Source organism: Bradyrhizobium sp. 1200_D9_N1_1 (genome assembly GCF_052075915.1).
In the GTDB taxonomy this organism is placed as follows: Bacteria; Pseudomonadota; Alphaproteobacteria; order Rhizobiales; family Xanthobacteraceae; genus Bradyrhizobium; species Bradyrhizobium diazoefficiens.
In genome coordinates this window covers 5,632,828-5,690,072 of the sequence record NZ_CP197226.1, presented here as the reverse complement: position 1 = coordinate 5,690,072, position 57,245 = coordinate 5,632,828, and the positions used below count along the sequence as shown (strand labels likewise).

At 64.5% G+C, this 57,245-nt stretch carries 50 protein-coding genes and 1 pseudogene (2 of these 51 only partly in view); 32 read left to right on the top strand and 19 right to left on the bottom strand.

The window, feature by feature from the left end; translation table 11 throughout:
• The 3 genes from AB5K84_RS27635 to AB5K84_RS27625 form a co-directional block, all read right to left on the bottom strand.
• Positions 1-544, bottom strand: the 5' portion of a protein-coding gene (locus AB5K84_RS27635) for an invasion associated locus B family protein (protein ID WP_038966870.1). It extends 20 nt beyond the left edge of the window; 544 of the gene's 564 nt are visible here — the first part of the coding sequence; its start codon is at positions 542-544; its stop codon lies beyond the left edge, outside the window.
• 64 nt (positions 545-608) lie between these two features.
• Positions 609-3,755, bottom strand: coding sequence for a multidrug efflux RND transporter permease subunit (locus tag AB5K84_RS27630; RefSeq protein ID WP_011086679.1), 3,147 nt, complete (start codon positions 3,753-3,755; stop codon positions 609-611).
• The gene (locus AB5K84_RS27625) at positions 3,752-4,924 is read right to left on the bottom strand and encodes an efflux RND transporter periplasmic adaptor subunit (protein WP_038966871.1); all 1,173 of its coding nucleotides are present in this window, start codon (positions 4,922-4,924) and stop codon (positions 3,752-3,754) included. Before AB5K84_RS27625 ends, AB5K84_RS27630 begins: the two co-directional genes overlap by 4 nt.
• A 399-nt stretch (positions 4,925-5,323) precedes the next feature.
• On the opposite strand from AB5K84_RS27625, the gene AB5K84_RS27620 reads away from it, so the two are divergent.
• The 6 genes from AB5K84_RS27620 to AB5K84_RS27595 all read left to right on the top strand — a co-directional run bounded on the left by AB5K84_RS27620 (position 5,324) and on the right by AB5K84_RS27595 (position 11,312).
• Complete coding sequence (locus AB5K84_RS27620) at positions 5,324-5,563, top strand: hypothetical protein (RefSeq protein WP_028170951.1); 240 nt, start codon at positions 5,324-5,326, stop codon at positions 5,561-5,563.
• 227 nt (positions 5,564-5,790) lie between these two features.
• Positions 5,791-8,322 (top strand): TonB-dependent receptor, encoded by a 2,532-nt coding sequence (locus AB5K84_RS27615; protein ID WP_011086681.1) that lies wholly within the window; start codon positions 5,791-5,793, stop codon positions 8,320-8,322.
• 19 nt (positions 8,323-8,341) lie between these two features.
• Entirely contained in the window at positions 8,342-9,031 is a 690-nt protein-coding gene (locus AB5K84_RS27610) for a Fe2+-dependent dioxygenase (RefSeq protein WP_011086682.1), read from the top strand.
• Positions 9,028-10,008 carry a tonB-system energizer ExbB gene (gene exbB / locus AB5K84_RS27605; protein ID WP_011086683.1) on the top strand — a complete coding sequence of 327 codons (981 nt, stop codon included), beginning with the start codon at positions 9,028-9,030 and terminating at the stop codon, positions 10,006-10,008. The genes AB5K84_RS27610 and exbB overlap by 4 nt, the downstream gene beginning before the upstream one ends.
• 3 nt (positions 10,009-10,011) lie before the next feature.
• Positions 10,012-10,476, top strand: coding sequence for a TonB system transport protein ExbD (gene exbD / locus AB5K84_RS27600; RefSeq protein WP_011086684.1), 465 nt, complete (start codon positions 10,012-10,014; stop codon positions 10,474-10,476).
• 8 nt (positions 10,477-10,484) lie between these two features.
• Positions 10,485-11,312 (top strand): energy transducer TonB family protein, encoded by an 828-nt coding sequence (locus AB5K84_RS27595; RefSeq protein WP_011086685.1) that lies wholly within the window; start codon positions 10,485-10,487, stop codon positions 11,310-11,312.
• On the opposite strand, the gene AB5K84_RS27590 is transcribed toward AB5K84_RS27595, so the two are convergent.
• The 8 genes from AB5K84_RS27590 to AB5K84_RS27555 form a co-directional block, all read right to left on the bottom strand.
• Positions 11,300-11,722 (bottom strand): hypothetical protein, encoded by a 423-nt coding sequence (locus AB5K84_RS27590; protein ID WP_011086686.1) that lies wholly within the window; start codon positions 11,720-11,722, stop codon positions 11,300-11,302. The two genes, AB5K84_RS27595 and AB5K84_RS27590, sit on opposite strands and share 13 nt — an antisense overlap.
• 63 nt (positions 11,723-11,785) lie before the next feature.
• On the bottom strand, positions 11,786-12,466 hold the full coding sequence (locus AB5K84_RS27585) for a site-2 protease family protein (RefSeq protein WP_011086687.1): 681 nt from the start codon (positions 12,464-12,466) through the stop codon (positions 11,786-11,788).
• 150 nt (positions 12,467-12,616) lie between these two features.
• On the bottom strand, positions 12,617-13,009 hold the full coding sequence (locus AB5K84_RS27580) for a GFA family protein (RefSeq protein WP_011086688.1): 393 nt from the start codon (positions 13,007-13,009) through the stop codon (positions 12,617-12,619).
• Between the two features lies 1 nt (position 13,010).
• The gene (locus AB5K84_RS27575; protein ID WP_236842239.1) at positions 13,011-14,144 is read right to left on the bottom strand and encodes a serine hydrolase domain-containing protein; all 1,134 of its coding nucleotides are present in this window, start codon (positions 14,142-14,144) and stop codon (positions 13,011-13,013) included.
• 69 nt (positions 14,145-14,213) lie between these two features.
• Positions 14,214-14,960 carry an SDR family NAD(P)-dependent oxidoreductase gene (locus tag AB5K84_RS27570; RefSeq protein ID WP_011086690.1) on the bottom strand — a complete coding sequence of 249 codons (747 nt, stop codon included), beginning with the start codon at positions 14,958-14,960 and terminating at the stop codon, positions 14,214-14,216.
• A gap of 124 nt (positions 14,961-15,084) precedes the next feature.
• Positions 15,085-15,816, bottom strand: coding sequence for an SDR family oxidoreductase (locus AB5K84_RS27565; RefSeq protein ID WP_038966876.1), 732 nt, complete (start codon positions 15,814-15,816; stop codon positions 15,085-15,087).
• Between the two features lie 138 nt (positions 15,817-15,954).
• Positions 15,955-17,784: an IlvD/Edd family dehydratase gene (locus AB5K84_RS27560; RefSeq protein ID WP_011086692.1), complete on the bottom strand. Its 1,830-nt coding sequence runs from the start codon at positions 17,782-17,784 to the stop codon at positions 15,955-15,957.
• A 121-nt stretch (positions 17,785-17,905) separates the two neighbouring features.
• Positions 17,906-19,006: a LacI family DNA-binding transcriptional regulator gene (locus AB5K84_RS27555; protein WP_028170959.1), complete on the bottom strand. Its 1,101-nt coding sequence runs from the start codon at positions 19,004-19,006 to the stop codon at positions 17,906-17,908.
• Between the two features lie 200 nt (positions 19,007-19,206).
• On the opposite strand from AB5K84_RS27555, the gene AB5K84_RS27550 reads away from it, so the two are divergent.
• From AB5K84_RS27550 to AB5K84_RS27495, 12 genes are all read left to right on the top strand, one after another.
• Positions 19,207-20,274, top strand: a complete 1,068-nt coding sequence (locus tag AB5K84_RS27550; protein ID WP_011086694.1) for an ABC transporter ATP-binding protein — start codon at positions 19,207-19,209, stop codon at positions 20,272-20,274.
• Between the two features lie 59 nt (positions 20,275-20,333).
• Positions 20,334-21,653 carry an ABC transporter substrate-binding protein gene (locus tag AB5K84_RS27545; protein WP_011086695.1) on the top strand — a complete coding sequence of 440 codons (1,320 nt, stop codon included), beginning with the start codon at positions 20,334-20,336 and terminating at the stop codon, positions 21,651-21,653.
• 64 nt (positions 21,654-21,717) lie between these two features.
• The gene (locus AB5K84_RS27540; protein WP_028170961.1) at positions 21,718-22,674 is read left to right on the top strand and encodes a carbohydrate ABC transporter permease; all 957 of its coding nucleotides are present in this window, start codon (positions 21,718-21,720) and stop codon (positions 22,672-22,674) included.
• Positions 22,667-23,590 carry a carbohydrate ABC transporter permease gene (locus AB5K84_RS27535; protein ID WP_011086697.1) on the top strand — a complete coding sequence of 308 codons (924 nt, stop codon included), beginning with the start codon at positions 22,667-22,669 and terminating at the stop codon, positions 23,588-23,590. Before AB5K84_RS27540 ends, AB5K84_RS27535 begins: the two co-directional genes overlap by 8 nt.
• 72 nt (positions 23,591-23,662) lie before the next feature.
• Positions 23,663-24,649: a D-erythronate dehydrogenase gene (gene denD, locus AB5K84_RS27530; protein WP_028170962.1), complete on the top strand. Its 987-nt coding sequence runs from the start codon at positions 23,663-23,665 to the stop codon at positions 24,647-24,649.
• 29 nt (positions 24,650-24,678) lie between these two features.
• The gene (locus AB5K84_RS27525; RefSeq protein ID WP_038966881.1) at positions 24,679-25,671 is read left to right on the top strand and encodes a sugar kinase; all 993 of its coding nucleotides are present in this window, start codon (positions 24,679-24,681) and stop codon (positions 25,669-25,671) included.
• Between the two features lie 13 nt (positions 25,672-25,684).
• Positions 25,685-26,335 (top strand): bifunctional 4-hydroxy-2-oxoglutarate aldolase/2-dehydro-3-deoxy-phosphogluconate aldolase, encoded by a 651-nt coding sequence (gene eda, locus AB5K84_RS27520; protein WP_038966878.1) that lies wholly within the window; start codon positions 25,685-25,687, stop codon positions 26,333-26,335.
• A gap of 62 nt (positions 26,336-26,397) precedes the next feature.
• Complete coding sequence (locus tag AB5K84_RS27515) at positions 26,398-27,567, top strand: acetyl-CoA acetyltransferase (RefSeq protein ID WP_011086701.1); 1,170 nt, start codon at positions 26,398-26,400, stop codon at positions 27,565-27,567.
• A gap of 120 nt (positions 27,568-27,687) precedes the next feature.
• Positions 27,688-27,894, top strand: coding sequence for a hypothetical protein (locus AB5K84_RS27510; RefSeq protein WP_011086702.1), 207 nt, complete (start codon positions 27,688-27,690; stop codon positions 27,892-27,894).
• A gap of 118 nt (positions 27,895-28,012) precedes the next feature.
• Positions 28,013-29,212: a CaiB/BaiF CoA transferase family protein gene (locus AB5K84_RS27505; protein WP_011086703.1), complete on the top strand. Its 1,200-nt coding sequence runs from the start codon at positions 28,013-28,015 to the stop codon at positions 29,210-29,212.
• Between the two features lie 153 nt (positions 29,213-29,365).
• The gene (locus AB5K84_RS27500) at positions 29,366-30,502 is read left to right on the top strand and encodes a thiolase family protein (RefSeq protein WP_038966879.1); all 1,137 of its coding nucleotides are present in this window, start codon (positions 29,366-29,368) and stop codon (positions 30,500-30,502) included.
• Entirely contained in the window at positions 30,499-30,858 is a 360-nt protein-coding gene (locus AB5K84_RS27495; RefSeq protein WP_011086705.1) for a Zn-ribbon domain-containing OB-fold protein, read from the top strand. Before AB5K84_RS27500 ends, AB5K84_RS27495 begins: the two co-directional genes overlap by 4 nt.
• Before the next feature lie 474 nt (positions 30,859-31,332).
• Here the strand turns inward: AB5K84_RS27495 and AB5K84_RS27490 are convergent, their stop codons facing one another.
• Positions 31,333-32,091 carry a FadR/GntR family transcriptional regulator gene (locus tag AB5K84_RS27490; RefSeq protein ID WP_011086706.1) on the bottom strand — a complete coding sequence of 253 codons (759 nt, stop codon included), beginning with the start codon at positions 32,089-32,091 and terminating at the stop codon, positions 31,333-31,335.
• Between the two features lie 129 nt (positions 32,092-32,220).
• Between AB5K84_RS27490 and AB5K84_RS27485 the strand changes: the two genes are divergently transcribed.
• The 5 genes from AB5K84_RS27485 to AB5K84_RS27465 all read left to right on the top strand — a co-directional run bounded on the left by AB5K84_RS27485 (position 32,221) and on the right by AB5K84_RS27465 (position 38,438).
• The gene (locus tag AB5K84_RS27485) at positions 32,221-33,612 is read left to right on the top strand and encodes an aspartate aminotransferase family protein (RefSeq protein ID WP_162494084.1); all 1,392 of its coding nucleotides are present in this window, start codon (positions 32,221-32,223) and stop codon (positions 33,610-33,612) included.
• Positions 33,613-33,632: 20 nt separating this feature from the next.
• The gene (locus AB5K84_RS27480) at positions 33,633-35,237 is read left to right on the top strand and encodes an ABC transporter substrate-binding protein (protein ID WP_011086708.1); all 1,605 of its coding nucleotides are present in this window, start codon (positions 33,633-33,635) and stop codon (positions 35,235-35,237) included.
• Between the two features lie 13 nt (positions 35,238-35,250).
• Positions 35,251-37,482 carry a N,N-dimethylformamidase beta subunit family domain-containing protein gene (locus tag AB5K84_RS27475; RefSeq protein WP_011086709.1) on the top strand — a complete coding sequence of 744 codons (2,232 nt, stop codon included), beginning with the start codon at positions 35,251-35,253 and terminating at the stop codon, positions 37,480-37,482.
• Between the two features lie 99 nt (positions 37,483-37,581).
• Complete coding sequence (locus AB5K84_RS27470) at positions 37,582-38,109, top strand: carboxymuconolactone decarboxylase family protein (protein ID WP_011086710.1); 528 nt, start codon at positions 37,582-37,584, stop codon at positions 38,107-38,109.
• Between the two features lie 26 nt (positions 38,110-38,135).
• Positions 38,136-38,438: a nucleoside triphosphate pyrophosphohydrolase family protein gene (locus AB5K84_RS27465; protein WP_027543134.1), complete on the top strand. Its 303-nt coding sequence runs from the start codon at positions 38,136-38,138 to the stop codon at positions 38,436-38,438.
• 16 nt (positions 38,439-38,454) lie between these two features.
• On the opposite strand, the gene glsA is transcribed toward AB5K84_RS27465, so the two are convergent.
• The 4 genes from glsA to AB5K84_RS27445 all read right to left on the bottom strand — a co-directional run bounded on the left by glsA (position 38,455) and on the right by AB5K84_RS27445 (position 44,131).
• Positions 38,455-40,296, bottom strand: a complete 1,842-nt coding sequence (gene glsA, locus AB5K84_RS27460; protein WP_011086712.1) for a glutaminase A — start codon at positions 40,294-40,296, stop codon at positions 38,455-38,457.
• Between the two features lie 20 nt (positions 40,297-40,316).
• Positions 40,317-42,392 (bottom strand): TRAP transporter permease, encoded by a 2,076-nt coding sequence (locus AB5K84_RS27455; protein ID WP_011086713.1) that lies wholly within the window; start codon positions 42,390-42,392, stop codon positions 40,317-40,319.
• Positions 42,393-42,428: 36 nt separating this feature from the next.
• Positions 42,429-43,595 carry a TAXI family TRAP transporter solute-binding subunit gene (locus AB5K84_RS27450; RefSeq protein ID WP_011086714.1) on the bottom strand — a complete coding sequence of 389 codons (1,167 nt, stop codon included), beginning with the start codon at positions 43,593-43,595 and terminating at the stop codon, positions 42,429-42,431.
• Between the two features lie 314 nt (positions 43,596-43,909).
• Positions 43,910-44,131 (bottom strand): biotin/lipoyl-containing protein, encoded by a 222-nt coding sequence (locus AB5K84_RS27445; protein WP_011086715.1) that lies wholly within the window; start codon positions 44,129-44,131, stop codon positions 43,910-43,912.
• Between the two features lie 94 nt (positions 44,132-44,225).
• Between AB5K84_RS27445 and AB5K84_RS27440 the strand changes: the two genes are divergently transcribed.
• The 9 genes and pseudogenes from AB5K84_RS27440 to AB5K84_RS27400 all read left to right on the top strand — a co-directional run bounded on the left by AB5K84_RS27440 (position 44,226) and on the right by AB5K84_RS27400 (position 53,880).
• Positions 44,226-45,200 carry an IclR family transcriptional regulator gene (locus AB5K84_RS27440; protein WP_038966884.1) on the top strand — a complete coding sequence of 325 codons (975 nt, stop codon included), beginning with the start codon at positions 44,226-44,228 and terminating at the stop codon, positions 45,198-45,200.
• Entirely contained in the window at positions 45,130-46,689 is a 1,560-nt protein-coding gene (locus AB5K84_RS27435; RefSeq protein ID WP_011086717.1) for a propionyl-CoA carboxylase subunit beta, read from the top strand. The genes AB5K84_RS27440 and AB5K84_RS27435 overlap by 71 nt, the downstream gene beginning before the upstream one ends.
• Before the next feature lie 405 nt (positions 46,690-47,094).
• Entirely contained in the window at positions 47,095-48,504 is a 1,410-nt protein-coding gene (locus AB5K84_RS27430) for a TadE/TadG family type IV pilus assembly protein (RefSeq protein WP_028170976.1), read from the top strand.
• Positions 48,505-48,514: 10 nt separating this feature from the next.
• On the top strand, positions 48,515-49,072 hold the full coding sequence (locus tag AB5K84_RS27425) for a TadE/TadG family type IV pilus assembly protein (RefSeq protein WP_011086719.1): 558 nt from the start codon (positions 48,515-48,517) through the stop codon (positions 49,070-49,072).
• Between the two features lie 3 nt (positions 49,073-49,075).
• Positions 49,076-49,735, top strand: coding sequence for a TadE/TadG family type IV pilus assembly protein (locus AB5K84_RS27420; protein ID WP_011086720.1), 660 nt, complete (start codon positions 49,076-49,078; stop codon positions 49,733-49,735).
• A gap of 306 nt (positions 49,736-50,041) precedes the next feature.
• Positions 50,042-50,587 carry a hypothetical protein gene (locus tag AB5K84_RS27415; RefSeq protein WP_038966885.1) on the top strand — a complete coding sequence of 182 codons (546 nt, stop codon included), beginning with the start codon at positions 50,042-50,044 and terminating at the stop codon, positions 50,585-50,587.
• A gap of 255 nt (positions 50,588-50,842) precedes the next feature.
• Positions 50,843-51,334 (top strand): annotated as a pseudogene (locus AB5K84_RS27410) (acetoacetate decarboxylase); the annotation flags it as partial.
• 114 nt (positions 51,335-51,448) lie between these two features.
• Positions 51,449-52,465, top strand: a complete 1,017-nt coding sequence (locus AB5K84_RS27405; RefSeq protein ID WP_171463757.1) for a transporter — start codon at positions 51,449-51,451, stop codon at positions 52,463-52,465.
• 47 nt (positions 52,466-52,512) lie between these two features.
• Positions 52,513-53,880, top strand: a complete 1,368-nt coding sequence (locus AB5K84_RS27400; protein WP_441232698.1) for a carbohydrate porin — start codon at positions 52,513-52,515, stop codon at positions 53,878-53,880.
• Between the two features lie 6 nt (positions 53,881-53,886).
• On the opposite strand, the gene AB5K84_RS27395 is transcribed toward AB5K84_RS27400, so the two are convergent.
• The 3 genes from AB5K84_RS27395 to AB5K84_RS27385 all read right to left on the bottom strand — a co-directional run.
• A complete protein-coding gene (locus AB5K84_RS27395; RefSeq protein WP_011086725.1) occupies positions 53,887-55,182 on the bottom strand; it encodes an MFS transporter in 1,296 nt (431 codons plus the stop codon).
• A gap of 112 nt (positions 55,183-55,294) precedes the next feature.
• The gene (locus AB5K84_RS27390) at positions 55,295-56,491 is read right to left on the bottom strand and encodes an acetyl-CoA C-acyltransferase (RefSeq protein ID WP_011086726.1); all 1,197 of its coding nucleotides are present in this window, start codon (positions 56,489-56,491) and stop codon (positions 55,295-55,297) included.
• A 306-nt stretch (positions 56,492-56,797) separates the two neighbouring features.
• On the bottom strand, positions 56,798-57,245 hold the 3' portion of the coding sequence (locus AB5K84_RS27385) for an enoyl-CoA hydratase (RefSeq protein WP_038966886.1). Its footprint extends 323 nt past the window's final position; only the last 448 of its 771 coding nucleotides appear in the window; its start codon lies off the right edge, out of view; its stop codon occupies positions 56,798-56,800.

Here is a 57,245-nt window from a genome sequence, read left to right as displayed (position 1 = left end):
CGGCCGCGAAATCGCCCAGCGGCATCGGGATCGCGATCGTCTCCTTGGCCATGTTCTGGAAGGAGACCTTCAGCTGCTTGCCCGACCGCAAGGCTGCAAGCAAGTCCGCCGCGATCGGCGTCGAGGCGTAGCAGCCGCGGTTCTCGCAGGTCTGGATCTGGAGGTCGACCGTCTTGCCCTCGTCGACCTGGAGCTTGGCGCCGATCGGAAGGTTGAGGCCGAGCGGCAGTTGCAGCAGTGCCACCGGCGTGCGGGTGTCGGGCGCGATGCGGATGTTGATCAGGACGATGGTCTGGCCGGTCTTGGTCAGCACCGCGTTCTGCTCCATCGCGCATTCGAGCGGCGCATCGCGGCTGACGCTGGTGCAGCGCACGACCCAGCCGGCCTGCTGCGCGCCGTCAGCCTGCGGCTGTGTCGGCGCCGGCGCGGGCTGTGCGGCCGGGGCAGGAGCCGCGTTCTTCTTGGCGCTCTGCTGGGCATACGCGGCACCGGTCGACAACAGGAGGCCGGCGGCAAGGGCGACAAGTCTGGATTGCATGGGCATGGCGAGACTGCGTTGGCGTGAACCGGAAGCCTCGCTGTAGCGTCGCGGGAGCAGCGGCGCAAGCTTACTCGGCGGCCTGCTTGACGGTGCCGCGCGCGGGTGCCTCGTGGCCTTCGCCGTCATCCGAACGGCCCCAGCCCGAGAACCAATTGTTGAGCTCGTCGAGATAGAGATAGACCACCGGGGTGGTGAACAGCGTCAGCGCCTGGCTGACGATCAGCCCGCCGACCATGGCGTAGCCGAGCGGCTGGCGGATCTCGGCGCCGGTGCCGTGGCCGAGCATCAGCGGCACGCCGCCGAGCAGTGCCGCCATCGTCGTCATCATGATCGGGCGGAAGCGCAGCAGCGCAGCCTGGCGGATCGATTCCGCCGGCGTCTTGTGCTCGTCGCGTTCCGCGGCGATGGCGAAGTCGACCATCATGATGCCGTTCTTCTTCACGATGCCGATCAGGAGGATGATTCCGATCAATGCAATGAGGCTGAAATCGAAACCGGACGCCATCAGGATCAGGAGCGCACCGACGCCGGCCGAGGGCAGGGTCGACAGGATGGTGATCGGATGGATGTAGCTCTCGTAGAGGATGCCGAGGATCAGATAGACCACGACGAGCGCGGCGAGGATCAGCAGCGGCACGGTGCCGAGCGACTGCTGGAACGCCTGCGCAGTGCCTTGGAAGCTCGAGTTCAGCGTCGGCGGCGCGCCGAGATCGGCCATCGCCTTCTGCACGGCTTCGGTGGCTTGGCCGAGCGCGACGCCCTGGGCGAGGTTGAAGCTGATGGTGATCGCCGGAAACTGGCCCTGGTGGCTGATCGAGAGCGGGCGGACCGGATCGGTGGTCCAGGTCGCGAAGGTCGACAGCGGCACCTGGTCGCCGGTCAAAGGCGATTTCAGATAGAGCTTGTTCAGGCTCTCGAGACTGCCCTGCATCTCCGGCAGGATCTCGAGGATCACCTTGTAGGTGTTGAGCTGGGTGAAATACTGCGTGACCTGGCGCTGTCCGAAGGCGTCGTACAGCGTGTCGTCGATCAGCTGCGGCTGGATGCCGTAGCGTGAGGCGGTGTCGCGGTTGATCTTGAGCTGGACCGTGGTGCCCTGCGTCTGCTGGTCGGTCGCGACGTCGCGCAGCTCCGGCAGCGTCTGCATCTTGGCGAGGATCTTCGGTGCCCAGTCGTTGAGCTCGCCGAGATCGGCATCCTGCAGGGTGAACTCGAACTGCGTGCGGGTCGGCCGGCCGCCGAGCCGGACGTCCTGGGCCGCCTGCATGTAGAGGCGGGCGCCTTCGACCTTGTCGAACTGCGGACGCAGTCGCGCGATGATCTGCTGGGCCGATGCCTCGCGCTGGTTGCGAGGTTTCAGCGTGATGAACAGGTTGCCGTTGTTGCCGGCGCGGCCGCTGCCGCCGATCGACATGGCAACGCTGGCAACGTCGGGATCGGCCAGGATGATCTTGCCCAGTTGCTCCTGGCGTCTCACCATCTCCTTGAACGAGATGTCCTGCGAGGCTTCGGAGGTCGCCGTGATGAGGCCGACATCCTGCTGCGGGAAGAAGCCCTTCGGGATCAGGACGAACAGGTAGATCGACAGGCCAAGCGTGGCGAAGAAGATCGTGAGCGTGGTACGGCGCCAGGCCAGGGCATGATCGAGGATGTATTCGTAGCCCCGCAGCATCCCGTCAAAGGCGCGCTCGCTCCATTGGTAGAACTTGCCGTGGGTCACCTCGCCATGGGCGCGCAGGAAGCGCGAGGCCATCATCGGCGTCAGCGTCAGCGACACGAACATCGAGACGAAGATGGTCATCGCCAGCACGACGGCGAACTCGCGGAACAGACGGCCGATGATGCCGCCCATCAGCAGCAGCGGGATCAGCACCGCGACCAGCGAGATGCTGATCGAGACGATCGTGAAGCCGATTTCCTTCGAACCCTTGAAGGCGGCCGCCATCGGCGATTCGCCTTCCTCGATGTAGCGGGTGATGTTCTCGAGCATCACGATGGCGTCGTCGACAACAAATCCGACTGCGATCGTGAGTGCCATCAGCGACAGATTGTCGAGTGAATAGCCGACGACCCACATCAGGGCGCACGCGCCCAATAGCGCCAGTGGAACCGTGATGGTGGGAATGACGGTCGCCCAGAAGCTGCGCAGGAAGATGAAGATGACCATGACCACGAGGGCGATGGTCAGCAGCAGTGTGAACTGCACGTCCTCGACTGCGGCGCGGATGGTCGTGGTGCGGTCGCTGATGAGCTCGATCTTGATCGCGGGCGGAATCGCCGCCACGAGGCGGGGCAAGGTCGCCTTGATCTTGTCGACGGTCTCGATGACGTTGGCGCCTGGCTGCTTGAATATCACCAGGAACACGCCGCGCTTGCCGTTGGCCCAGGCCGCCTGCTTGGCATCTTCGGCGCCGCTGACCGCCTGGCCGATGTCGCGGATCCGCAACGGACCGCCGTTGCGATAGGCGATGATGACGTCGTTCCAGTCCTTGGACTGGGTGAGCTGATCGTTGGCGTAGATCGTGTAGGCGCGCTTGTCGCCGTCGATATTGCCCTTGGGGCTGTCGACCGTGGTGATCGCGATCTGGCTGCGCACGTCCTCCATCGATAGGCCCTTGGCGACGAGTTTCGCCGGATCGACCTGAATGCGGATGGACGGCTTCTGCTGGCCGCCGATGAACACCTGCGCGACGCCGGAGAGCTGGCTGATCTGTTGGGCGAGCTGGGCGTCGACTGCGTCACTGACGCTGGTCAGAGGCAGCGTCTCCGAGGTCGCCGACAGCAGCAGGATCGGCGCGTCGGCCGGGTTGACCTTGCGATAGGTCGGCGGCGAGGGAAGATTCTTCGGCAGTTGGCCACTGGCGGCGTTGATGGCGCCCTGCACGTCATTGGCCGCGCCGTCGATGCTGCGGTTGAGGTCGAACTGGATGGTGATCGACGCGGTGCCCAGATAGCTTGTCGAGGTCATCTGGGCGATGCCGGGGATCTGGGCGAACTGGCGCTCCAGCGGCTGCGCCACCGACGAGGCCATGGTTTCGGGGCTGCCGCCCGGCAGGTTGGCGGTGATCTGGATGGTCGGAAAGTCCACCTGCGGCAGCGGCGCGACCGGGAGCAGGGGATAGGCGACGAGACCGACAAAGAGAATGCCCGCCATCAGCAGCGAGGTGCCGATGGGATAACGGATGAAAGGTGCCGAAATCCCGCCCGCGTTCATTCCTGTCGAACCTTGTTCTGGGCCGGATCCGAACTCGCCACCGCCGTCGAGACGAGGCTTCCGGGCTGCACCTTGAACTGGCCACCGGTGATCACCTGCTGCCCCGGCGCGAGGCCTTCGTCGACGACCGAACGTCCGTCGATCGCGTAGCTGACCTTGACCTTGTGCACTTCGGCCTTGTTGTCCTGATTGACGGTATAGGCGTAAAGGCCGTTGGTCGAATGCTGGACCGCATCATCCGGGACCACCGTCGCGTCCTTCAGCGTCCGCACCAGAAGCCGCGTCGAGACCGACTGTCCCGGCCACAGCGTGTGGTCCTTGTTGTCGAACACCGCCTTGAGCCGGATCGTCCCGCTGGTCGTGTCGACCTGGTTGTTGATGACGGCGAGCTTGCCCTCGGCCAGTGTCTTCTTGCCGTCGGTGGTGAACGCGATCACCTTGAGTGCCCCGGCCTTCTGGCCCTCGCTGATATAGGCGAGCTGATCTTCAGGCGCGGTGAAGATCACCGAGATCGGCTCGACCTGCGAGATCGTGACGATACCCGTCTGCGTCGAGGCGTTGACGATGTTGCCGACGTCGACCTGGCGCAGGCCGGCGACGCCGGTGATCGGCGCCTTGATCTGGGTGTAGTCGAGCTGGGTCTGGGCATTGGAGATCGCGGCGTCGTCGGCGGCGATCTGGGCGGTGAGCTGGGCGACAGTGGAGCGCTGGGTGTCGACCCGCTGCGCGGTGGCGAATTCGCCGAGCTTCATGGCGCGCTGGAGCTCGAGATTGGCGTTCGCCAGATTTGCCTCGTCCTGCGCCTTCTTGGCCTTGGCCTGGTCGAGCGCGGCTTGATAGGGACGGGGATCGATCGAGACCAGAAGCTCGCCCTCTTTGACGATCTGGCCTTCGGTAAAGGCGATCCTGTCGATCTGGCCGTCAACCCGGGGCCGGACCTGGACGGTGTTGAAACCCTGAACCGTGCCGAGACCGGTCAGGTAGACCGGGAAATCGACCTTCTGGACCGGCGCAACGCTCACGGGAACGGCGGGGGCGCGGGGCGGACCTTTTTGTGCCGTCTGGGTTTTTCCGGCATTCGGCGAGCCGAATTTCTGCCAACCATAGTAACCCGCGGAGGCCACGGCCGCGATGATCAGAATCCAGAGGATCGGCCGTGTTTTTTTCATATCGGCTCGTGTCGGCTCTTGTGCCCTCATTTACGAATTGTGGGGCAATCATTGGGTTCCAAGGCGCTTGTATAATACACGCCAAGTTCCAGTGTAAACAGCACTATCGATCGGGAATCCTAAACAATTGGAAAGCTTTGCACGGCTTAGGCAACTCGCTGGCGCGCCGGTGTGCAGTGCTGCATTTTCCCGCCGCGAGCGATCAGCGTGCAAAAATGAGGCAATGCCCGTAGCCGGTGTGGGTGGCCGCGGCGAGTTGGGAACGAGGCTGGCGCAACACCCGGGCAGGAGCGTCGGGATGTGCGCGTTCCGAGAACGGTTCTAAATCGCGCGGGCGGTGTTTCGGTTGTCAGGAAAATCGGCATCGTTCATATCGGCGCGCCACAACGGGAGCGCAGGATGGACGAATTGAACGGCAAGCTGATCGCGTGTCAGATTCTGATCACGGGATTGATCGCCCGCGTCGCCAACGAGCAGCGCGACCCCTTGCGCTTCCTCACCGACTTCCGCGACGAGATCAAGGCGGTGGTGAAGGGAGTCAACATCGCCGGCATGGACAACACCGATCGTGTGCGTGCCGTCGCGCAGAAGACTGTCGACGAATTGTTCTCGCTGATGAAGCCGCCGAGCAGCGATTGACGCTGCGCACGCGATCGTTGATTTCGCGGCTTTTTTCGCGCTCGTTTTAGAACGACTCCAATTTCACTTTAGAACCGTTTGAAACTGTAGATTAGAATCGTTTTGATCTGGACTTATTCAAGCGTTCTCGCGGCTTGCCCGCATTGACCCACTATTTTGCCGTCGATACCAACAGCCCAATCGCTCATCGAAGTGAATGAGCGGACATGAAGATGGGGCGTGTTGTAATGGGGCAGGTGGTCGCACCGAAGTCGTTGCGTTCGGTCGCAGCATTCGATCTGGCGTATGAAAAGTCCGCGGGCATTTCCGGCAAGAAGGTCTCGGCAGTCGCAAGCCTGATCGCGGCGGCGTCGGTGTCGAGCGGCGCAGAGGCGCAGCAGTCGAACCTGCCGCCGGTGACGGTCGATGCTCCGGTCCAGCGTCCGCGCCCGACGGCCTCGAAGCCCACGCCGGATCAGGTCCGCGCCCGCAACGCGCTTCGCCGCGCCGCGCCGCGCCAGCAGGCCCAGCAGGCTGCTCCGGCGACGCCCTCCGGACCCGCCGACGCGGATCCCTATGCCGATCCGGCCGCGCCCTACAAGGTCGATCACGTGCAGGCCGGGGGCAAGTTTCCGGAGAAATTGGTCGATACGCCGAAGTCGATCACGGTTCTCAGCAAGGAAGTGCTCGAGGACAAGAACGCCACGACGCTGAAACAGGCGATTCTCAGCACGGCTGGCGTGACGCTCGGGTCGGGCGAGGGCGGCAATGCATTCGGTGACCGCTTCTTCATCCGCGGCTTCGACGCGCGCAACGACATCTTCATCGATGGCGTGCGCGATTCCGGCGTCAGTGTGCGCGAGAACTTCTTCACCGAGCAGGTCGAGATCCTGCGCGGTCCCGGCTCGACCTTCTCCGGCCGCGGTGTCGCCGGTGGTGCGATCAACATCGTCACCAAGCAGGCGACGACGGCAAAGAGCTTCTACAACATGGACACCACGTTTGGCACCGACCAGACCAAGCGTGTCACACTCGACGTCAATCAGGTGATCGACCCGACGCTCGCCGTCCGCGTCGGCGGCCTGTTCCAGGATGCCAATGTCGCCGGCCGCGACTACGTCACCGACAATCGAAACGGCGCCTTCGTCGCCACGACCTGGACGCCGACCGATACGGTCAAGGTCACCGGCAACTACATTCACACCGAGCTGACCGGCCGCCCGGATTTTGGCGTGCCATATTATCGGCCTAGCACGACGTCGACTGCCGGCGGTCCGTTTCCGGACTTCGGCGCCAATCGCAATAACTGGTACGGCTTCGTCAACCGTGACTTCTTCCGGACCGGCCAGGACATCGGCACGATCAACGCGGAAGTGCAGATCACCCCCGATCTGATGATCAGCAACAAGATCCGCGCGTCCCGCTCGACGCAGAATTACATCGGTACGCTTCCTGAAGCGCCGAAGCTTGTCGATCCGCTCTCGGCCTCGACGCTGAGTGCAAATCCGCAGAGCCGATTCCAGGTCACGGACGTGTTCGCCAACCAGACCGAGGCAACTTACAAGTTCAACGACGATGTAGGCTTCAGGCACACCTTGCTCGGCGGTGTCGAGTATGATCGCGAGAGATCGTCGATCGACAGTTATACCGGCCTCAGCTCGGAGCTGACGACCGGCACGCCCTTCAGCGGCAGCGGATCGAAGACCGACGTCAGCGTGTTCGCTCCGCAATATACCAATCTTCCCTTCGGGATTCCGAGCCTCACCGGAAGTCCCACCAAGATCGGCATCGACACCGTCAGCGGCTACGTCATGGATAGCGCAAACTATCGTGACTTGGTGATCCTGAACGGCGGGTTCCGCTATGATGACTACAGCATCAACACGCGGAAGCTCGGCAGTCCTGGCCAGCAATCGGCGGAGTTTCTAATTCCGAACTTCAACCTCGGCCTGACGTTGAAGCCGGCACCGAACGGCAGTGTCTATGTGGCGTATGCGACCTCGGCGAACCCGGTTGGTGCCGAATTCGACGGCACCAGCACAGCCTATGGCGGCCTCAACCCGAACCTGCCGGGCGGCAATACGCAGATATTCGGCCCCGAGAAGAACAAGGCCATCGAACTCGGCACCAAGTGGGAGCTGTTCGATCGTCATCTGCTTCTGACCGCAGCGTTGTTCCAGACGACGAAAGAGAACGCACGCGAGTCGCAGAACGTGGGCAGTGCGGCCGCTGCAGCTCCTTTGGGATGCGTCTATCCGACCGGAACGACTGGCAATATATCGTGTATCACCGCTGGAGCAGCCTACCGCATCCGCGGCATCGATCTCGGCGTCGGCGGCAAGATCACCGACAAGTGGAGCGTGTTTGGCGGTCTCGTGCTGATGCAGTCGGAAGTGACGCAGTCGCTGGCGCCGTCGGCCAACAAGGCGCTGTATCCGACCAATGTCGGGCGTCCGCTCGCCAACATCGCGCATGAGTCCTTCAGCTTGCTGACGAAGTACCAGCTCACCGACGTCTGGGAACTGGGTGGGCAGGCGGTCTACCGTTCGAAGATTTACGGCGGCACTTTGCTCGCGGCCAACCAGGGCACGTCGATTCCGAGCTATTGGCGTTTCGACATGTTCGCGGAGGCCAAGATCAACAAGAACTGGCAGGTCAAGCTGTTCGTGAACAACATCTTCGACAAGCGCTACTACGACGCGTTGTACCAGAGCGCGGCACCGTTCGTGCTGGAGGCTCCGGGCCGTGCCGCCTATGTGGTGCTCTCGGCGCGCTACTGATGGAGCGATAATCAGTTTCATGCTGACATGCATCGAAAACGTTCTCAGCAAGGATGATGTGGCGGATTTCCGCCGCATCATGGACGCCAGCGCATGGGAGGACGGCCGCTCCACTGCCGGCTCGCAGTCGGCCATGGTCAAGCGCAACGAGCAATTGCCGCCGGACAGCGAGGTCGCGCGCAAGCTCGGCAACCGGATCATCTCGGCGCTGACGTCGAACCCGCGCTTCATCGCGGCGGCGATCCCGCTTCAGATATTCCCGCCGCTGTTCAACCGCTATGCGGCGACCAGCGGTCACCATTTCGGCCTGCATGTCGACAATGCGATCCGCGGCGACCGCCTGACCGGCCTTCGCATCCGCACAGACCTGTCGGTCACGCTGTTCCTCGCCGAGCCGGACGAGTATGACGGTGGCGAACTTGTGATCGAGGACACCTACGGCTCGCACGAAGTCAAGTTGCCAGCCGGCGACTGCGTGCTCTATCCCTCGACCAGCCTGCATCTGGTGACGCCGGTGACCCGGGGAGCGCGGGTTGCATCTTTCTTCTGGCTTCAGAGCATGATACGGGACGATCAAGCCCGGAGCATGATCTTTGACCTCGACACCGCGATACAGGCGCTGGTGGAACGGCTCGGGCGTGACGATCCCGAAACGGTCAAATTGACGGGTATCTATCACAACCTCATTCGCTACTGGGCCGAAGTATGAAGATCATGTCCTTCCAAGCAAGCCGTGCCGCAGTCTTGATGCTGGCGGCCGCCTGGCTCGCATCTCCGGTTTCTGCCCAGACACAGACCCCGCCTGCGGCCCCGGCACAGTCTACGGCCCGGCCGGCTCCGATCAGCCCGGTCCCAGCGGCACCATCGACGCCCGCGCCTGCCGTCCCGGCGCCTGCGGCCTCGACGGCGACCGCTCCCGCGGCAGCGACGGCATCCCCCGCAGCCATCGCTCCGGCGACTGCGAAGCCCGACGCCGCGTCCGCTACCGCGCCGGCCATGAAGGAATTGTCGCCCTGGGTGATGTTCATGTCGGCGGACGTCATCGTGAAGGCGGTGATGATCGGGCTCGCCTTCGCATCGCTGATGACCTGGACCGTCCTCATCGCCAAGTCGATCGAGCTGTCGGTCGCGTCCGGCAGGCTTCGCTCGGCGCTGAAGAAGATCTCGGAGGCACGGTCGCTCGCTGAAGCGCAGATGGCGCTCGGCACCAAGGAGGGCATCCTGCCGTCCTTCCTGGCGGCAGCGCTGCGCGAGGCACGGATGTCGGCCGGCCTGTCCAGCGATGCCGGCATCAAGGAGCGCGCGGCCTCGAGCTTTTCCGAGATCGTGCGCGCGGAGGCGCGGCGCATCCGCATCGGCATGGGCGTGCTCGCGACCATCGGCTCCACGTCGCCCTTCGTCGGCCTGTTCGGCACGGTCTGGGGCATCATGAACAGCTTCATCGGCATCTCGAAGTCGCAGACCACGAACCTCGCCGTGGTCGCGCCCGGCATCGCCGAGGCGCTGCTCGCCACCGCGATCGGCCTCGTCGCCGCGATCCCTGCGGTCATCATCTACAATCACTTCTCGCGCGTGACGAAGAGCTATCTCGAGCTCGTCAGCCGTGCCTCGGGCGCGGCGGGGCGGCTGCTCTCGCGCGATCTCGATCGCAGCCACGGCAGCGTGCATTCGCGCGCGGCGGAGTGAACCATGGCCGTTTCGCTCGCAGACAACGATGATGACGACGACTTCTCGGAAACGCATGACATCAACGTCACGCCGTTCATCGACGTCATCCTGGTGCTGCTGATCATCTTCATGGTCGCAGCCCCGCTCTCGACGGTCGATCTGCCGATCGATCTGCCGACGTCGAGCTCGACGCCGCAGAAGAAGCCGGACAAGCCGACCTATCTCAGCATCAAGCGCGATCTGACGCTCGCCATCGGAGAGGATTCCGTCCACCGCGCCGAGCTGATCGGCACGCTCGACGGGCTGTCCGACATGAGCAAGGACAAGTACGTCTTCCTGCGTGCCGATCGCTCCGTGCCCTATGGCGAGTTGATGGGCGTCATGGAGCTGTTGCGCTCCGGCGGCTACACGCGGGTGAAGCTGGTTGCGCTCGAAGGCCCGCCCACGGCGGCGGGATCGGCCGCCGCTGGCGCGGCGCAGCCATAGGGGGCGTCATGTCCGACGTCGAACTCGAACCCAGACCAGCCCGGCGGCTTTGGATTTTGGCGGCGGTTGCGGCGCTCGCGCTCCATTTGGGCGGGGCCGCGCTGGCGCTCGCGAACCTGCGGGCCGACGATGGCGACGAGGGGCTGGGCGCTGCGGGAGCGGAGTTCGCGGTCGAGATGACGTCGCCGCCGGTTCAGGAGTCCGACAGGGCACCCGGGCCGACGGACTCTGAGGAGCAGGAAGAGCGCCCGGCGCTGCCCGAGCAGAAGGCCGAGGTCAAGGAGACGGATCTTCCACAGGATCGGCCGCAACAGGCCGAGGATCCCGATCGCCTCGTCACCGAGAACAAGCCGAAGAAGGAGCAGGACGACGATCCGAAGGTGGCCGCCGTCGAAACGCCGGCCATGGAGGCATCGCAGAAGTCGGTCGCCATGGAGCGCCAAACCTTTGAAGACGCCACGCGCGAGGCCGAGAAGGCGATGGCGCCGGTTCTCGGCATCGGCAAGGACATCCTGAAGCTGACGGCCGACTGGAACCGTAAGATCAGCGCGCACCTATCTGCGCACAAGGTCAACCCGGAGGGCAAGGAGCCCAATAACCAGACGGTCAAGGTGAGCTTCGCGCTCAACCGACGGGGGAACGTGATCTCGGTTGACGTCGTGGAGTCGTCCGGAGATGCGGCTTACGATGCCGCCGCGATCTCCATGGTCCACAAATCCGATCCTTTCCCGACACCGCCCGCCGCGCTGACCGAGGACCGGATCGAGCGCACGGTCCCCATCATCTTCAAGCCGCCGGACGAGAAGAAAAAGAAGAAGACGGCTCAGCGCCAGTAGAGCCGGATTCCGACATAGACCACGACCAGGCAGGCGAAGATCAGCGCCACCGGAAGCGGTCGCTTCTGGGTTCCACCGAGTGTCGTCGCCCCGAAGGCGGCAGACCTCTTCGGCTTCGGTGCCGGACGGCGGAAAGCGGTAACATTGTCCGCCGCCGTTTCAGGCGGGCGGGTGCGGACGTCGGGCGGGGTTCCGGCGCCGCCCATCTCGGCATAATAGGCCCGGTAGATCGCGCCGATGGTGGCTTCGGTAGCCTCGCCCTCGCTCATCTGCGCCAGCAGGTTCTTGTAGCTCGCGAGGAACTCCTGGGCTTCCGGCGGCAGCGCGGACGACCCGTTGAGCTTGGCCATCATCTTCCAGGTGGCAAAATCGGCGCGGGCTCGGGTGTCGGCGCGTCGCGCGATCAGCATATCGGCAGCTTTGACCAAGTCGGCCTCTGGCCCTTCGGCTTGTGTTCGGGTGTCGTAGTTCAACTACGCGTTGCCGGTCAGGAAGAGAACAGCCTGAATCACATAACCGGTCAACGTTCGCAGTATTGCTGAAATAACATCAAGATTTAGACCGAACTGCGAGCCCGCAAGCGGCAGCAGGATCAACAGGCCGATCAGGATCAGCATACCGAACGGCTCCAGCCGGGCCAGCGGCAGGGCGAGCGGCCGTGGCAGCAGCCCGACCGCGACGCGCCCGCCGTCGAGCGGCGGGATCGGCATCATGTTGAAGACGGCCAGGACGGCGTTAATCAGCAGCGCATTCTTGAGATTGTCGAAGATCCACTGCGCGGACCCCGCCGGCGCCAAGGGCAGGGCGTGGAGGGTGAGAGCCGCCGCCAGCGCCAGCAGGATGTTGGTCGCGGGCCCGGCCAGCGCCACCCAGACCATGTCGAGCCTGGGGTTGTTGAGCTTGCGGAAATTCACCGGCACCGGCTTGGCGTAGCCGAACAGGAATGGCGAATGCGCAAACAGCAGCATTGCCGGCAGGATCAGGGTACCGAAAGGGTCGATGTGGCGGAGCGGATTGAAGCTGACGCGGCCGAGCTGCCAGGCCGTGTTGTCACCGAGCCGGTGCGCGACGAAGGCGTGCGCCGCCTCGTGGAAGGTGATGGCGAGCACCAGCGGCAGCACCCACACCGAAAGGTCATAAAGGGAAATGTTCACGGCTCGTCCGTCCCGGTTTGCCTGCGGCCTTGCAGCCGTCCCAGCCAACCGGCGGTGCAGCAACGCTTCAGCTCAAGATAGGGTGGCCGGTTCCGAAATACCACGCCGCAAATGACCGGCGGACCGCCCCCGCCGTGCAGTCGTGCAAATTCATGCAGGAATCGTCGTCTGATATTGTATCAGGCCGTCGTCGAGCTTCAGCCAGGCGAGCTTCTCCGACACCCAGATGTGCTCGGTCGGCGCGAAGGCGTTGCGGTCGTCGAAGGTGGCGAGTGCTACACCGGCCAGCGTGCCGTTGCGTCGCCAGGCGAACAGGCGTGTGCCGCAGCGCTTGCAGAACACGCGGTCGATGTTCTCGGACGAGGCATAGCGCTCGGTCTCGCCCTCGACGGTCAGCGCACGCTGGTCGAATTGTGCGCGGGCGAAGTAGGGCGAGCCCATCGCCTTCTGGCACAAGCGGCAATGGCAGATGCGGACGTTGAGCGGCTCGCCCTCCGCCTTGAACCGCACCGCGCCGCACAGGCATCCACCTTCCCGGATCATGTCAGGCCACCCGCCATTCGCCGACCTGGCGCGCCATGCTCCAGTTGAGATTGTCGAGATCGCCATCCATGTTGGAATTCCCGCGTCTTGTGTTGGTGAAGGCTGCCCAGCAGAAGCCGCCATGGGTGCGCACGGCAATCGTGCTCGTGCCCGGCAGGCTGCCATTGTGCCACCAATTGTCTGACTTGTTGACACAGAAACCCTTGGCATAGTCCGGGCTGTAGCTGGGCGCGGTGGTCATGATCTCTATGGTGCGCGGCCGCAGGATGTTCGCGGGTCTCGTGTAACCGTCGACATGCATCAGGAACTGCACGAGATCCGCCGGCGTCGCGATCCAGCCGCCATGGGAATCCATCCGCCTCACTTTCATGTCGTAGGGATTTTCGCCCTGGCCGTAATAGGCGACCTCGCCGGTCTGGCGCTGCTCGCGCGTGTTGCCCGCGATGGTCATGTCGGTGACGCCGCAGCGCGCGAGCACATCGGTGCGGACGTGCTCGGCATACCGCTGGCCGGTGAGCTTCTCGATCACGCGCCCGAGCACGCAATAGCCGAAATTGGAGTAGGCGTAGTGCTGGCCCGGCGGGCGGTCGAGCGGCCGGTTGGCCAGCGTCCAGGCGATCAGCTCGGCATGATCCATCCGCGGATGGGTGAACATGGGATCGCGGTTGTCGTTGCTCCAGCCGCCGGCGGTGTGGGTCAGCAGATGCTCGAGCGTGATCTGGTCGATGCCGGCGGAATAGGGCGGCTGTCCGTAATCGGTGCCGAGCAACGCGCCCGGGCCGAACACGCGATCCGCCAGCTTGAGGCGGTTCTCCTCGATCAGGCGGAAGATCGTGACCGAGGTGATCATCTTGCTGACGCTGGCGATCCGGAACAGATGCCGCGGTGTTACGGCCTCGTTCCGCTCGATATCGGCAACACCGAAGGCGTCCTCATGGACAACAGTGCCGGCATAGCCGATAGCAACGGAGAGTGCCGGCACGCCGTACTTGTCCATGAAGCTGTGCGCGAGCCGTGCCATGGCGCCGCGCTCGGCGGGTGAGGGCGGGCGGATGTTCGGCGGGTTGGGCGAGAGTTGCGCGAACGTCGTCGACGACAGCAGCGGCAGCGCGCCTGCGCCCGCTGCGAGCTTCACGAAATCCCGACGCCCAAAATCCCGACAACCAAGCCGCATGGTCCGCCCCTTCCAGGGGCGGCCAATGCTTCAGTAGGTCGCCCGTCCACCGGAAATATCAAACACCGCGCCGGTGGAGAAGGCACAATCTTCGGATGCGAGCCAGCTCACCATCGCGGCGAGCTCTTCCACCTGCACGAAGCGCGCTTTCGGGATCTTCGACAGCATGAAGTCGATATGCTGCTGCGTCATCTGGTCGAAGATCGCGGTCTTCGCCGCCGCCGGCGTCACCGCATTGACGAGGATGTCGTGCGCGGCGAGCTCCTTGCCGAGCGACTTCGTCAGCGCGATCAGGCCGGCCTTGGACGCCGAATAGTGCGAGGCGTTCGGATTGCCTTCCTTGCCGGCGATCGAGGCGATGTTCACGATCCGCCCGTATTTCTGCTTGAGCATTTCCGGCACGATCGCCTTGCAGCAGATGAAGGGGCCGTCGAGGTTGATGCGCAGCACCTTGCGCCATTCCTCGAGGTCAGTCTCCCAGACCGGCTTGTTGACGCCTGCGATGCCGGCATTGTTGACCAGGATGTCGATCTTGCCGAAGGCGGCCAGCGTCGCATCGCGGGCCTGCTCGACGGCTGCGGTGTCGGTGACGTCGACCTTGAACACCCTGGTCTCGCCGCCGATCTCCTTTGCCGTCTTCTCGGCCAGCGCGGCGTCGAAATCCCAGATCGCGACCTTGGCGCCGGAGGCGGCGAAGCGCTGAACGATGGCGCGGCCAAAGCCCTGTGCGCCGCCGGTGACGATGGCGACGCGGCCGTTGAGGTCGATCTTGTTCATCGAAAAATCCCTCTATCTGTCCCTCACGGTGAGGAGCGCGCGCTTGGCGCGCGTCTCGACCCATGGAGCCCGTGGCCCGTCCCTCGAGACGGCGCTTGTCGCGCCTCCTCGGGACGAGACGTGATCAGAGCATGTAGCCGCCGTCGACGACGAGGTCGACGCCGGTGGTGAACGCGCTCTCGTCGCTGCCGAGATAGACCGCCATGGAGGCGATCTCGTCGGCGGTGCCGAGCCGGCCCATCTTCTGGCGGGAGATGAACATCTCCTTGCCCTGCGGTCCTTGCGCGGCGGCGCGGTCGAGCATCGAGGGCGTCTCAACGGTGCCCGGGCAGATGCTGTTGCAGCGGATGCCCTTGGTGATGAAGTCGAGCGCGACCGCGCGGGTCAGCAGCGACACCGCAGCCTTCGACGCGCTATAGACATAGCGGTTGGCGGGCGGCCGCAGCGCGGCGCAGGACGAGATGTTGACGATGCTGCCACCGCCGCCCGCGAGCATGTCCGGCAGGAAGGCCCTGATGGTCCGGTGCATCGACTTGACGTTGAGGTCGAACGAAAAGTCGAAATCCTCTTCCGAGCATTCCAGGATGGTGCCGTGGTGCACGAAGCCGGCCGCATTGAGCAGGATGTCGATCTTGCCGACGCGTTTTGCAAAAGCATTGACGTCGGCGGTGTTGCGCACGTCGAGCTTTGCGGTTTCGGCGATGCCTTCCTTGGCAAGGCCCGCGATGCCGCTCTCGTTGATGTCGGTGGCGATCACGGTCGCGCCTTCACGCGCGAATGCGATGGCGCATGCGCGCCCGATGCCTGCTGCCGCAGCCGTGATGACGGCGCGCTTTCCCTTGAGGCGGTCTGCCATTTTCTTGTTCTCCTTTGAATTTTTTGTCGTCATTCCGGGGCGCGCCTCTTTGCGCGAACCCGGAATCCATCGGGCCACAGCGTCGGTTGATCAATGGATTCCGGGCTCGCGACTTCGTCGCGCCCCGGAATGACAGTGTCAGTGATTATCCCGCGCCACTCCAAAGGTGCCGGCGACGTTCTGGTAGCGCGTGGCGAGCTCCATGCAGGCGCCGGTCGACTGCTGGCCGACGGTGCTGCGGTAGATCTCCTGCCACGGCGTCTGGTTCGGCGGATGCTTGAAGCCGCCATTGGCCTTGAGCTCGGCGTGGCGCTTCTTCAGCTCGTCGTCCGAGATCAGGATGTTGGCGCTGCCCTTGTTGAGGTCGATGCGGACCTTGTCACCGGTCTTGAGGATCGCGAGGCCGCCATTGGCGGCCGCTTCCGGCGAGGCATTCAGGATCGACGGCGAGCCCGAGGTACCGGACTGGCGGCCGTCGCCGATGCAGGGCAGGGACAGGATGCCGCGTTTGATCAGCGCCGCCGGCGGCTGCATGTTCACGACCTCGGCGCCGCCAGGATAGCCGATCGGGCCGGTGCCGCGGATGAACAGCACGCAGCGCTCGTCGATGTCGAGCGAGGCATCGTCGATCCGCGCGTGATAATCCTCCGGACCCTCGAACACGATGGCGCGGCCCTCGAAGGCGTTGAGATCCCCAGGCTTGCTGAGATAGCGGTCGCGGAATTCCTTGGAGATCACGCTGGTCTTCATGATCGCGGAATCGAACAGATTGCCCTTCAGCACCAGGAAGCCGGCGTCCTTCACCAGCGGCTTGTCGTAGGACCAGATCACGTCGTTGTCGGGCGTGGGCGCATTGGCGCAGTTCTCGCCGATGCCGCGACCGTTCACGGTGACCGCGTCTTCGTGGATGCGCTTGTGCTTCATCAGTTCGCGCACCACGGCCGGCACGCCGCCGGCGCGGTGGAATTCTTCGCCGAGATAGAAGCCGGCCGGCTGCATGTTGACCAGCAGCGGCACGTCGTGGCCGACCTTCTGCCAGTCGTCGATCGAGAGCTCGACGCCGATGTGGCGCGCCAGCGCGTTGATGTGGATCGGTGCGTTGGTCGAGCCGCCGATCGCCGAATTGATCACGATGCAGTTCTCGAACGCCTTGCGGGTCAGGATGTCCGAGGGCTTGAGGTCCTCCCAGACCATCTCGACGATGCGCTTTCCGGTCTCGTAGGCGATCTGGCCGCGCTCGCGATAGGGGGCGGGGATCGCCGCACAGCCCGGCAGCGAGAAGCCGAGCGCTTCGGCCAGCCCGTTCATGGTCGAGGCGGTGCCCATGGTGTTGCAATGGCCGACCGAGGGCGCCGAGGACGCCACGATCTCCATGAACTCTTCATAGTCGATCTCGCCGGCGGCAAGCCGCTCGCGCGACTTCCAGACGATGGTGCCGGAGCCGGTCCGCTCGCCGGCATGCCAGCCGTTCAGCATCGGGCCGCCCGACAGCACGATCGCGGGCAGGTTCACGGTCGCCGCCGCCATCATGCAGGCGGGCGTGGTCTTGTCGCAGCCGGTGGTCAGCACCACGCCGTCGAGCGGATAGCCGTAAAGGATTTCGACGAGGCCGAGATAGGCGAGGTTGCGGTCGAGCGCCGCGGTCGGGCGCTTGCCGGTCTCCTGAATGGGATGGGTCGGGAATTCCATCGCGATGCCGCCGGCCTCGCGGATGCCCTCGCGGACGCGGTGGGCGAGCTCGATATGGTGGCGGTTGCAAGGGGAGAGGTCGTTGCCGGTCTGGGCGATGCCGATGATCGGCTTGCCGGACTGCAGCTCGGCGCGGGTGAGGCCATAGTTCAGATAGCGCTCCATATAGAGCGCCGTCATGCCCGGGTTATGCGGGTTGTTGAACCATTCCTGCGAGCGAAGGTGGCGACGGGCGCCGTTACCGGCGGGCGCGTGCCCATTGGTTGGCTTTTTTGTCATTGGGTTCTCCTGCAATGCAACGCACTGGCGTCGGTCTTGGGGTGTCGGCTTGTGCGATGCCCAGCGGCGCTAGCGATGACCTGCCTTCCCGCTGGCGGGTCGTTTCCTCACAAATCCGATACTAGTCATGGCTACTTGGTAACGCTACCATTTTGTTCGCAGTGCCCGCACCTGACGCAGCCGGCCTGCCGTCCGGACGCCGCGCCGACGAGCTTTGCCGCTCGATCACCTTGAAGCCGAGATCGAGCACCGGCTGCTCCGGGCGCCGTCCGTCGATCGCCTCGATCAGCATGGTGGCGGCGGTCTTGCCCATCTCGTAGCGGTTGGTGCGCACGCTGGTCAGGGTGGGGACGGCGGAGGCCATGAATTCGAGGTCGTTGAAGCCGACGATCGCGATCTGCTCGGGGACGCCGATCTCGCGGCGCCGGCATTCGAACAGCACGCCGAGCGCGAGGTCGTCGTTGGCGCAGAACACCGCATCGAGGTCGGGCTCGCGTGCCAGGAGATCGGTGAACAGGGCGCCGCCGAGCGTTACGGACGTCGGCGTGGCGGTCGTGACGACGAGGCGTTGCTCGAACAGGGAGGCGTCCTTCATGGCCGAGACATATCCGTCCAGCCGCCGCTGCACCCGCGGGTCCATGCGCGCGCCGACGAATCCGATCTTGCGGTGACCTTGCGCGAACAGGTGGGCAACCGCGGCGCGCGCTGCCTCATAGTGGGAAAAGCCGATCATCATGTCGACCGGATTGGGCCCGATCTCCATGATCTGCACGATCGGACAGTCGGCCGCCTCCAGCATCGCGCGCGATTCCGCGGTCTGGTCGATGCCGGTGACGATCAGCCCGGCGGGCTTCTGCGCAAGAAACAGGCGCAGCAGCTTCTCCTCCTGGAGGATGCTGTAGCGTGTGTTGGACAGCTGGATCGAGTAACGGCCGCCTTCGGAGGCGTCATAGATGCCGCGCAGCACGTCGGAAAACACGTTGTTGGTCAGTGACGGAATCAAGACACCGATCACCTCGGTGCGTTGCGAGGCGAGCGCGCGTGCCGCCAGGTTCGGCACATAACCGAGCTCCTTGGCCGCGCTCTCGACCCGCGTCCGCTTGGCGACTGAGAGCGCTTCGGGGTTACGGAAGAAGCGGGACGCCGTGATCGGGCTGACGCCGGCAAGCTCGGCGACTTCCGCCAGCCGGATTTTGCCTGACTTGGTGCGTTTTCGACCCATTGCTGCTCTTAACACAGTCACTGCCGCAAACAAAGGAACGTTGACAGCGCTACCAGCAACGACTAACCAAAGACAAATTGCCAAAACCGCACAAACTGCCGACAATGTCGCCTGTTAAGACCGGGCTTCGTTCGGCGAAGTTCAGAAAAAACAAGACGGTCGCGGCGCGAGGCGCCGTGGACTTTCGAGGAGGGAGCTAGATGTCGTCTGTGCAAATCCGCGACGTGCGGAAATCGTTCGGCAACTTTGAAGTCCTGCACGGCGTCTCGATCCCGATCGAGGACGGCCAGTTCGTCGTTCTGGTGGGCCCCTCCGGCTGCGGCAAGTCGACGCTTCTGCGCATGCTCGCAGGCCTCGAGAACATCACCTCCGGCACGATCTCGATCGGCGACCGCGTCGTCAATAATGTCCAGCCCAAGGAGCGGGACATTGCGATGGTGTTCCAGAACTACGCGCTCTATCCGCATATGACCGTTGGCGAGAATATGGGCTTCTCGCTGAAGCTGCGGAACGCGAGTTCCGACGAGATCAACAAGCGCGTCAAGCGCGCCGCCGAGATCCTCGCGCTGTCGCCGCTGCTCGAGCGCTATCCGCGCCAGCTCTCCGGCGGCCAGCGTCAGCGCGTCGCCATGGGCCGCGCCATCGTGCGCGATCCGCAGGTCTTCCTGTTCGACGAGCCCTTGTCGAACCTCGACGCCAAGTTGCGCGTCGCCATGCGCACCGAGATCAAGGAGCTGCACCAGCGGCTGAAGACCACGACCGTCTACGTCACCCACGACCAGATCGAGGCCATGACTATGGCCGACAAGATCGTCGTCATGCATGACGGCATCGTCGAGCAGATGGGCACGCCGCTCGAGCTCTACGACAAGCCTGAAAACCAGTTCGTCGCCGGCTTCATCGGCTCGCCGGCCATGAACTTCCTGAAGGGGCATGTCCGCGTCAACGGCACTGCGACCTTCGAAGGGCCGAACGGCGTCAAGCTGCCGCTCAGGAACGCGCCGGAGGGGGCCGACGGCCGTCCCGTGGTCTTTGGTGTCCGGCCCGAGCATTTCACCATCGCCGACGATGGCGCTGAGGCCGAGATCGTCGTGGTCGAGCCGACCGGCTCGGAAACCCAGGTCTTCGCCAAGCTCGGCGGCGAGCAGGTCGTCGCCGTTTTCCGCGAGCGTCACCAGTTCAACCCGGGCGACAAGGTCCGGCTGAGGCCCGATCCGTCGGTGGTTCACCTGTTCGACGAGGCCACGGGGAAACGGCTCAATGCGTAATGCAAGCTGAATAAGGCAGACTGCAAAAGACTACAAAAAAGCATCACAGGGAGGACGACATGCAAGACTTTACCCGCCGGGCTCTGCTCCAAGGCGGAACCGCGCTGGCTGCCACCGGCGCACTGACCGGGCCGGCACTGTTCGACTTCGCAAGGGCTTGGGCGGCGGACTCGCCGTGGAAGGCCGAGCCGGGCGCCAAGCTGACGGTGATGCGCTGGAAGCGTTTCGTGCCGCAGGAAGACGAAGCATTCAACGCCATGGTCGCGGCGTTCAAGACTGCGACCGGCACCGAGATGAACGTGTTCAGCGAGTCCTTCGAGGACGTGCAGCCGAAGGCATCGGTTGCCGCCAACACCGGCTCGGGTCTCGATCTGGCCTGGGGCCTGCACACGCTGCCGCAGCTGTTCCCGACCAAGGTCCTCAAGATGAACGACGTCGCCGATTATCTCGGCAAGAAGTACGGCGGATGGACCGATGCGGCAGCCAAGACCTGCAAGCTCGGTGACGACTGGTTGGGAATCCCGGTTGCGACCAACGGCGGCTACATGACGTACCGCAAGTCGGCGACGGACAAGGCCGGCTTCAAGGAATTCCCGAAGGACTTCCCCGGCTTCCTCGAGATGTGCAAGGCACTGAAGGCAAACAACACGCCGGCCGGCTTTGCCCTCGGCCATGCCAGCGGCGACGGCAACTCATGGCTGCACTGGGTCCTCTGGGGCCACGGCGCTTACACGGTCGACCAGAACGACAAGGTCATCATCAATTCGCCGGAGACGGCGAAGGCGCTGGAGTATTGCAAGGCGCTTTACGAGACCTTCATCCCGGGCACGCCGTCGTGGAACGACTCCTCCAACAACAAGGCGTACCTGGCTGGCGAACTCTATTGTACGGCCAACGGCATCTCGATCTACGTGGGGGCCAAGACCGATCCGACCAAGAAGGAGCTGACTGAGGACACCTATCACGCCCTGTGGCCGGTGGGTCCGATCGGCAAGCCGACCGAATTGCAGCTTGCGCTGCCCATCCTCGCGTTCAACTTCACCAAATATCCGAACGCAGCGAAGGCCTTCATCGCCTTCATGCTGGAGAAGGAGAACTACGAGAAGTGGTTGAGCGGTGCGCAAGGCTATTTGACGCAGACCTTGAACGCCTATGAGACGGCCCCGGTCTGGACCGCGGATCCCAAGAACGCCGTGTTTGCGCAGGCGTCCAAGCGTACGTTGCCGGCCTCGGGCATCGGCACTGTGGGCGAGAAGGCGGCAACCGCAATCGCCGACTTCATCGTCGTCGACATGTTCGCCAACTATTGCACCGGCACCAAGGATGTGAAGGGCTCAATGGCGGAAGCCGAGCGCCAGTTGAAGCGCATCTATCGTTAACCGTCGCGGAGTGGGTGGTCTCGCCGGCCACCCACTCGTCAACACTCCGATCAGGGATCCGAGCATGGCCGATATCGCAGTTGCTCCCCGCGCCAAGCCGCAGATTCAAAAGGCACGCGCCTGGGACCAGCTCAAGCACAACCGCAACTGGCTCGGTTTCTGGTTCATGGTGCCGGCCATGGCATTCCTGATCTTCTTCCTGGCCTATCCGCTCGGGCTCGGGATCTGGCTGTCCTTCACCGATACCCGCATCGGCCGCGTCGGGCACTTCATCGGCACCGAGAACTACGAATGGCTCTGGGACGATTCCATCTTCTGGCTGTCGGTGTTCAACACGCTGCTCTACACCTTCGTCGCCAGCGCCGTTAAATTCGCGGTCGGGCTCTATCTCGCGTTGCTCCTGAACGAACACATGCCGTTCAAGGCGATGCTGCGCGCAGCCGTACTGATCCCGTTCATCGTGCCCACGGTGCTCTCCGCGCTGGCGTTCTGGTGGATATTCGACTCTCAGTTCTCCATCATCTCATGGTCGTTGCGGCATCTCGGGCTGATCAGCCAGAACATCAATTTCCTCGGGGATACCACCTGGGCGAGGATCTGCGTTATCTTCGCCAATATCTGGCGCGGAGTGCCGTTCGTGGCGATCACGCTGCTCGCCGGCCTGCAGACGGTATCGCCCTCGCTCTATGAAGCCGCGACCCTGGACGGCGCCACGCGCTGGCAGAATTTCCGCTTCATAACCTATCCGCTGCTGACGCCGATCATCGCCGTGGTGATGACTTTCTCGGTGCTGTTCACCTTCACCGACTTCCAGCTGATCTGGGCGATGACGCGCGGCGGCCCGGTCAATGCGACCCACCTGATGGCGACGCTGTCCTATCAGCGCGCGATCATCGCAGGGCAACTCGGCGAGGGCGCCGCGATCTCGAGCGCCATGATTCCATTCCTGCTTGCTGCGATCATGGTCTCCTGGTTCGGCCTCCAGCGTCGCAAGTGGCAACAGGGAGAAAGCAATGACTGATCTTCCTGCCTCGAAAGTCGATCTCAAGTCCGTGCTATCGACGCCGGCGCGCGCCGATAACAGCGAGGGCATGAGCTATCTCCAGTCCGTGCCGCGGCGCATGGTGACGCTCTATCTGCCGCTCACGATCATCGTCGTGGTTCTGCTGTTCCCGTTCTACTGGATGGCGCTGACCTCGGTGAAGCCGGACGAGCAGCTGCTCGATCTCGACAAGTTCAATCCGTTCTGGACCTGGAATCCGACCTTCAAGCACTTCTACAAGCTGCTTTTCGAGAGCTACTATCCGCATTGGCTCTGGAACACGATGTACGTGGCGATCTGCGCCACGGTGCTCTCGATCGTCGCATCGGTGTTTGCGGCCTACGCCATCGTGCGGCTGCGTTACAAGGGCGCCAATCTGGTCGGGGGGCTGATCTTCCTTGCCTATCTCGTGCCGCCTTCGATCCTGTTCATTCCGCTCGCCACCGTCGTGTATCAGTACGGCCTTTTCGACTCGCCGCTGGCGCTGATCCTGACCTATCCGACGATCCTGATCCCGTTCTCGACCTGGCTGCTGATGGGCTATTTCAAGACCATCCCCTTCGAGCTCGAGGAATGCGCGCTGATCGACGGCGCGAGCCGCTGGCAGATCCTGATCAAGATCGTCGTGCCGCTCGCAATCCCCGGCCTCATCTCGGCCTTCATCTTCTGTTTCACGCTATGCTGGAACGAGTTCATCTACGCACTGACCTTCCTGCAATCGACCAGCAACAAGACGGTGCCGGTCGCGATCGTCAACGAGTTCGTGGATGGTGACATCTACCGTTGGGGTTCGCTGATGGCGGGGGCGCTGGCCGGCTCGCTGCCGCTCGTCATCCTTTACGCCTTCTTCGTGGAGCATTATGTGTCGGCGATGACCGGCGCCGTGAAGGAATGATCGCGGGGCTTGCCGAGGGCGCGTCAGGAGCGGCGCGGTCCGGCCAATAAGCCAATAAGAAGGAGTAGGCTCTTGCACATTCTGGTTCTGGGCGCCGCCGGCATGGTCGGCCGTAAATTCTGTGAACGGCTGCTGCGCGACGGCCGGCTCGGCAAGAGCGAGATCACCAAGCTGACCATGCACGACGTGGTCGAGCCCAAGAAGCCGGAGAAGGCCGGTTTTCCGGTCGAGACGGTGTCGGGCGATTTCGCCGTGCCGGGCGCGGCCGAAAAGCTGATCGCCGGACGCCCGGATGCGATCTTCCATCTCGCCGCGATCGTGTCGGGCGAGGCCGAACTCGATTTCGACAAGGGCTACCGCATCAATCTCGACGGCACGCGAATGCTGCTCGACGCGATCCGCCTCGTCGGCGGCGGCTACAAGCCGCGCGTGGTGTTCACCTCGTCGATCGCGGTGTTCGGCGCCCCGTTCCCGGACGCGATCGGCGACGAGTTCTTCCACACCCCGCTGCTCAGCTACGGCACCCAGAAGGCGATCGGCGAGCTGCTGCTCGCCGACTATTCCCGCCGCGGCTTCCTCGATGGCATCGGCATCCGCCTGCCGACCATCTGCATCCGGCCCGGCCTGCCCAACAAGGCGGCATCGGGCTTCTTCTCCAACATCCTGCGTGAGCCGCTGGCCGGCAAGGAAGCGATCCTCCCGGTGTCCGAGGACGTCCGCCATTGGCATGCGACGCCGCGTTCGGCCGTCGGTTTCCTGCTGCACGCCGGCACCATGGACCTCGCCACCGTCGGCCCGCGCCGCAACCTGACCATGCCGGGCCTGTCGGCGACCGTCGGCGAGCAGATCGCCGCCTTGAAGCGCGTTGCCGGCGAAAAGGTCGCAGCCCGCATCAAGCGGGAGCCCGATCCCTTCATCGTCGGCATCGTCGGCGGCTGGCCGCGCAACTTCAACGCAAAGCGGTCGCTCGAGCTCGGCTTCACCACTGCCGAGAAGAATTTCGACGATATCATCCGCATTCACATCGAAGACGAGCTCGGCGGCAATTTCGTCGCCTGACGCAATCGATGAACAGCCTGGATCTGATGATGGCGAGCGTTGCTTGCATCGGCGAATGCATGGTCGAGCTCCGGCAGGCCCAAGGTGGACATTCCGCGGGACAATCTGCCGGACAGTCCGCCGGGCAGGGCGGCGGTCTCTATTCGCGCGGCTTCGGCGGTGACACCCTCAACACCGCGGTCTATCTGGCGCGGCTCGAGGTCAAGGTCGATTACTTCACCGCGCTCGGCGACGATGCCCTGAGCGATGAGATGATCGCGGCCTGGAATGCGGAGAGCATCGGGACCCGCCGCGTCGTGCGCTTGCCGGGCAAGCTGCCCGGCCTCTACATGATCCAGACTGATGCGAAGGGCGAGCGCCAGTTCTTCCACTGGCGCGACAGCGCGGCCGCCCGCCAGCTGATGAGCCTGCCGGAGACGGACGAACTGCTCAACTCGCTGATGAGCTACGACATCGTCTATCTCTCCGCGATCACGCTCTCGATCTACGACGCCCCCGGCCGCGAGCGCCTGCTCGCGGCGATCAAGCGCGCCCGCCTGCTCGGTACCCGCTTCGTGTTCGACACCAATTTTCGCGCGCGGGGATGGCCCGATCGCGATGTCGCCCGCGAGGCCTTTGCCGCGGCGTTTGCGACCGCCGACATCGTGCTGACCTCGACCGAGGATCTCCTCGCGCTCTATCCGGGCGAGAGCCGCGACCAGCTGATGGCGCGCATCCCGAGCCCCGAGCTGGTGTTCCGGCTCGCCGAGCCGGTCAGCCTGTTGCGCTTTCCGGGCGGCACCAGCGAGGTCCGTGCCGAGCCCATGACCAAGCCCGTGGTGGACACCACGGCGGCCGGCGACAGCTTTGCCGCGGCCTATATCGCAGCCCGGCTCGCCGGTTCCGAGCCGGTCGAGGCGGCGCAGGCCGGTCATCGCCTCGCCAGCCTCGTGATCTGCTATCCCGGCGCCATCATTCCAGGCTATGCCATGCCGCCGAAGAAGCGGCACCGGCCGGCGGCTACGCGCCAAGCGACCAAGTGAAACGAAGGCCAAGATGACCACGACTGCCCAACAGAACCAGCTCGTCGCGCTATTCAAGGCTGCGACCGTTATTCCCGTCCTCACCATCGAGCGCATCCAGGATGCTGTACCGCTGGCCCGTGCGCTGGTTGCGGGCGGCGTCCGCACGCTGGAGGTGACCCTGCGCACCCCCGTTGCGATCGAGGCGGCGAGGGCGATGATGGCCGAGGTACCCGAGGCGGTCGTCGGCATCGGCACGATTCTCAATCCGGCCGACTTCACTCGTGTGGAGAAGCTCGGCGTCGCGTTCGGCATCAGCCCGGGCCTGACCCCGGACCTGTTGAAGGCCGCCACCGACAGCTCGTTGCCGTTTGCGCCGGGCATTGCCACGGCGTCCGAACTGATGATGGCGCTGTCCTACGGCTTCGACGTCGCAAAATTCTTCCCGGCCGAGCAGGCCGGCGGCATCAAGGGCCTGCGCGCGCTCGGCGGGCCATTCCCGAACGTGCGGTTCTGCCCGACCGGCGGGGTGGGCGAGGCCAATGCGGCGACCTGGCTGGCGGAGCCCAACGTGGTCGCGGTCGGCGGATCCTGGCTGTGCCCGACCGCGGAGATCAGGGCGGGGAACTGGGCCGGCATAACTGCCATCTGCCAGCGCACCCTCAAGGCCCTGAAAGGCGCGTGAAGTCTTGCCATCCCTAGGCTAAGACATAGCTCAGGGGAGAGCGCTTCCAAGGAGAAAAGACCATGACTGCCAGCATCGTCGGATGGGCGCATACGCCGTTCGGCAAGTTTGACACCGAGACCGTCGAAAGCCTCGTCGTCCGCGTGGCCAATGAGGCGCTGGCGGATGCCGGCATTTCGGCCGGCGACGTCGACGAGATCGTGCTGGGTCATTTCAACGCCGGCTTCTCGCCGCAGGATTTCACCGCTTCCTTGGTGCTCCAGGCCGACCCGAAGCTGCGTTTCAAGCCGGCAACCCGCGTCGAGAACGCTTGTGCGACCGGCTCTGCCGCGGTGCACCAAGGCCTGCGCGCGATTGCCGCAGGTGCGGCCAGGATCGTGCTCGTCGTCGGCGTCGAGCAGATGACCCGCACGCCGGGGCCGGAGATCGGCAAGAACCTGCTCAAGGCGTCCTACCTGCCCGAGGACGGCGACACGGTGGGCGGCTTTGCCGGCGTGTTCGGCAAGATTGCCAGCTCCTACTTCCAGAAATACGGCGACCAGTCCGATGCGCTGGCGCTGATCGCGGCCAAGAACCACAAGAACGGCGTCGCCAATCCCTTCGCCCAGATGCGCAAGGATTTCGGCTTCGAGTTCTGCCGCGCCGAGAGCGAGAAGAACCCTTACGTCGCCGGCCCCCTGAAGCGCACCGATTGCTCGCTCGTCTCCGATGGCGCGGCGGCGCTGATCCTGGCCGACGCCGAGACCGCCAAGGGCATGAGCAAGTCGATCGGCTTCCGCGCCACCGCGCACGCCCAGGACTTCCTGCCGATGTCCAAGCGCGACATCCTCCAGTTCGAGGGCTGCACGGTCGCCTGGCAGCGGGCGCTGGAGAAGGCGGGCGTCGCGCTCACCGATCTCTCCTTCGTCGAGACCCATGACTGCTTCACCGTCGCCGAGCTGATCGAATACGAAGCGATGGGCCTGACGCCGAAGGGGCAGGGCGCCCGCGCCATCAAGGAAGGCTGGACGCTCAAGGACGGCAAGCTGCCGGTCAATCCGTCCGGCGGGTTGAAGGCCAAGGGCCACCCGATCGGTGCCACCGGCGTTTCCATGCACGTGATGACCGCGATGCAGCTTGCGGGCCAGGCGCCCGAGGGCATGCAGCTCAAAAATGCAAAACTCGGCGGCATCTTCAACATGGGCGGTGCAGCGGTTGCCAACTACGTCTCCGTGCTGGAGCCGCTGAAGTAAGGCTTGTAGGGTGGGCAAAGGCGCGAAGCGCGGTGCCCACCTTCTTTCTTTATTGCGCTAGATCATGGTGGCCCCGCCCGGGCCCCTTAAAGCTCTTGATTGATTTGCAGGGAATGCATCATGAGCAATGACTACGAAGACTCGCTGTCGATGGACGCACTCAACGATCGCATCGCGATCCTCGAGGACAATATCAGGCAGCTCATCGAGCAGGCCGCGGCCGCTTCCGGCGAGCAGAACGAGTCGCGCATCGCGGACCGGATCAGCCAGCAGAACGAAGAGCTCGACCGGCTCCTGAAGATCCGGGAATCCCGCGAGAAGAAATAGCGGCCGCGCCACCACGCATGCAGCCATACGCCGGCCGCCCTTGCGCGCGCGGCGTCGCTGCCGTTAGCTGGACCGAAATCGCGGGCTGAGCCGAGCCCGCGCAATCGGGAGCGAACGAATGGGGCCGCTGAAGGGCATCAAGGTCGTCGACATGACCACCGTGCTGATGGGGCCCTATGCGACCCAGATGCTCGGCGACTACGGTGCCGACGTGATCAAGGTGGAGTCGCTGGACGGCGACGTCACCCGCCTGATCGGCCCGATGCGCCACGCCGGCATGGGCCCGGTGTTTCTCAACACCAACCGCAGCAAGCGTTCGATCTGCCTCGATCTGAAGAAGCCTTCGGGGCGCGATGCCGTGCTGCGCCTGCTCCGGGACGCCGACGTTCTCGTCTACAACGTCCGCCCGCAGGCGATGGCGCGGCTCCAGCTCGGCTATGACGTCGTCTCGGAGATCAATCCGCGCCTCGTCTACGCCGGCGTGTTCGGCTTCGGCCAGGACGGGCCCTATGCGGCCAAACCCGCCTATGACGATCTGATCCAGGGTGCCACCGCGCTGCCGGCGCTGATGGCGCAGACGGGCGACGGCGTGCCGCGCTACGTGCCCAACGCGCTGGTCGACCGCATCGTCGGCCTCACTGCCGTCGGCGCGATCTGCGCCAGCCTCGTGCACCGCGACCGGACCGGGCGCGGCCAGCGCGTCGACATCCCGATGTTCGAGACCATGGCCGGCTTCGTCATGGGCGATCACATGGGCGGGCTCACCTTCGAGCCGCCGCTCGACAAGGGCGGCTATGCCCGCCACCTCTCGCGCGACCGCAGGCCCTACAAGACGTCGGACGGCTATCTCAGCGTCATCGTCTACAATGACAAGCAGTGGGAAAATTTCTTCAAGGCGACGGGTCGCGACGATCTGCGCGCCGACCCCAAATTCGCGACCTTCGCCGGCCGCGCCAATAATATCGACGTCGTCTATGCCGAGCTCGCCCGCATCTTCGAGACGCGCACGACAGCCGAATGGATCGACCTGCTGACCAAGGCCGATGTGCCGGTCATGCCGATGCACGACCTCGCCTCGATGCTGCACGATGAGCATCTCGAGGCGACCGGCTTCTTCCCGGTCGTGGACCATCCGACCGAAGGCCCGATCCGCAGCATGAAGGTGACGGCGAGCTGGTCGGAGACCGAAGCCGAGACCACCAGGCTTGCGCCGCGTCTCAACGAGCACGGCGCGGAGATCCTCAAGGAGATCGGTTATTCCGCCGACGAGATCGCAGCCATGGTCCGCGACGGCGTGACGCGCTCGTTGCCGGAGTAGGGGAGGAAGCGATGGCGACAATTCTCTCATCCGTCATTCCGGGGCGCGACGAAGTCGCGAGCCCGGAATCCATTTATCCTCCGCCATGCTGCGCGATGGATTCCGGGCTCGGCCCTTCGGGCCGCCCCGGAATGACAGCGGAGGGGTAATCGCATGAGCTTCATCACCGGCGTCGGCCTCACGCCGTACGGCAAGCACGAAGGCTCATCCTCGCTCGACCTGATGAGCAGGGCCGCGCATGCCGCGCTCGACGATGCCGGGCTGAAGCGCGCCGAGATCGACGGCGTCCTCTGCGGCTACTCCACCGTCTCGCCGCACATCATGCTGGCGACCGTGTTCGCCGAGCACTTTGGTATCCGCCCTTCTTACGCCCATGCCGTGCAGGTCGGCGGCGCCACGGGGCTGGCGATGACGATGCTCGCGCATCATCTCGTCGAGGCCGGCGTCGCGCGCAATGTGCTCGTCGTCGCCGGCGAGAACCGCCTCACGGGACAGAGCCGCGACGCCTCGATCCAGGCGCTGGCGCAGGTCGGCCATCCCGATTACGAAGTGCCGCTCGGCCCGACCATTCCCGCCTATTATGGCCTCGTTGCTAACAGGTACATGCACGAATATGGCGTGACCGAAGAGGACCTTGCTGAATTCGCGGTGCTGATGCGGGCCCACGCCTGCACCCATCCCGGCGCGCAATTCCGAGATCCCATCACGGTCGCGGACGTCATGGCCTCGAAGCCGGTCGCGATGCCGTTGAAACTGCTCGATTGTTGCCCGGTGTCGGACGGCGGCGCGGCCTTCGTCATCAGCCGCGAGCGGACGGGCGAGGCCGGCGTGCGCATCCGCGGCTGCGCCCAGGCCCACACCCATCAGCACGTCACGGCCGCGCCCGGCTTGAGCGAGCTCGGCGCCGAAATCTCGATCGCGCGCGCCAGGGAGGCCCCCGGCCTTGCGATCTCCGACGTGCGCTACGCCGCGATCTACGACAGTTTTACGATCACGCTTGCGATGCTGCTGGAGGACCTCGGCCTCGCCGGCCGTGGTGAAGCGGCGGCCCGCGTACGCTCTGGCCACTATGGCCGCGACGGCGCGATGCCGCTCAACACCCATGGCGGTCTGCTCAGCTACGGTCATTGCGGCGTCGGCGGTGCGATGGCGCATCTGGTCGAGGCGCATTTGCAGATGACGGGGCGGGCGGCGAATCGCCAGGTGCGCGATGCCTCGATCGCACTGCTGCACGGCGACGGCGGCGTGCTGTCGTCCCATGTCAGCATGTTCCTGGAGCGGGTGCGATGAGCGAGCGTCTGGCCGACTGGACCACGGGCGAACGGGCCATCACCTTTCAGACCTGCGGCGCATGCGGTCATGTGCAGTATTTCCATCGCGCTTTCTGCGCGGCCTGCGGTGGGTCCGGCCCATCCGAGCAGCGCGCCAGCGGCAAGGGCAGGGTCTACGCGACCTCGCTGGTCTGCCGCGCCGCCACGCCCGAGACGCGCGCGCACGTGCCCTACAACATCCTGCTGGTCGATTGTGCCGAGGGTTTTCGTATGATGGCCCACGGCGAGACCGACCTCGCCATCGGCGACGAGGTCAATGCGAGCTTCAAGCCGTTCGCCGGGAAGCTCGTGCCGTTCTTCACCAAAAGCAAATAGCGGGATTTCGTCATTCGGGGGCGGTCCGGAAGACCGAGCCTGGAACGGGTATTCTGGGCCTGGCCTGTGCGAGGGCCACCCCGGAACGACGAAAACTCTTACAACGCTTACAACTCTTACTAGGCTTACAACTCTTACTAGCGCCCGTAGAACAAGATGCTGGCGATGACGAGCATCGCCGTCACCGCCAGCATATGCGCGAGCGCTCCCGAGGCCGCCCCCTTGGTGGCTTCCTTCATGCCTTTTCTCCCTAGACTTGGGCGTGACTCATCGTTGCGCGGCTAGCGCACCCGACGGCCAATTGTTTTTACTCGGAACACCCCTTGCGAGTATCCGCCGCGATTTGTCCCCACGCGGCGAATATCGACTGTGCCAAGGTCGATCAGCAATGCGGCGGGATTTTGACTCGATGATGTTGCTCTTGCGGTCGCGCAGCACAGGGTTTGCGGAAACTTGCTTCAACCGCGAAAAGTTTCACCGGGCCTTCTTGGGAGAATTCGCGGGCGCCTTGGTCGTGGCCATCGATCTGGCATTCGAAGCCTCCATCAGCGCATCCCTGATGTTGGTGAGGTGACGCGTCATGGCGAGGCTCGCCTTGCGTGGGTTCCTCGCTTGAACGGCTTCGAAGATGGCCTCGTGATCCCTGCGCCACATGGGACGATAGTCCTCCATCTGCATGTGGTTGTGAATTTCCTGCCAGATGCCGGACTCGGTTTGCGCGCGCCACAGCGAGTCGCTGATCTGCACCAGCGCGCCGTTCCCCGTCGCCTCGGCCAGCGCCATGTGGAAACGGTGATCCGACGTGTCGGCCTCGCGTCCCTGCGCATGTTCCCAGCGCATCATGGCGAGCGCTTCGGCGAGCTGCGCGAAGGTGGCTTCGGTGCCGCGCTGCGCCGCGATCGCGGCGATCTGCGGCTCGATGAGCTGGCGCGCTTCCAGGTTCTCGAACGGCCCGAAACCTTCGAGCGCGTGCACGTCGGGTGCTTCCTGACGACTGATCACATAGACGCCGCTGTTGCTGCGCACCTTCAGCATGCCGGCCATCGCCAGCGACAGGATGGCCTCGCGCACCGTGGGCCGCGACACGCCAAAGGCCTTCGCGAGATCGCGCTCTGCCGGCAGGCGCTGGCCGATCCGGTAACTCGCCTGGATCATCGCAGCAATGCGCCGGGCGACGATCTCGAAGCTGCGTTCAGGCTTGGACGGGGGATCGTGCAACATCTTCGTGCTCATCAGCTCTTTATTTGAGTTTGACAAGCTGCCGCACGAAAGCCAAGCTGGTCAGACCAATTTGGACTGACCAGTTTCGCACGCGACCGGGGTTGGGAATGCTCCGTCGGTGGGACGATGGAGGCTGCGCGCGTGTTCGACAGCAAGCCCAATTCAGCCGAGGCGCGCGACATCGCGTTCCATCTGCACTCGCAGACCAACCCACAGCGTCATGCAGAAATCGGACCGCTGATCATGGCGCGCGGCGAGGGCGTCCATGTCTATGACGCGAGCGGCAAGCGTTATCTGGAAGCGATGGCCGGGCTCTGGTGCACCTCGCTCGGCTTTTCCGAGACGCGGCTCAAGGCCGCAGCAGCGACGGCCTACGACAAGTTCGGCTTCTATCACAGCTTCAATCACAAGACGCCGGATAACACGATCGAGCTCGCCGAGAAGCTGGTCGAAATCTCGCCGATCCCGGATGCGCAGGCCTATTTCGCCACCTCAGGCTCGGAAGCCACCGAGACGATGGTGAAGCTTGCCTGGGTGTATCACGCGGTTCGTGGCAAGCCCGGGAAGCGGAAGATCATCGCCCGCGATCGCGGTTTCCATGGCTCGACGATCGTTGCGGCCTCGATGTGCGGCCTGCCGCGCATGCATCGTGAATTCGGCCTCCCGCTCGACGGTTTCCTGCACACGCATTGCCCGGATGCCTATCGCGGCACCAGGCCGGGCGAGAGCGAGGCGGCGTTCGTCGATCGCCTTGCCGCCGATCTCGAAGCGCTGATCATGGCCGAGGGACCTGATACGATCGCCGCCTTCATCGGCGAGCCGATCAACGCCGGCGGCGGCATCGTCGTGCCGCCGAAGGGATATTTCGCTGCGATCGAGGCGGTGCTGCGCCGTCACGACATCCTGGTGCTTGGCGACGAGGTGGTCTGCGGCTTCGGCCGCACCGGCAACTGGTTCGGCTGCGAGACGGTCGGCATGAAGCCGGACATGGTGGCGCTCGCCAAGGGCATCACCTCGTCCTACTTCCCGATGTCCGCCGTGTTGCTGGGACGTCCGATCCGGGATGCACTCAGCGAGATGAACAAGGGCGGCGAGCTGTTCGGCCACGGTTTCACCAATTCCGGACACCCGGTCGGCGCGGCCATCGCGCTCGAAACGCTGAATATCTATCACGAGATGGATGTGGTGCCGCATGTCCGCCGCATGGGCAGCCGGCTCCGCGCCGGGCTGGAGCAGATCGCGCGGGATTCGCGCATCGTCGGGCAGGTGCGCGGCGAGGGATTGATGATCGGGGTCGAGCTGGTCGCCGCCCCCGCGACGCGGCAGGCCTTCGATCCCGCGCTGAAGGTCGGCGCGATGTTCGACGCGCTCGCGATCGAGAACGGCCTGATCATCCGCGCGATGGGCGACACGATCGGGTTCTGTCCGCCGCTGATCATCGACGAAGCCGGGGTTGACGAGGCGCTCGACCTTTTCGGGCGGACCTTGTTCAGCGCCGAAGCGAAGCTTGCCGAGAAACGTCCATCCGCGTAACCCGTTGAGGAGACCACAGCATGCGCCGTCGAGACCTGCTCCGATCCACACTGGGCGCCGGTCTCGGCGTCGCCTTGGGCTCGAGTTTTCCGATGCCGCGGCTGGCCCGCGCGCAAGCCTCGCGCGTGCTGCGCTTCGTGCCGCAGGCCGATGCCGCAATTCTCGATCCGATGATCACCACCGGCCTGGTCAACCGGAACCACGGCTTCCTGATCTGGGATACTCTCTACGGCGTGGATGAGAAATTCCAGGTTCAGCCGCAGATGGTCGCCGGCCACACCGTCGAGAACGACGGCAAGCTCTGGACGATGACGTTGCGGGATGGCTTGAAATTCCACGACGGTGAGCCCGTGCGCGGACGCGACGTGGTGGCGAGCCTGAAACGCTGGGCCTCGCGCGATGCGTTCGGCAATTCGCTCTTCAACCTGGTCGACGAGGTCTCGGCGCCTGATGACAAGACCGTGCGCTGGCGTCTCAAGTCGCCGTTTCCGCTGCTGCCGGAAGCGCTCGGCAAAGTGGGCGCCATCGTTGCCTTCATCATGCCGGAGCGTCTTGCACAGACGGACAGCGTCACGCCGGTCAAGGAGCTGATCGGCTCCGGTCCGTTCAAGTTCCAGGCCGATCAGCACGTGCCCGGCGCGCGTCTGGTCTACACGCGTTTCGACGGCTATGTGCCGCGCCCCGAGGGGACGCCGAGCCTGCTCGCCGGTCCGAAGATCGCGCATTTCGACCGGGTCGAGTGGCAGGTCATCCCGGATCCCGCGACGGCGGCGGCCGCACTTCAGCAGGGTGAGATCGACTGGTGGGATCAGCCCATCGTCGACCTGTTGCCGAAGCTGAAGGGCAACAAGGCGCTGAATGTCGAGCTGCTCGACCCGATAGGCAATGTCGGCGTGCTGCGTTTCAACCACACGCAGCCGCCCTTCGACAACCCGGCCATCCGCCGCGCGGTGCTCTCCGCCATCAGCCAGAAGGAATTCATGTCCGCAGTCGCGGGAGAGGACAGCAGTCTCTGGCGGGACAAAATCGGCTTCTTCGCGCCCGGCGGCAACATGGCGAACGATGCCGGCATGGAAGCGCTGACCGGCCCCCGGGATATCGCCGCCGCGGCCAAGGCGATCAGGGACGCCGGCTACAAGGGCGAGAAAGTGCTGCTGATGGCGCCGGGCGATTTCCCTGTGATCGGGCAGATGAGCGAAGTCGCGGCCGATCTGTTCCGCAAGCTCGGTTTCAATCTCGACTACGCGGCGATGGACTGGGGCTCGATGCTGCGGCGCATGGGCAACCGCGAGACGCCGGACAAGGGCGGATACAGCGCCTTCTGCACCTATTCCGCGGGTGTCACGCAGCTGAATCCGTCGGCGCATAACTTCATCCGCGGCAGCGGTGACAAGGCAACCTTCGGCTGGGCGAAGAGCGAGAAGCTGGAACAGTTGCGGGATGCCTGGTTCGCCGCGCCCGATGCCGCCGCGCAGGCCCGGATTGGCGTCGAGATGCAGAAGCAGTGCTTCGTCGATGTTCCCTACGTTCCGCTTGGTGTCTTCTATCAGCCGACCGCTTACAAGAAGAGCCTGACGGGCATGCTCAAGGGCCTGCCGTTGTTCTGGAACGTGCGCGGCGCCTGAAGAGGGATTATCGATGCTTCCGATCACCGGCTATGCGGACCGCTGGAGCGTGCGCTCCGGCGACGCCATCAACTTCATGATCGCGGTCAAGGCCGGCGGCCGCTACTCGGCGCGGATCGCCCGCGTCATCTGTGGGGACCCGAACCCGAAAGGGCCCGGTTATCGCGAGATTCCGGTCAAGTGGGATCTCGAAGGCCAGCACGATGGCATCGAGCAGTCCATCGCAAAGGGCTCATGGGTCGATGTATCAGCACTGGCGCTGCCGGCAGGCCCGATCGCCTTTGCCGCGACCGTCTGGCCGACCCTGCTCGCCGCGGGCAGGCAGGCCGTGCTGAACTGGGCGGGCGCCAGCGGCGCGCTGACGCTTGGCGTCGGCAAGGCGGGCGCTTTTGCGCGGCTTGTCGTTGGCGAGACAACATTCGAGGTCGAGACCGGCATCGCGCTCACCGAGCGGGCGTGGCACGATATCGCGTGTCTGTTCGACCCGGTGACCGGATCGCTGGCGATCGCACAGGTCCCCCGCAAGATCAGGCTCGACCGCGACGAGCGTGCGACGAAAACGCTGGGTGCGCCGCGCACCGCGTTGGCCGGCATGTGGGCCGTCGCGATTGCGGCGGAGCGCGCAGGGCAAGGCGCAGTCCACCATTTCAACGGCAAGATCGAACGGCCGCGCATCACCGATGGCAGCAACGGCCTTGATGATGTCATCGCCGCGCAAGGCTCTGGAGCCGCGGCCCAGGCCATCGCCGAATGGGATTTTTCCATCGGCATTCCGACCGACATTGCGACCGATATCGGTCCGTCCAGGGCGCACGGCGTTTGCATCAATTTGCCGACGCGCGCGATGACGGGATCGCGCTGGACAGGCGGCGTGACGCATCGCTGGACGGAACAGCCGAAGCTCTGGGGCGCGATCCATTTCCACGACGACGATATCGGCGATTCCGGCTGGCAGCCGTCGTTGACCTTCACCGTGCCGGAAGACTGGAAGAGCGGCGTCTATGCGCTGCACCTGGAAAAGGACGGCGCGCGCGACAACATCGTCTTCTATGTCCGCGCCCGCATACCGGGATCGCAGGCCAAGGTGGCATTCCTCGCCCCGACCTTCAGTTACACGGTCTATAGCCAGTATCAGAAGAAGGGCAGGCAGGCCCTGATCACGGAGCGGTCGCTCGCCTGGGGCGCGCTGGCGCAGGCGCCGGACGGCCATCCCGAATACGGCGTGTCGCCCTACAACTTCCATTCGGACGGCAGCGGCGTGGTGATGTCGACCATGCGCCGGCCGCTGATCGACAAGCGCGTGAACCAGATCCACCTCGTCGATCCCAGCGACTACGGTTCCGGCCTGTACTGGATCTCCGCCGACAGCGCCATCACCGATCTTCTGACCCGCAAGGGCATCGATTTCGAGGTCATCACCGATCACGACGTCCATGCCGAAGGCGTCGATCTGCTGTCGAAATATTCCGTGGTTCTGACCGGCCAGCATCCGGAGTACCACACGCACGAGACGCTCGATGCGCTCGGTGCCTATATCGGCAATGGCGGCCGCTTCATGTATCTCGGCGGCAACGGCTTCTACTGGAAAGTGGTGCCGCACGCGACGGGCACATGGGCTTTCGAATTGCGACGCGCCGAGGGCGGCATCCGGCTCTGGGAAACGCTCCCCGGCGAGAGCTATCATGCTTTCGACGGGTCCTATGGCGGCCTCTGGCGACGGCTCGGCCGCCCGCCGCAGGCGCTGGTCGGCGTCGGCTTCAGTACGCAAGGGGAGTACATGGGCTTCCCCTACACCTTCCTCGACGGCATTCTCGATCCCCGCGTCGCATTCATGCGCGAGGGCATCGAGGATCTGGCAAGGCCGGGCGCCAAGCTCGGCGAGCGCGGCTTCATGGGCGGTGGCGCCGCAGGCCACGAGCTCGACCGCGCCGACACGCGCCTCGGCACGCCGCATCATGCGATCATCATCGGCCGGGCCGTGCTTACCGATCCGACCTATCAGCCGGTCAATGAAGAGCGCTACGACCACACCTGGCCGGCGCCGCGCGAGGAGATCATCCGTTCCGACCTGACCTTCTTCGAGACGCCGAATGGCGGCGCGGTCTTTTCCGTCGGCTCGATGAATTTCATCGGCGCGTTGCCGGTGGACGGCTACAACAACGTGGCGGCCCTGCTGGTGACCAATATCGTCCGCCGCTTTGCCGATTCCACGCCGTTCCAGGCGCCGAAAGCGTCGACTGCGTAGCAATGACGCGATGCGCGATGATGTTGCGCTTGCGTCAGCGCAAGATTAGTCTTGGGAACTCTGAAAAAACGACAACAAGACCAAGACCCAAGGTGACTGATGGCCCGTATCAACTACAGCGACCCGTCCAAGGCGTCCGATCGCACCCGCGAAATCCTCGACAAGAACCGCCACGCCAACATCTTCCGGATGATGTCGCATTCGCCGAGCTATTTTGAGCAGTATTGCCGGCTCGGCGGGGCCATCCGCCACAAGGGCGAGCTCGATCCGGTCGTGCGCGAGCTCGCCATCACGCGCACCGGCATCCTGTGCGAGGCGCCGTACGAGATCGTCGCCCACAAGCGCATCGGCAAGAATGTCGGCGTGACCGACGAGCAGAACGAGGCGCTGGAGAACTGGCAGGCCGCGAGCTGCTTCAATGAGGTGCAACGCGCCGCGCTCGCCTTCACCGACGAGATCGTCAAGCTGAACAAGCCGACGGACGCGACCTTCAAGGCGATCGCATCGAAGCTGACGCCGGCCGCGCTGGTCGAGCTGCAGCTCTCGGTCGGCTTCTACATCATGACGTCGAAATTCCTGGAGACGTTCGAGATCGATCTTCAGCCGGTCACGGAAGTGGTGGGCTGATCCGAAAGCCGGGGCGAGGGATGCCGATGACGATCGATGAATATGCGGCCTGGGCCGCAAGCGTTGCGAAAGTCGATGAGCATCCGTCGAACGAGCGGCTGTCCTATCTCGGGCTCGGCCTCGCCGGTGAATCGGGTGAGGTCGCCGACCACATCAAGAAGCTGCTGCGCGATGACTGGCTCGACAAGGCGGGTCTCGTCGAAGAGCTCGGCGATGTCATCTATTACTGGGCCTGCCTGTGCGCCGCGACCGGCCAGCAGCCATCCGAATTGCTCAAGGCCAGCGCCGCCAAGATCAGGCGGCGGATCAGCGAGGCGGCAAGCCGATAAGACATACCGGCGTCGCTCAGGTCGACGTCAAAATATCCACCTTGGCGTTGGCGACAATCAGGCGGTCGGCGAGCAGCTGCGCGAGGTTGCGCATGATGCGCTCGGAGGCCCGCGGATGCTGCTCGCGGAAGCGCTCAAAGTCCTTCAGCGGGGCTTCGAAGGCCGTCGCCGCCATGTCGGCGAACACGTCGGCCGAGCGGGTTTGCTCGAGCAGCGCCATCTCGCCGAACGCCATGCCGGCGGTCAGGGTTGCGAGCCGCACGCCGTCGGGCAGCGTGACATGCACCGCGCCGCTGCGCAGGAAGAACAGGGCATCGGCGGGATCGCCTGTCGTGAGGATCTTTGCGCCGGACTGATAGGTCCTGATGGTGCAGATCGCGCCGAGCTCCGCCAGCTCGTCCGCGCTGAGACCTTCCAGCAGCGGCTGCTCGGCAAGCTCGGTGGTCTCGTGGAAATCGATCGAGCCGCCGTAGCGGTAGACGATCTGGTCTTCGGCCCATTCGATCGCGGTGTCGAGCAGGTAGAAGTCGCGGACGTTCTTCAGCTCCGCGGTCCACTCCCGCAGGGTATTCCACTCCTTCGAGGCGCGCCTGACGCCCGATAGCACCACCGTGACGTTCAGCGCGGCGAGCTCCTCGAAAGCTTCGGCCACGAGCCGCGCGCCGGCGCGGGTGGTGGAGGTGACGCGGTGGAGGTCGAAGATCACGAATTGCGGCCGTGGCCGGCCCGCGAGCCGCCGCGACACGTAGTCGACCGCCGACAGCGACAGCGTGCCGACCAGCTCGATGATCCGCACCTCCTGCTCGTGCGCGGCCAGGATCTCGCGCTCCTGCGCGCGTCGCACGCGCCGCGACGGGCTCTTGCCGATGTCGTAGTCGGCGATGACGGCGTTGCGCGCGTCGTCGCTGCGGTTGAGCATGTGCAGGTCGTAATGCGAGGACAGCGCCTCGCAGACCTTGATGCCGCGTACGCTGTTGCCGTGCTTGTCGAGCTTTGGCGAATAGCTGCCGAGCCCGAGCCGGGCAGGGAGCGCCGCCAGAATGCCGCCGCCGACGCCGCTCTTGGCGGGAATGCCGATGCGGTAGATCCATTCGCCGGCATAGTCGTACATGCCGGAAGACGTCATCACCGACAGCGTGCGCGAGATCGCGTAAGCGCTCATCACCTGCTCGCCGGTCACCGGATTGATGCCGCGATTGGCGAGCGTTGCCGCCATCACCGCGATGTCGCGCGCCGTGACCAGCACCGCGCATTGCCGGAAATAGACGTCGAGCACGGCGGCGACGTTGTCCGAGATCACCGCATTGGTCTTCAGGAGATAGCCGATGGCGCGGTTGCGGTCGCCGGTCTGGCTCTCCGAGCTGTAGACGGCCTCGTCCACGGCGAGATCGCGCCCGGCGAAGCGGCTGAGCGCAAGGCGGATCTGCTCGAAGGCCTCCGCGCCCTTGCTGTCGTAGATCAGTCCGGTGCACGCGATCGCGCCGGCATTGACCATCGGGTTGAACGGGTGGTTGTCGGAATTGAGCCGGATCGAGTTGAAGGGATCGCCCGACGGCTCGACGCCGATCGCGCTCTCGACGCGGCCGGCGCCCAAAAGATCCAGCGCCAGCGCGAACACGAACGGCTTTGACATCGACTGGATGGTGAAGGGCACCCTGGAGTCGCCGACCTCGTAGACATGGCCGTCCAGCGTGGCGAGGCTGATGCCAAAATAGGCAGGGTCGGCGTTGCCCAGCTCCGGAATGTAATCGGCCACCGCGCCGGAGGTTTCGGCGGAGAATTCGTTGAGGCAGGTGTCGAGAAACCGCAGCAAGGGCGGCTTCGAGCGGGTCCAGGCGGAGGCGGGCGGCGGTGTCATCGCCTCCTTGTGCAACGCAATCAGGGCACGCGCAACCCGTCCGGTATCGGCCCTTGCCGTCGGATCAACAGCAGGGCGATCAAAATCGTTGGCGCGAGGATCGCAAGGCCCAGCATGGTGACCTGCATCTGCGACAGCGGCATGATTCCGCCGCCGGGGGTCGCCACCACGAATCCGCCGATCACCAGCAGCACGCGGATCGGCCATTCCAGCGCGCCTGCGCCGCGGAGGTCGCCGACGAAGGGTTGGTAGCCCTGGATGCCGCCGCAGATGAACAGCGTGCCGAACGCGGCCAGTGCCATCAGGCCGAGGCCGGCGAGATAGGGGCTCGACCCCTGCAGCACCAGCGCCGGATTGAGCACGAAGAAGAACGGGATGAAGTAGATGATGCTGCCGACCCACATCGATTCCCAGCCCGTCTTCATCGCGGGCGAGCCGGCGATGCCCGCGGCGGCGAAAGAGGCGATCGCAACCGGCGGCGTGATCGACGACAGCATGCCCCAGTAGAAGATGAACATGTGCACCGCCATCCTGTTCAGCCCGAGCTTCTCCAGCGCTGGCGCGACCAGGATGGCGAGGAAGATGTAGCAAGCCGTCGTCGTCAGCCCGAGGCCGAGAATGAGGCTGGTGAGGGCGCACATGCCGAGCAGCAGGAAGGGATTGTCGCCGGCAATATGCAGCAGGTCGTTGGCGAGGCTCGACACCACGCCGGTCATCGAGAATGCGCCGATCAGGAGGCCGCAGCCGGCGAGGATGCCGACCAGCTCGACGAAGGTACGGCCGTTGACCTCGAGGAATTTGCCGATCGTTGCGAGCGTCCAGCGCGTGTCCTTGGAGAACAGCTGGTTGAGCACGAGCAGCAGCGCGGTGGCGTAGAACGGCGCGTGGCTCTCGCGCTTGAAGTAGAGCAGCATCACGATCAGGAGCGCGATGACGAAGACGTAGTACCAGCCGTCCTTGATCGTATCCATGATCCGCGGCAGCTCGGCGCGCGGAATGCCCTTCAGCCCGTGGCGCGCCGCGTAGGCGTCGACCTGCATGAACAGGCCGACATAATAGAGCGCCGCCGGAATGATCGCGGCGACCGCGACGTCGGCGTAGCTGACATTGAGGAACTGCGCGATCACGAAGGCGGTCGCGCCCATCACCGGCGGCGCCAGCACCGCGCCCGTGGAGGCGCAGGCCTCGATCGCGCCGGCATAGGAGGCGCGAAAGCCGCTCTTCTTCATCACGGGGATGGTCATGGTGCCGGCGGTGAGCACGTTGGAGATGATCGAGCCCGACATCATGCCGAGCAGGCCGCTGGCAAAGATGCAGACCTTCGCCGCGCCGCCGCGGAACGTGCCGCACAGCGCGAAGGCGAGGTTGATGAAGAATTTGCCGGCCCCCGTCATCATCAGCGCGGTGCCGAACACGAGGAAGCCGATCACGGTGTCGGCAAAGGCCTGGATGGGAATGCCGAGCAGGCTCTCGCCCGACAGCACGTGATAGGCGGTGGCCTGCTCCAGCGTCGATTGCGTGCCGCGGAACGGACCTAACCAGCCGGATTCGGCGAACAGCGGATAGACGGTGAAGGGAAACACGCTGAGCAGCAGGCTCCAGCCGCCGGTGCGGCGCAGCGCCTCCATCAGCATCACCCACATCACGAGGCCTGCGGCGATCACGCTGTTCGGCGCGCCGCCGAATTCCCACCCGGCCTCCGCCGCCTTGCGCACGTTCGACATCAACAGCAGCGCGGCCGCGAAGGTCACGACGAAGAAGACGAGGTCGTACCAGGGAATGCGGTCGAGCGGCGCGCGCTCGGTTCCCGGGAAGATCAGGAAGGTGAAGGGCAGCATCAAGGCGATCAGGAGATAGAAATACTCCGTGTTGAGCTGGGTGTAGCCGATGAAGAAGCGCAGCGAGAACTGCTGGTTGATGCAGAGCAGGATGGTCGCCGCGGTCGCAGCCACGAGCGTCCAGCGCCAGGCGCCGCGCAACGTGCGCACGCGCGTCACCTCGGCTTCCTGCATGTTGCCGGCGGCGCCGTGCGGATCGTCGAACACGACCCGCTTGGCCTCGTCCTTGGGGGCCGTGGAAACTGAAGCAGACGACATGATCGACCCCGATCGTAGGCAGTTAACCGCTGTGGATTAGTCCTCGAACCCGTTCGGCATGTCGGCTTTCGCAAGTGCTGTGGCGCGCGCCTTCATCCAGCCGTCGAGGAACGCCTTGTCGTCGGACGGCGGACTGGACTTGCCGTAATCCGCCCAGGCGGCTGCGAGCACCTCTTGCCGCTTGATCAGCTTGTTGTTGTGCGCGTCCTGCGCATCGCTCCATTGCCCGGCTTCCTTCAGTGCCTTCACCGCGCCAGGATGCACCGGCACCACCCAGTTCTTGGTCTGGCGGTCGGCGGCGAGACCGCCGGCGCCGGGCGCGGAGTCCTTGTAAGCGTCGTAGTTCACGATCATCGCCTTGGTGATCGCGTAGACCTGGTCGGGTGCTTGCGAGGCGTAGGTCACGAAGATCGGGTAGGGATAGTTGCCGAGCTCGATCGGCTTGTCCGGCGAGATGCCGGCGCCGCAGGTCGCGACTTGCGGGAAGAAGAACGAGCCGACCTTCTGCATCCGCGCCCAGCCCTCCTTGTCCTTGGCCGGCAGCGGCGGCCAGATCAGGCCGCGCGGCGAGGTCTCGGCTTCCTTGGCGGGGCCGGTGATGGTGGTGCCGAAGGCCGCGTCAGTGTCGTTGTTGATCAGGCCCTTCCACATCGCGCCGTAGCTTGCGAACTCGACGACCTTGACGTCCTTCTGCGTCAACCCGGCGAAGGCGAGCACCGCGAGCGAGTTCTGGTTCAGCGCGGGCGAGCCCACGACGAATCCGACGCGCTTGCCTTTCAGGTCTTTCAGATCTTTCACGCCGGTATCGGCTGCGACGCCAAGCGAACCGCAATTGCAATCGACGCTCGAGAGCAGGATCTGAAGCGGCTGCGGCCCCCATTCTTTGCTACCGAACTCGAACACGCCTTCTTGCGCGAAATAGGTGCCCGATCCCATCGCCGCCGCCGCGGCACGCTTGGCGCGCAGCGGCGCCAGCCGCGCGACGTCGTTGCCTGCGGGGAGCACGCGCACGTCGGTGCTGTACTTGTCCTTCATCATCTTGCCGACGCCGACCGCGATGTTGAAGCCGGCAGTGCCGGTGTCATAGGCGGTGAACGTCAATGTCGGCGGCAGCTTGATGTCTTCGGCCGACGCATAGCGTGTAGACGCAAAAGAAATGCCCGCAACCAAGGCAGGCGCGAGCACGAGCAGCCCACGAAGCATGTTTTCCTCCCAACATCCTCGCTTGGTTCGCGAAGACCTTCTTGCTTGAAAAGATCATGTCATCCGTATCAGGCGATGGCAACGTCGTACCGCGGAGGTGAAGCGGAGGTCTGACAGATTGTCGCGGGCCACTGACGGCGATAGCGCATCGCTCGGCCATGGTTCGAGACGCGCCGTGAGCGGCGCTCCTCACCATGAGGATGTGTGATTTGCTGCGAAAACCAGCCTCATCCCGATGAGCCTGCCAAAAGCAGGCGTCTCGAAGGATGGCCACAAAAAGATTGCGCAACCACGTCAGGCGATGCGCATGCGCTTCAGCTCGCGACGATCGCGATGGCCTGTCCCTCGGCGACGACGTCGTCGAGTTTGACGAGAAGCGATGTGATCGTGCCGGACGCAGGCGAGGGTACCGGGATCTCCATCTTCATCGCCTCGACCACCACAACGTCGTCACCATCCGCAACGGTTCCTCCAACTTGCACGGGAGTTGCGCAGATGCGTCCAGCGACCTCCGTGACGATCTTAATTTCTGGCATGCCATCGCCTTTTTGTTGTCGTCGCAAAATGCCTGAGGTAGCGTCGTCTGCAAGTGGAATTTAATTCCGCACAGCGGAACAGATGGTAGGGAACATGGGACGACGTTCGGAGCGGTTGAGTAGGCAAGGTGTGCTCGCTGGCGAAGCCGGTGAGGGTGATGTCATCCAGGTGGTGTCGCGCGCGTTCGATGTGTTGCGATGCTTCGAGGGCCACGAGGCGCGGCTCGGCAATCTCGAGATTTCAAATCGCTGCGGCCTGCCGCGCTCGACGGTGTCGCGGCTCACGCACACGCTGACGCGCATGGGCCAGCTCGTCTATCTGCCGCGCGACCAGAAATATCGCATCGGCCCGAGCGCGGTGGCGATGAGCGCCTCGATGATGAAGGGCGCGCAGCTGCGCAGCATGATCCGGCAACGCCTGCAAGAGGTCGCTGAGCAACTGCCGGGGACGGTCGGCTTCGTGGTCCCCGATCGCTTCCATCTCGTCTATCTCCAGTTCGCGCGATCCGCGACTGCGCTCGGCCTGCATGAAGGCACCGGCAGCCGCATCTCGATGGCCTCGACCGCTGCGGGCGCAGCCTACACCGCGGCGCTGGCGCCCGAGGTCGGCGATGCCTTCATTGCGGACATGGAGCGCGAAGCTCCCGAGGCGGCCAAGATCCTGAAGCCTCGCATCGAAGCCAACCGGCAATCGCTGCGCGAGCGCGGCTATGTCACGGCCTGCGGCCTCTGGAGCCCGCACATCAACGGCCTCGCGGTGCCGATCTGGTCGCCGCAGTACCAGACCTTCGTCGTCATCACGATCGGCCTTCTGTCTGCGATGTACGACGAGCAGCGTCTGCATGCGGAAGTCGCGCCGCTGATGCTCGCGCTGGGCCGATCGCTGGGCAGCCTGCTCGAGGGTGCGGAAGGCGACGTCTTCAACAACCGTATCCCGCGCAAACCGGTCGCAATGGCCGTGCACAACAATAACAAGCCGATCAATTCGGAGGGAGTGAATGACCTGGAAGCCGGAACTCGACGAGCTCGCCCGGCGCGAAGCCTTCGCGCGGGAGATGGGCGGCGTTGACAAGGTCAAGCGACAGCATGACCAGGGCCGGCTGACTGTTCGGGAGCGCATCGACAAGCTGATCGACAAAGGCAGCTTTCACGAGATCGGTGCCGTCTCCGGCATCGGTGAGTACGATTCCAGCGGCGAGTTACAGAAGTTGACGCCGGCGAACTGCGTGTTCGGCCGCGCGCGCGTGGACGGCCGCACGGTGGTCGTGGTCGGCGACGATTTCACCGTGCGCGGCGGCTCGGCGGATGCATCGATCTCCGCGAAACCGCTGATGGCGGAGGAGATGGCGCACGACTTCCGTCTGCCCATCGTCCGTATCATCGAAGGCTCCGGCGGCGGCGGCTCGGTCAAGACCATCGAGACCAAGGGCGCGGCGAACCTGCCGGGTGGCATCGGCGGCACGCGCTGGTATCGCTTCACGACGGAAAACCTGTCGCGGGTGCCGGTGGTCGCGCTCGGCCTCGGTTCGGTTGCAGGGCTCGGTGCCGCGCGCCTCGCCGCCAGCCACTATTCCATCATGACCCGGAAGTCCGCGATGTTCGTCGCGGGGCCGCCTGTGGTGAAGGCGCTGGGACAGGACCTCTCGAAGGAGGAACTCGGCGGCGCCGACATCCAGACCCGCGCCGGCGCGATTGACCATGCCGTCGGCACCGAGGAAGAGGCGTTCGCCTGCGCGCGGCGCTTCCTGTCCTATCTGCCGTCGTCGGTCTACGAGCTGCCGCCGACCTTGCCCTGCACCGACAATCCCGAGCGTACCGAGGAAGCGCTGATGAACGCGGTGCCGCGCAACCGCAAGCAGGTCTACAAGATGCGGCCGATCATCGAGTCCGTTGTCGACAAGGGCTCGTTCTTCGAGGTCGCGAAGAATTTCGGCAAACCAATCATCGTCGGCCTCGCGCGGCTCGAGGGCAGGGCGGTGCTGCTGCTTGCCAGCGACAGTTTTCACTATGGCGGCTCCTGGACGGCGGATGCGTGCCAGAAGGTGGTGCGCTGGGTCGATTTCGCCGAAACCTTCCATCTGCCGATCGTCTATCTCATGGACTGCCCCGGCTTCATGATCGGGCTCGATGCCGAGAAGGCGGCGACCATCCGCCACGGCGTCCGCGTCATGGCCGCGGTCAACCAGACCACCGTGCCCTGGTGCACCGTGATCCTGCGTAACGCGTTCGGCGTCGCCGGCGTGGTGCATCAGCCGGCCGACCGCTTCTCGATCCGCTACGCCTGGCCGTCGGCCTATTGGGGCTCGCTTCCGCTCGAAGGCGGCATTGAAGCGGCCTACCGCGCCGACATCGATGCGGCCGAGGACAAGGCGGCGAAGCTGAGGGAGATCGAGGAGCGGCTGAACAAGCTGCGCTCGCCGTTCCGCTCGGCCGAGAAGTTCTGGGTCGAGGAGATCATCGATCCCAGGAAGACGAGATCGTTGCTCTGCGAGTTCGCAAGGCTGGCCGAGCCGCTGCGAAAAGCCGGACCGCCGGAGAACATGACGATCAGGCCGTAGGCGGCCCGGCGCGTCACAGAGGCGCGAAAGTCCCGAATCGGACCGACAGGCCCCCCCTTGCCAAGAGCGGGACGGGTTTTCCGCCGCTTGCGATCTGCCTGGAGACGGCGCGCGGCCGTGCCTGATAGCGCCGGTCGTGAGGCCGCAACGGGCGTAGGGGGCACCTGTTACCGCTTACCCGCGGGTGTCTGCGATCGCGTTTAACCGACGTTAATGATGCCTTCTCAATATGATACATCCAACCTGTTGCAGCCCATGTTGTGGATTGCTCGTAAGTCTTGATTAAGGGAGCCCTCCGCATATTCCGCCCATGACGGCGAGCGCCGGGATCGAAACCCGGCAGTCTTTTCCGTCGATTTCAGGGGAAGGGCCGCTGCCGTAGCGACGGCAGCCAGGATGAAACTCATGCTCCGCAGCGCAATGCTTCGTTTCGCGAGAGACAGGAAGGCCAACGTCGCCATCATCTTCGCGCTGATGATGGTCCCCACGATCTTTCTACTGGGCATGGCGCTCGACTATACGCTGGCCCTGCGCAAGCGGGAGCAATTGAACGCAGCTGCCGACGCGGCCGCGATCGCGGCCGTGAGGCCGGCGATGCTGACGCAGAGCGACACCACCGTCGTCAAGGCGACCGCGGAAGCCGTCTTCGCAGCGAAGGCGAATCTTCCCGGACTGTCCGCGGTTCCGACACCGACGGTCACTATCGTCGATTCCGGTCTCGCGCGAACCATCACGGTGTCCTACACCGCGCAGTCCACGAACAATTTCCCCGGCGTTCTCGGCAAGCAGACCTGGCAGGTCGCCGGTTCCGCGACGGCGAGGGCGTCGAGCGCGCCCAACATGAATTTCTATCTGCTGATGGATGACTCGCCGTCCATGGGGATCGGCGCGACCACGACCGACATCAGCAATCTCATCAAATACACCGCCCCCGCGTACCAGTCGGCAGGGGGCTCGCAGAACTGCGGCTTCGCCTGTCATGAAACCAATATCGCTCACGACGGCGGGACCAAGGATAACCTCGCGATCGCGCGACAAAGAAATATCACCTTGCGGATCGATCTCGTGACGAGTGCCGTCAACCAGTTGCTGAATAGCTGGTCGAACTGCCCGCAGTCGGGCGTTTCGGGCGGCGTCATGCAGTGCATGTCGGCGTTGAACAACACCACCTACAAAGCGGCGCTCTATACGTTCGATTTGGGTTTGAACGCACTGGCCACACTGACCACCCCGACCAGCGCCGGAACCCAGGTTTCCAACATCGCGCTGATGCCGGTCGCCTACCAGAACTGCGTCGTTGTGACGACCAACTGCAAGACCGACAATGGCACAGATATCGCCGGCGCGCTTAAAAGCCTCAACGACGTCATGCCCACTCCCGGGCTTGGGAGCAACGCGTCGGGAGATACGCCGCAGGAAGTGGTGTTCCTTGTCACCGACGGCGTGGAGGACAAGATCGTCTCGGGCGCTTCGACTTGCCCCAACGCGAGCCTCGCCTCCAACAATCGATGCCAGCAGCCGCTCGACACGACGATCTGCACGACCATCAAGAACCGGGGCATTAAGATCGCTGTCCTCTACACGGAATACTTGCAACTTAAGACCCCCAATATCCCGGTCACGAACAGCTGGTACATGAGCTGGGTGGACCCGTACAACGAGCCTACTTCCTTGACCGGGACCATCGCGCAAAAACTGCAATCATGCGCCTCGCCTGGCTTCTATGCCTCCGTCCAAACCGGTGGCGACATTTCCGACGCGCTGACGAACCTCTTCATCAAGGTGGCGTCAAGCACTGCCAGCCTCGTGCAGTAGAGCAAGCGCCATGACTGGTCCAAAGGCTACAACGAGAACGAGGCGCGGCGGTCGCTGCGCAGCTTTCGCCCGGGACAGCAGGGGTGCCACGGCCGTCGAATTCGCGCTCGTCGCCGCGCCGTTCCTCGCCCTCATCATTGCGCTCATTCAGACGTTCATCGTTTTCTTTGCGCAGGAATTGCTCGAATCCGTGGTGCGTCAATCGGCGCGCCTGGTCATGACGGGACAGGTTCAGTCCGCGCAGATGACGCAGTCCGCATTCAAGCAGAAGGTCTGCGACCAGATCGTGATCTTGTTCAACTGCAGCGGCATCATGGTGGACATGCAGGTCGCCACGTCGTGGACTTCCGCGAACACGGCCATGCCCTCCCTGACCTTCGACGCTACGGGTGCGGTCACCAACACCTGGCAGTTCAATCCCGGCGACTCCGGCGATATCGTCGTCCTCCGGGTGATGTATGTCTGGCCTGTCATGCTCGGGCCACTCGGTTTCAATCTGTCGAATCTTTCCAACGGCAACCGGCTGATCATGGCGTCCGCCGCGTTCCAGAATGAGCCAGGGAGCTGACTGATGATCGCCGGCCTGTCGTTTCGCGCACGGGACCTGTGGACCGACGCTCGCGGCGTTGCGGCGACGGAGTTCGCCATCGTGAGTCCGTTCATGCTGCTGCTCTATATCGGCGGCGTCGAGCTCGGGAACGGGTTGGCCATGAACGTCAAGGTCTCCGCGACCGCGCACAGTGTCGCGGACATGGTTTCGCAGAACACCCAGGTCACAGCGTCCCAGATGACCGGCATCCTTGCCGCTTCGACCGCCATCATGGCGCCTTATGCCGTCAAGAGCGGCAGTACCTCCCTGATGACGATCACGGTCTCCGGAGTCTCGACCGACAGCAAGGGCAATGCGACGGTGCAATGGAGCACGTCGACCAAATCGGGGGCAGCGCGAACCGTGGGTCAGCAGATGACCTTGTCCCAGTTCACCGCCACCGATCCGAAGAATCCCAACAACGCCAACATCTCGCTCATCCTGAGCGAGGTGTCCTATGACTACACGCCCAACCTCGGCTATACGATCGCCGGCACCGTGCAGCTGACCGACAGCTATTACCTGTTCCCGCGCTGCTCGACCAACAGCCCGGCCAACTCGAGCTTCCCATACTACGACGTGAAGTATCCGGCGACGACGACGTGCACATGCGTCCAGCATCTGCAGCAGAAGACCTGCTAGCGTCGCGACGCGGCGCCGGTTAACCGGGATGCAGGCGGGCAATGCTGGCGTGATGCCGCTGTCCGACGTGTCAAACGGTCCGATAGGTGCACGTGGCATCTGGCGCGAGGCCACCGCTTGGTGCTGGCAAGGCAAGAGTTCGTACTCTGCGGGTTAATCATATCGGTCGCAACGTGTGGCTTATGGGGATTGAAGAGGGCCGCCCGCAAATGCAGCCATTTTCGGCCGCTCTTTAGGCCCATTTCAGCCAAACTGTTATCAGTTGCTCGTCGACCGGGGCAGGACCTTTCAATTTGGAGTCCTGCGATGTTCAAGCCGGTTCTTTCTGCGTGTCTCTTTGTTGCCGTCAGCTCTATTGCTTCGGAAGCACGACCCTACCGCATTGATCACGCGCCCGAGTGCAATGTCATCATGCCCTGCGACTTCTCGTCTTCGCAAACGCGCCGCGAGCGCGTTTCCAGTTACTCGTCACAGACGCCCCATTCAAGACAACTCACAATGGTCGCCGCTGGCAATGCCGTTCCGGCGGTGAATGCCCCTGGCGATCGGGTCGTCGGCGGTCGACCGGCCGGTTGCCCGTCGTCCTTCTGCGGTTGCGGCGCGGCCCTGCGCGTGTTTGGTCGTATGGTGCCGGAATTGAATCTCGCGGCTAACTGGCTACGTTTTCCGCGCACATCGCCAGCGCCGGGAATGGTGGCGGCACGACGCGGCCACGTGTTCGTCCTGGAGCAGCACCTCGGGGGAGACCTCTGGATGGCGTATGACGCCAACTCGGGCGGACACGCAACAAGAATGCACGCGCGTTCCTTGCGGGGGTATACGGTCGTCAACCCGCGCGTCGCGACGCTTTGAGAGCAAGGCTTCCTGCATCAATGTCGGGCAGGGCATCGGCGACTTGTGTATCCCGCCATGATCACATCATGCCGGTGTCTTGCCCGACGAGTCAAATCGCCTTGCGGACGCGTAAGTCATTGATCCGCCGTGCCTCGGCTACTGTGCATGGGGTTGTTTTCGCGGTTTTTGTTTGCGCCCCCGCTCCAGTGCCCCTTACGCGCTCTCCGTCTCCCGGTGCACGTCGTGCACCACCAGCCCCATGCCTTGCTCGGGCATCTTGATCCAGTCGCGCCGATCGCCGCGGGCCGCGAGATCTGGGGCTTTCCCAAGAAATACGCCCATCCCAAGCTCGAGTTCGTCAAGGACACGCTGACGGGCACGCTGGAATATGCCGGCCAGCTCGTCGCCATGGGCACGATGGGCTACAAGCATGAGAGCATGGCCGGCAACGGCGATCTCACCCGCGCGACGCTGTCGAAGACGCAGGTGAATCTGAAGATGATCCCGGGCGTCGACGGCCGTCTCGAAGTCTGCCAGCTCGTCGCGATCAACCTCACCGATATCGTGCCGAAGGGCTCCTGGATGGGGCCCGGACGTCTTCACCTGGTGCCGCACGTCAATGCGCCGGTTGCCGATTTCCCGGTTCGTCGCGTCGTCGGCGCGCATCACTACATCGCCGATCTGACGCTGCCGTTCGGCCGCGTCGTGCACGACTATATCAGGGAAGCCGAGGCGGCGGCCGCGACGGGGCTGGCCGCGGAGTAGGGCGGCGCCATCATCAAACTGTAACAAAGGCGTAATTGAGTACCCGCGTAGATCCGGAAGATGCCGTCAGCCATCTTCCGGAGACGGTGCATTTTGTTGACGGTTGGGGCGATCATGGCTGAGCCGGCAAAGCTTGTCAGCGCGATATCGGGGGCTGAGCCTGCCATTCCGGGCCTCGTCTGGGCGTTCCGCCTGCACAGCGACGGCAGCGCCGAGGCGCTGCCGATCGACCGGCCGATCGAGTTCAGCCATGACGGCCGGCTCTGGCTGCATTTCAACCTGACCGATGCGCGGGCGCGGCCGTGGATTGCGGCATCGACGCTGCCGCCGCTTGCGCGCGAGCTGCTGCTGTCCAACGACACGTTCCAGCAGCTCCATGTCATCGACCACTGCGTCTACGGCGTGTTCTCCGACCTCGTGCGCGACATCGACAGCGCCACGGAGGAGACCGCGTTCCTGCGCTTCGCCATGACCGAGCACCTGCTGGTGAGCGGCCGCCATCAGGCGCTTTGTTCGGCGGATGCGACGCGCCGGGTGCTCGAAGGCGGCTACCGCGTCGACAACGTCGCCCATCTCCTGGAAAAGATCGTGGACGAGGTCGCCGACACGCTTGATCGGATGGCCGACAAGCTCGGGCAGGAGATCGACGGCATCGAGGAACGCATCCTCGCCGACGATGCGAAGCCGGAGATGCGCCGCAATCTCGGCCGGCTGCGCCGCACCTGCGTCAGGCTGCATCGTCAGCTCACCGGCCTGCGCGTGCTGTTTCACCGGCTCGACCAGAAGAACACGGACCATCTTTCGCCGGGCTTGTGGATCCACGCCGGCAAGCTGGCGCAGCGGCTCGATGGCCTCGATCACGAGATTGTCGAGCTGCGCGAGCGCAGCCGGCTGCTCGAGGAGGAGCTGCGCTTCAAGAACGAGGAGGAGAGCAACCACCACCTCCACACGCTCTCCATCGTGACGTCGCTGCTGCTGCCGCCGACGCTGATCACCGGCATCTTCGGCATGAACACCAAGGGCCTGCCGCTCACCGACGTCGAGACCGGATTCCTCTGGGCGGCGGCGCTGATGGCCTCGTCGGTCGGCGCGGCCTATTTGTTCATGCGGCGCACGGGCATTTTCAAGTAGCGTACCCAGCCGTGAACGCGACTGCCGATAGCTCTCTGCTGCGAAGCATGGCTGCAATTGCGCTGGCGTGCACCTTGGCGAGCACGAGCGCGCGCGCCGGCGCCAAGGACGAAAGCGCGGCGGAATGGCTGGCGCCAAAATGGTTCAACGAATGGCATGACGGGCTCGCCAACAAGGGCCTGAATTTCGGCGCCACCTACATCGCCGACAACATCGGCAATGTGTCCGGCGGTGTTGCGCGCGGCGCGATCCATTTCGGCCGCCTCGATCTCTCGGTCGATGCCGATCTGGACAAGCTCGTCGGCTGGAGCGGCGGCCGCTTCTACGCTAACGCCTTCGTGATCTACGGCCGCGGGCTCTCGCGCAACTACGTGCAGAACCTCGCCACCATCAGCGAGATCGAGGCGCTGCCGGACCAGCGGCTCTACAATGCCTATTTCGAGCAGAGCTTCTTTGGCGACAGGCTGAACATCAGGGCCGGCCAGCAGGCCGCGGATGTGGAGTTCTTCGACAGCCAGACCGACGACCTCTTCATCAACGGCACCTTCGGCTGGCCGGCGATCAAGGCGAGCAACCTTCCGGCCGGCGGCCCGGCCCCGCCGATCGCGGTGCCCGGCATTCGCGTCAAGGCTGCGTTGACGGACCAGATCACCGCCTATGCTGCAGTGTTCAACGGCGATCCGTCCGGGCCGGGCGATGCCGATCCGCAGATACGCGACCATCACGGCCTCGCGTTCCGCGTCAACGATCCGCCCTGGGTGATCGGGCAGGTCCGCTTCAACTACGACATCGATATCGGGGGCCGCCCGCTCGCCGGCTATTTCACGCCGGGCGCCTGGAAGCACTATGGCTCGTTCGACAGCCAGCGGTTTACCGCGGAGGGCCTGTCGATCGCCGATCCCTCCGGAAGCGGCGTTCCGGCGAAGCTCCGCGGCAACTACGGCATCTTCGCGGTGATCGAGCAGGTGCTGTACCGGCCGCCGGAGGTGAAGGACAACACCACGTCAGCTTCGATCCCGGGCGTCACCGCGTTCGGCCGCATCGCCTACAGCCCGCCGGATCGCAATCTGATCGACCTCTATCTCGACGGCGGCATCGGCTTTGTCGGCTTCACGCCAGGCCGTCCGCTCGACCGCTTCGGCGTGGCGATGGCCTATATGCGGATTTCGAACACCGCCCGCATTCTCGATCTCGATACGCAAGCCTTCACCGGCGTGCAGAGCCCAGTGCGCAGCAACGAGACCCTGATCGAGATGATCTACGAGGCGCATATCAAGCCGGGCTGGCTGGTGGCGCCGTATTTCCAGTACGTGTTCCGCCCCTCGGGCGGCGTCCCCAATCCGAACGATCCGAGCGGGACTTCGCGGATCGGTGACGCCGCAGTCTTCGGCGTCACCACCACGATCCGGTACTAGGGCGGCTTACGCCATTGCGGGTTGCGCCTTTGGCTTCGGCTGCCGCGACAGTGCCAGCACGATCAATGAGGCGAACACGCAGAGCGCGCCGGCGATGAAGAAGGCGGGCAGGTAGCTCTGCAGCAGCGTCCGCGACAGGCCCGCTCCGAAGGCCGCGGTGCCGGCGCCGAGCTGATGCCCGGCGAAGATCCAGCCGAACACCAGATTGGCGCGCTCTGGGCCGAACTTCTGCGCGGTGAGGCGCACCGTCGGCGGCACGGTGGCGATCCAGTCGAGGCCGTAGAACATCGCGAAGATCGACAGGCCGTAGAACGAGAAATCGCTGAAGGGCAGGAAGATCAGCGAGAGACCGCGCAGGCCGTAGTACCAGAACAGGAGCCAGCGATTGTCGTAACGGTCCGACAGCCAGCCCGAGAAGATGGTGCCGAAGAAGTCGAAGATACCCATCGCAGCCAGCAGGCTTGCGGCCTGCACCTGCGGGATGCCGAAATCGAGGCACATCGGGATCAGGTGGACCTGGACGAGGCCGTTGGTCGAGGCGCCGCAGACGAAGAAGGTCGCAAACAGGATCCAGAACGCGCTCGACTTCGAGGCGTCGCGCAGCGTGCCGAGCGCCACCGCCGTGATCGAGCCGTGGTTGACGGGCGGCGCGGGCAGGGGCTCGCTGCCCTCGTCACCGAACGGGCGCAGGCCCAGATCGCTCGGACGGTCGCGCATCGCGAGCAGGACCGCGAGTGCGGAAACGCCGAGCATGATGCAGACGAAGCCGAGCGCCAGCCGCCAGCCGAAGCGTTCGGTGAGGCTTGCGAGCAGCGGCAGGAACACGAGCTGACCGGTGGCGACGCTCGCGGTCATGATGCCGACGACGAGGCCGCGCCGCGCCGCGAACCAGCGCGTGGCGATGGTCGCGCCGAGCACCAGCGCGGTCATCCCGGTGCCGATACCGATCACGACGCCCCACAGGGCTATGAGCTGCCAGACCTCGGTCATGCCAAGCGATGCGACCAGCGCCGAGACCACGATCAGCTGCGCCGTGAGCGTGACGTTGCGCAGGCCGTAGCGGTTGAGCAGGGCGGCGGCGAACGGCGCCATCAGCCCGAACAGGATGAAGCGGATCGACAGCGCGGAAGAGATCTCCGCCGTGCTCCAGCCGAACTCCTTCTGCAGGGGAACGATGAACACGCCGGGCGCACCGACCGTGCCGGCGCTGATCAGCGCGGCCAGGAAGGTCACGCCGACCATCACCCAGCCGTAGTGGATATTGCGGCGGCTGAGCCTTGCCGCGAGCCAGTTCGAGATCATTGGGCCTCAATCATGGTTGGCGGTCCCTCCCGGGACTCGCGTCATCGTTATAATCTGGCATATTCGTCGGAAGTCTAAAATGTCAGACTTCCCTCAATTTCGGACATCACGACTAGTGCGTCAGCCGCTCCACCGCGATGGCCGTGGCTTCGCCGCCACCGATGCAGAGCGCGGCGACGCCGCGCTTGAGGTTCTGCGCCTCGAGCGAATGCAGCAGCGTCACGATCAGCCGCGCGCCGGTGGCGCCAATCGGATGGCCGAGCGCGCAGGCGCCGCCGTTGATGTTCAGCTTGTCGCGGGGAATGCCGAGATCGCGCTGCGCCGCCATCGCCACCACGGCGAAAGCCTCGTTGATCTCGAACAGGTCGACGTCACCGGCGCTCCAGCCGATCTTGTCGAGCAGCTTGCGGATCGCAGGGATCGGCGCCGTGGTGAACCATTGCGGCTCCTGGCTGTGGGTGGCGTGGCCCTTGATCACGGCAAGCGCCGGAAGGCCGCCCCGATCGGCCAGCGACCGCTTCGTCAGCACCAGCGCGGCGGCACCGTCGGCATTGGCGGAGGAGGCGGCCGGCGTGATCGTGCCATTGGCGCGGAACGCCGGCTTCAGTCCGGGAATCTTGGCCGGATCGACCTTCAGCGGATGCTCGTCATTGGCGATGACGCGTGGGCCAGCCTTCTCGGTCAGCGTGATCGGCGCGATCTCGGCCTTGAACGCGCCGCCCTCGACCGCCCTGCGGGCGCGGCTGAGCGTCTCCATCGCATAGGCGTCCTGGTCCTTGCGGGTGAACTGGTAGGCCTCTGCCGTGGCCTCGCCGAAATCGCCCATGGATCGGCCGGTCTCGTAGGCGTCCTCCAGCCCGTCCATCATCATGTGGTCGATGATGCGGTCATGGCCGACGCGATAGCCTCCGCGTGCCTTGGCGAGAAGATAGGGCGCGTTGCTCATGCTCTCCATGCCGCCGGAGACGACGATCTCGGCGGAGCCGGCGCGGATGATGTCGTGCGCCAGCATGGTCGCCTTCATGCCGGAGCCGCAGACCTTATTGACCGTGGTGGCGCCGGTCGCATCGGGCAGGCCGGCCGCACGGGCAGCCTGGCGTGCCGGGGCCTGGCCTTGTCCTGCGGGCAGCACGCAGCCCATGAAGACCTCATCGACCTTCTCAGGCGCGAGCTTGGCGCGCTCCAGCGCAGCGCCGATCACATGCGATCCAAGCTTATGCGCGGCCAGCGGCGACAATTCGCCCATGAAGCGGCCGAGCGGGGTACGGGCGGCGGAGACGATGACGACGGGATCGGCGGCTTCGGCCATGACGGGACTCCCTGCGATGACGGTTGAGTAAGATTATGCTCATCATATGATGCGGCGCAAAAAATGCAACCGCGGCTGGGATGAGAAAATCTTGTGGTTCGCATGAGATTTCCTCCTGCGATCGGAGGAGGGGCTGTGACTCTAGGAACGAAAGCGCTCCCCCAATGACGATGTCTGCCCCGCGAAGGCGAGGGCATCCAGAACGCCGCGGCTTCTCGGCTCAATCACCGCAGCCTCTGGAATACTGGATCTCCCGCCGCGCGGGCGATGACAGCGTCATGCGGAACGAAGCACCCCGTCCAGCGCTTACCGCTTCCTGTTCACGAACGCCTGCATCAGGCGCGTCGGCTCGTCGGTCAGGAACGACTCGCCGAACACCTTGACGCTGAGGTTCACCGACTCCGTCAGCGGCAGTTCCTCCCATTGCCGTAGCAGCGCCTTTTGCGACCGCAACGCCTCGGGGCCGCATTCGAGCAGCGCCTTCACCGTGTGCTCGACGGCTGCATCCAGCCCGCCCTCGGGTGCGACCTTGTCGACCAGGCCCCAAGCGAGCGCCGTCGGCGCGTCGATGTTCTCTGCCGTCATCACCAGCCAGCGCGCGCGGGCCCAGCCGATCAGGCGCGGCAACAGCGCGGCGTGGATCACAGAGGGAATGCCGACGCGGACCTCCGGCATGCCGAAATGCGCATCATGCGCGGCGATGCGGAAGTCGCACGCGGCCGCCACCTCGAGCCCGCCGCCGAGGCACCAGCCG

Bases quoted from the DNA above. Each gene is read 5' to 3' on its own strand.
- AB5K84_RS27545 (WP_011086695.1), top strand. From the start codon at position 20,334: ATGCAAGACTTTACCCGCCGGGCTCTGCTCCAAGGCGGAACCGCGCTG.
- AB5K84_RS27505 (WP_011086703.1), top strand. From the start codon at position 28,013: ATGGGGCCGCTGAAGGGCATCAAGGTCGTCGACATGACCACCGTGCTG.
- AB5K84_RS27425 (WP_011086719.1), top strand. From the start codon at position 48,515: ATGACTGGTCCAAAGGCTACAACGAGAACGAGGCGCGGCGGTCGCTGC.
- AB5K84_RS27475 (WP_011086709.1), top strand. From the start codon at position 35,251: ATGCTTCCGATCACCGGCTATGCGGACCGCTGGAGCGTGCGCTCCGGC.
- AB5K84_RS27390 (WP_011086726.1), bottom strand. From the start codon at position 56,491: ATGGCCGAAGCCGCCGATCCCGTCGTCATCGTCTCCGCCGCCCGTACC.
- glsA (WP_011086712.1), bottom strand. From the start codon at position 40,296: ATGACACCGCCGCCCGCCTCCGCCTGGACCCGCTCGAAGCCGCCCTTG.
- AB5K84_RS27620 (WP_028170951.1), top strand. From the start codon at position 5,324: ATGGACGAATTGAACGGCAAGCTGATCGCGTGTCAGATTCTGATCACG.
- AB5K84_RS27525 (WP_038966881.1), top strand. From the start codon at position 24,679: ATGGCGAGCGTTGCTTGCATCGGCGAATGCATGGTCGAGCTCCGGCAG.
- AB5K84_RS27560 (WP_011086692.1), bottom strand. From the start codon at position 17,784: ATGACAAAAAAGCCAACCAATGGGCACGCGCCCGCCGGTAACGGCGCC.
- AB5K84_RS27555 (WP_028170959.1), bottom strand. From the start codon at position 19,006: ATGGGTCGAAAACGCACCAAGTCAGGCAAAATCCGGCTGGCGGAAGTC.
- AB5K84_RS27615 (WP_011086681.1), top strand. From the start codon at position 5,791: ATGGGGCAGGTGGTCGCACCGAAGTCGTTGCGTTCGGTCGCAGCATTC.
- AB5K84_RS27595 (WP_011086685.1), top strand. From the start codon at position 10,485: ATGTCCGACGTCGAACTCGAACCCAGACCAGCCCGGCGGCTTTGGATT.
- AB5K84_RS27480 (WP_011086708.1), top strand. From the start codon at position 33,633: ATGCGCCGTCGAGACCTGCTCCGATCCACACTGGGCGCCGGTCTCGGC.
- AB5K84_RS27535 (WP_011086697.1), top strand. From the start codon at position 22,667: ATGACTGATCTTCCTGCCTCGAAAGTCGATCTCAAGTCCGTGCTATCG.
- AB5K84_RS27580 (WP_011086688.1), bottom strand. From the start codon at position 13,009: ATGATCCGGGAAGGTGGATGCCTGTGCGGCGCGGTGCGGTTCAAGGCG.
- AB5K84_RS27510 (WP_011086702.1), top strand. From the start codon at position 27,688: ATGAGCAATGACTACGAAGACTCGCTGTCGATGGACGCACTCAACGAT.
- AB5K84_RS27420 (WP_011086720.1), top strand. From the start codon at position 49,076: ATGATCGCCGGCCTGTCGTTTCGCGCACGGGACCTGTGGACCGACGCT.
- AB5K84_RS27470 (WP_011086710.1), top strand. From the start codon at position 37,582: ATGGCCCGTATCAACTACAGCGACCCGTCCAAGGCGTCCGATCGCACC.
- AB5K84_RS27400 (WP_441232698.1), top strand. From the start codon at position 52,513: ATGGCTGCAATTGCGCTGGCGTGCACCTTGGCGAGCACGAGCGCGCGC.
- AB5K84_RS27590 (WP_011086686.1), bottom strand. From the start codon at position 11,722: ATGCTGATCGCGCGACGCGCCGACACCCGAGCCCGCGCCGATTTTGCC.
- AB5K84_RS27495 (WP_011086705.1), top strand. From the start codon at position 30,499: ATGAGCGAGCGTCTGGCCGACTGGACCACGGGCGAACGGGCCATCACC.
- AB5K84_RS27500 (WP_038966879.1), top strand. From the start codon at position 29,366: ATGAGCTTCATCACCGGCGTCGGCCTCACGCCGTACGGCAAGCACGAA.
- AB5K84_RS27565 (WP_038966876.1), bottom strand. From the start codon at position 15,816: ATGGCAGACCGCCTCAAGGGAAAGCGCGCCGTCATCACGGCTGCGGCA.
- AB5K84_RS27430 (WP_028170976.1), top strand. From the start codon at position 47,095: ATGCTCCGCAGCGCAATGCTTCGTTTCGCGAGAGACAGGAAGGCCAAC.
- exbB (WP_011086683.1), top strand. From the start codon at position 9,028: ATGAAGATCATGTCCTTCCAAGCAAGCCGTGCCGCAGTCTTGATGCTG.
- AB5K84_RS27435 (WP_011086717.1), top strand. From the start codon at position 45,130: ATGACCTGGAAGCCGGAACTCGACGAGCTCGCCCGGCGCGAAGCCTTC.
- AB5K84_RS27610 (WP_011086682.1), top strand. From the start codon at position 8,342: ATGCTGACATGCATCGAAAACGTTCTCAGCAAGGATGATGTGGCGGAT.
- AB5K84_RS27415 (WP_038966885.1), top strand. From the start codon at position 50,042: ATGTTCAAGCCGGTTCTTTCTGCGTGTCTCTTTGTTGCCGTCAGCTCT.
- AB5K84_RS27550 (WP_011086694.1), top strand. From the start codon at position 19,207: ATGTCGTCTGTGCAAATCCGCGACGTGCGGAAATCGTTCGGCAACTTT.
- AB5K84_RS27570 (WP_011086690.1), bottom strand. From the start codon at position 14,960: ATGAACAAGATCGACCTCAACGGCCGCGTCGCCATCGTCACCGGCGGC.
- AB5K84_RS27515 (WP_011086701.1), top strand. From the start codon at position 26,398: ATGACTGCCAGCATCGTCGGATGGGCGCATACGCCGTTCGGCAAGTTT.
- AB5K84_RS27540 (WP_028170961.1), top strand. From the start codon at position 21,718: ATGGCCGATATCGCAGTTGCTCCCCGCGCCAAGCCGCAGATTCAAAAG.
- eda (WP_038966878.1), top strand. From the start codon at position 25,685: ATGACCACGACTGCCCAACAGAACCAGCTCGTCGCGCTATTCAAGGCT.
- AB5K84_RS27445 (WP_011086715.1), bottom strand. From the start codon at position 44,131: ATGCCAGAAATTAAGATCGTCACGGAGGTCGCTGGACGCATCTGCGCA.
- AB5K84_RS27490 (WP_011086706.1), bottom strand. From the start codon at position 32,091: ATGAGCACGAAGATGTTGCACGATCCCCCGTCCAAGCCTGAACGCAGC.
- AB5K84_RS27405 (WP_171463757.1), top strand. From the start codon at position 51,449: ATGGCTGAGCCGGCAAAGCTTGTCAGCGCGATATCGGGGGCTGAGCCT.
- exbD (WP_011086684.1), top strand. From the start codon at position 10,012: ATGGCCGTTTCGCTCGCAGACAACGATGATGACGACGACTTCTCGGAA.
- AB5K84_RS27625 (WP_038966871.1), bottom strand. From the start codon at position 4,924: ATGAAAAAAACACGGCCGATCCTCTGGATTCTGATCATCGCGGCCGTG.
- AB5K84_RS27450 (WP_011086714.1), bottom strand. From the start codon at position 43,595: ATGCTTCGTGGGCTGCTCGTGCTCGCGCCTGCCTTGGTTGCGGGCATT.
- AB5K84_RS27630 (WP_011086679.1), bottom strand. From the start codon at position 3,755: ATGAACGCGGGCGGGATTTCGGCACCTTTCATCCGTTATCCCATCGGC.
- AB5K84_RS27395 (WP_011086725.1), bottom strand. From the start codon at position 55,182: ATGATCTCGAACTGGCTCGCGGCAAGGCTCAGCCGCCGCAATATCCAC.
- AB5K84_RS27465 (WP_027543134.1), top strand. From the start codon at position 38,136: ATGACGATCGATGAATATGCGGCCTGGGCCGCAAGCGTTGCGAAAGTC.
- AB5K84_RS27440 (WP_038966884.1), top strand. From the start codon at position 44,226: ATGGGACGACGTTCGGAGCGGTTGAGTAGGCAAGGTGTGCTCGCTGGC.
- AB5K84_RS27455 (WP_011086713.1), bottom strand. From the start codon at position 42,392: ATGTCGTCTGCTTCAGTTTCCACGGCCCCCAAGGACGAGGCCAAGCGG.